The organism is Cupriavidus sp. 291-E7, from assembly GCF_057798835.1.
The window spans coordinates 1-56,916 of sequence record NZ_JBYOJV010000005.1; the positions used below are offsets into that span (position 1 = coordinate 1).

Annotated in this window: 49 protein-coding genes and 2 pseudogenes (1 of these 51 only partly in view); 31 read left to right on the top strand and 20 right to left on the bottom strand. The window is 63.9% G+C overall.

Annotation, left to right across the window (positions count from 1 at the left end; translation table 11 throughout):
- Positions 1–39: 39 nt before the first annotated feature.
- A protein-coding gene (locus AC3FLX_RS10420) for an IS3 family transposase (RefSeq protein ID WP_488696234.1) occupies positions 40–1,127 on the bottom strand; the annotation gives its coding sequence in 2 pieces (ribosomal slippage) (positions 40–875 and positions 875–1,127; 1,089 coding nt in all).
- Positions 1,128–1,214: 87 nt separating this feature from the next.
- On the opposite strand from AC3FLX_RS10420, the pseudogene AC3FLX_RS10425 reads away from it, so the two are divergent.
- Both AC3FLX_RS10425 and AC3FLX_RS10430 read left to right on the top strand, forming a co-directional pair.
- Positions 1,215–1,541, top strand: a pseudogene (locus AC3FLX_RS10425) (TniQ family protein); the annotation flags it as partial.
- A gap of 303 nt (positions 1,542–1,844) precedes the next feature.
- On the top strand, positions 1,845–2,504 hold the full coding sequence (locus tag AC3FLX_RS10430) for a hypothetical protein (protein WP_488696785.1): 660 nt from the start codon (positions 1,845–1,847) through the stop codon (positions 2,502–2,504).
- A gap of 32 nt (positions 2,505–2,536) precedes the next feature.
- Here the strand turns inward: AC3FLX_RS10430 and AC3FLX_RS10435 are convergent, their stop codons facing one another.
- Complete coding sequence (locus AC3FLX_RS10435; RefSeq protein ID WP_488696237.1) at positions 2,537–3,160, bottom strand: HAD family hydrolase; 624 nt, start codon at positions 3,158–3,160, stop codon at positions 2,537–2,539.
- Between the two features lie 888 nt (positions 3,161–4,048).
- Here AC3FLX_RS10435 and AC3FLX_RS10440 point away from each other — a divergent pair.
- Positions 4,049–4,414, top strand: coding sequence for a hypothetical protein (locus AC3FLX_RS10440; protein ID WP_488696239.1), 366 nt, complete (start codon positions 4,049–4,051; stop codon positions 4,412–4,414).
- Positions 4,415–4,597: 183 nt separating this feature from the next.
- Here AC3FLX_RS10440 and AC3FLX_RS10445 read toward each other — a convergent pair whose 3' ends face one another.
- The 5 genes from AC3FLX_RS10445 to AC3FLX_RS10465 all read right to left on the bottom strand — a co-directional run bounded on the left by AC3FLX_RS10445 (position 4,598) and on the right by AC3FLX_RS10465 (position 9,953).
- Positions 4,598–5,725: a hypothetical protein gene (locus tag AC3FLX_RS10445; protein WP_488696241.1), complete on the bottom strand. Its 1,128-nt coding sequence runs from the start codon at positions 5,723–5,725 to the stop codon at positions 4,598–4,600.
- 313 nt (positions 5,726–6,038) lie between these two features.
- Complete coding sequence (locus AC3FLX_RS10450; RefSeq protein ID WP_488696243.1) at positions 6,039–6,920, bottom strand: plasmid partitioning protein RepB C-terminal domain-containing protein; 882 nt, start codon at positions 6,918–6,920, stop codon at positions 6,039–6,041.
- A complete protein-coding gene (locus AC3FLX_RS10455) occupies positions 6,917–7,819 on the bottom strand; it encodes a ParB/RepB/Spo0J family partition protein (RefSeq protein WP_488696245.1) in 903 nt (300 codons plus the stop codon). Before AC3FLX_RS10455 ends, AC3FLX_RS10450 begins: the two co-directional genes overlap by 4 nt.
- The gene (locus AC3FLX_RS10460; RefSeq protein WP_488696247.1) at positions 7,816–9,381 is read right to left on the bottom strand and encodes a recombinase family protein; all 1,566 of its coding nucleotides are present in this window, start codon (positions 9,379–9,381) and stop codon (positions 7,816–7,818) included. Before AC3FLX_RS10460 ends, AC3FLX_RS10455 begins: the two co-directional genes overlap by 4 nt.
- Before the next feature lie 146 nt (positions 9,382–9,527).
- Positions 9,528–9,953: a hypothetical protein gene (locus AC3FLX_RS10465; protein WP_488696249.1), complete on the bottom strand. Its 426-nt coding sequence runs from the start codon at positions 9,951–9,953 to the stop codon at positions 9,528–9,530.
- Positions 9,954–10,494: 541 nt separating this feature from the next.
- Here AC3FLX_RS10465 and AC3FLX_RS10470 point away from each other — a divergent pair.
- From AC3FLX_RS10470 to AC3FLX_RS10500, 7 genes and pseudogenes are all read left to right on the top strand, one after another.
- The gene (locus AC3FLX_RS10470; RefSeq protein ID WP_488696251.1) at positions 10,495–10,827 is read left to right on the top strand and encodes a nucleotide pyrophosphohydrolase; all 333 of its coding nucleotides are present in this window, start codon (positions 10,495–10,497) and stop codon (positions 10,825–10,827) included.
- Positions 10,828–10,946: 119 nt separating this feature from the next.
- Positions 10,947–11,774 (top strand): annotated as a pseudogene (locus tag AC3FLX_RS10475) (DUF72 domain-containing protein); the annotation flags it as partial.
- Between the two features lie 255 nt (positions 11,775–12,029).
- Entirely contained in the window at positions 12,030–12,716 is a 687-nt protein-coding gene (locus AC3FLX_RS10480) for a DEAD/DEAH box helicase (RefSeq protein ID WP_488696252.1), read from the top strand.
- Positions 12,717–12,915: 199 nt separating this feature from the next.
- Positions 12,916–13,356, top strand: a complete 441-nt coding sequence (locus AC3FLX_RS10485) for a CBS domain-containing protein (RefSeq protein ID WP_488696254.1) — start codon at positions 12,916–12,918, stop codon at positions 13,354–13,356.
- Between the two features lie 325 nt (positions 13,357–13,681).
- Positions 13,682–15,172: an MDR family MFS transporter gene (locus AC3FLX_RS10490; protein WP_488696760.1), complete on the top strand. Its 1,491-nt coding sequence runs from the start codon at positions 13,682–13,684 to the stop codon at positions 15,170–15,172.
- A gap of 188 nt (positions 15,173–15,360) precedes the next feature.
- Entirely contained in the window at positions 15,361–15,978 is a 618-nt protein-coding gene (locus tag AC3FLX_RS10495; protein WP_488696761.1) for a glutathione peroxidase, read from the top strand.
- A gap of 130 nt (positions 15,979–16,108) precedes the next feature.
- Positions 16,109–16,894 (top strand): oxygen-binding di-iron domain-containing protein, encoded by a 786-nt coding sequence (locus tag AC3FLX_RS10500; RefSeq protein WP_488696256.1) that lies wholly within the window; start codon positions 16,109–16,111, stop codon positions 16,892–16,894.
- Between the two features lie 11 nt (positions 16,895–16,905).
- On the opposite strand, the gene gstA is transcribed toward AC3FLX_RS10500, so the two are convergent.
- Positions 16,906–17,532, bottom strand: coding sequence for a glutathione transferase GstA (gene gstA / locus AC3FLX_RS10505; protein WP_488696258.1), 627 nt, complete (start codon positions 17,530–17,532; stop codon positions 16,906–16,908).
- 225 nt (positions 17,533–17,757) lie between these two features.
- Here gstA and AC3FLX_RS10510 point away from each other — a divergent pair, with 225 nt between their 5' ends.
- Positions 17,758–18,606, top strand: coding sequence for a fumarylacetoacetate hydrolase family protein (locus tag AC3FLX_RS10510; protein WP_488696260.1), 849 nt, complete (start codon positions 17,758–17,760; stop codon positions 18,604–18,606).
- A 223-nt stretch (positions 18,607–18,829) separates the two neighbouring features.
- Entirely contained in the window at positions 18,830–20,077 is a 1,248-nt protein-coding gene (locus AC3FLX_RS10515; protein ID WP_488696262.1) for a M20 aminoacylase family protein, read from the top strand.
- Between the two features lie 28 nt (positions 20,078–20,105).
- On the opposite strand, the gene AC3FLX_RS10520 is transcribed toward AC3FLX_RS10515, so the two are convergent.
- Entirely contained in the window at positions 20,106–20,894 is a 789-nt protein-coding gene (locus AC3FLX_RS10520) for an AraC family transcriptional regulator (protein WP_488696763.1), read from the bottom strand.
- Between the two features lie 261 nt (positions 20,895–21,155).
- Between AC3FLX_RS10520 and AC3FLX_RS10525 the strand changes: the two genes are divergently transcribed.
- A complete protein-coding gene (locus AC3FLX_RS10525) occupies positions 21,156–22,373 on the top strand; it encodes an MFS transporter (protein WP_488696264.1) in 1,218 nt (405 codons plus the stop codon).
- Positions 22,374–22,478: 105 nt separating this feature from the next.
- Here AC3FLX_RS10525 and AC3FLX_RS10530 read toward each other — a convergent pair whose 3' ends face one another.
- The gene (locus AC3FLX_RS10530) at positions 22,479–23,765 is read right to left on the bottom strand and encodes a M20/M25/M40 family metallo-hydrolase (protein ID WP_488696266.1); all 1,287 of its coding nucleotides are present in this window, start codon (positions 23,763–23,765) and stop codon (positions 22,479–22,481) included.
- 106 nt (positions 23,766–23,871) lie between these two features.
- Between AC3FLX_RS10530 and AC3FLX_RS10535 the strand changes: the two genes are divergently transcribed.
- Complete coding sequence (locus AC3FLX_RS10535; RefSeq protein WP_488696764.1) at positions 23,872–24,150, top strand: hypothetical protein; 279 nt, start codon at positions 23,872–23,874, stop codon at positions 24,148–24,150.
- A gap of 137 nt (positions 24,151–24,287) precedes the next feature.
- The gene (locus tag AC3FLX_RS10540) at positions 24,288–25,277 is read left to right on the top strand and encodes a Bug family tripartite tricarboxylate transporter substrate binding protein (RefSeq protein WP_488696268.1); all 990 of its coding nucleotides are present in this window, start codon (positions 24,288–24,290) and stop codon (positions 25,275–25,277) included.
- An 8-nt stretch (positions 25,278–25,285) separates the two neighbouring features.
- On the opposite strand, the gene AC3FLX_RS10545 is transcribed toward AC3FLX_RS10540, so the two are convergent.
- Positions 25,286–26,008, bottom strand: coding sequence for a response regulator transcription factor (locus tag AC3FLX_RS10545; protein ID WP_488696269.1), 723 nt, complete (start codon positions 26,006–26,008; stop codon positions 25,286–25,288).
- Positions 26,009–26,194: 186 nt separating this feature from the next.
- On the opposite strand from AC3FLX_RS10545, the gene AC3FLX_RS10550 reads away from it, so the two are divergent.
- Positions 26,195–26,971 carry a response regulator transcription factor gene (locus tag AC3FLX_RS10550; RefSeq protein ID WP_488696271.1) on the top strand — a complete coding sequence of 259 codons (777 nt, stop codon included), beginning with the start codon at positions 26,195–26,197 and terminating at the stop codon, positions 26,969–26,971.
- A gap of 11 nt (positions 26,972–26,982) precedes the next feature.
- On the opposite strand, the gene AC3FLX_RS10555 is transcribed toward AC3FLX_RS10550, so the two are convergent.
- The 4 genes from AC3FLX_RS10555 to minC form a co-directional block, all read right to left on the bottom strand.
- A complete protein-coding gene (locus AC3FLX_RS10555) occupies positions 26,983–28,065 on the bottom strand; it encodes a porin (RefSeq protein WP_488696273.1) in 1,083 nt (360 codons plus the stop codon).
- A gap of 379 nt (positions 28,066–28,444) precedes the next feature.
- A complete protein-coding gene (gene minE / locus AC3FLX_RS10560) occupies positions 28,445–28,699 on the bottom strand; it encodes a cell division topological specificity factor MinE (protein WP_008645119.1) in 255 nt (84 codons plus the stop codon).
- Between the two features lie 16 nt (positions 28,700–28,715).
- Positions 28,716–29,528: a septum site-determining protein MinD gene (minD, locus tag AC3FLX_RS10565; protein WP_488696274.1), complete on the bottom strand. Its 813-nt coding sequence runs from the start codon at positions 29,526–29,528 to the stop codon at positions 28,716–28,718.
- Positions 29,529–29,580: 52 nt separating this feature from the next.
- Positions 29,581–30,420, bottom strand: coding sequence for a septum site-determining protein MinC (minC, locus tag AC3FLX_RS10570; RefSeq protein ID WP_488696275.1), 840 nt, complete (start codon positions 30,418–30,420; stop codon positions 29,581–29,583).
- A gap of 228 nt (positions 30,421–30,648) precedes the next feature.
- Here minC and AC3FLX_RS10575 point away from each other — a divergent pair, with 228 nt between their 5' ends.
- From AC3FLX_RS10575 to AC3FLX_RS10630, 12 genes are all read left to right on the top strand, one after another.
- A complete protein-coding gene (locus tag AC3FLX_RS10575; protein WP_488696276.1) occupies positions 30,649–31,620 on the top strand; it encodes a magnesium and cobalt transport protein CorA in 972 nt (323 codons plus the stop codon).
- A 181-nt stretch (positions 31,621–31,801) separates the two neighbouring features.
- On the top strand, positions 31,802–31,960 hold the full coding sequence (locus tag AC3FLX_RS10580; protein ID WP_488696278.1) for a hypothetical protein: 159 nt from the start codon (positions 31,802–31,804) through the stop codon (positions 31,958–31,960).
- Positions 31,960–32,049: a K(+)-transporting ATPase subunit F gene (gene kdpF / locus AC3FLX_RS10585; protein ID WP_109582419.1), complete on the top strand. Its 90-nt coding sequence runs from the start codon at positions 31,960–31,962 to the stop codon at positions 32,047–32,049. Before AC3FLX_RS10580 ends, kdpF begins: the two co-directional genes overlap by 1 nt.
- On the top strand, positions 32,049–33,881 hold the full coding sequence (gene kdpA, locus AC3FLX_RS10590) for a potassium-transporting ATPase subunit KdpA (RefSeq protein ID WP_488696281.1): 1,833 nt from the start codon (positions 32,049–32,051) through the stop codon (positions 33,879–33,881). Before kdpF ends, kdpA begins: the two co-directional genes overlap by 1 nt.
- A gap of 127 nt (positions 33,882–34,008) precedes the next feature.
- A complete protein-coding gene (kdpB, locus tag AC3FLX_RS10595; RefSeq protein ID WP_488696766.1) occupies positions 34,009–36,117 on the top strand; it encodes a potassium-transporting ATPase subunit KdpB in 2,109 nt (702 codons plus the stop codon).
- Positions 36,118–36,132: 15 nt separating this feature from the next.
- Entirely contained in the window at positions 36,133–36,744 is a 612-nt protein-coding gene (gene kdpC, locus AC3FLX_RS10600) for a potassium-transporting ATPase subunit KdpC (RefSeq protein WP_488696283.1), read from the top strand.
- Between the two features lie 198 nt (positions 36,745–36,942).
- Positions 36,943–39,780 (top strand): DUF4118 domain-containing protein, encoded by a 2,838-nt coding sequence (locus tag AC3FLX_RS10605; protein ID WP_488696285.1) that lies wholly within the window; start codon positions 36,943–36,945, stop codon positions 39,778–39,780.
- Position 39,781: 1 nt separating this feature from the next.
- Positions 39,782–40,477: a two-component system response regulator KdpE gene (gene kdpE, locus AC3FLX_RS10610; protein ID WP_488696287.1), complete on the top strand. Its 696-nt coding sequence runs from the start codon at positions 39,782–39,784 to the stop codon at positions 40,475–40,477.
- A 182-nt stretch (positions 40,478–40,659) separates the two neighbouring features.
- Positions 40,660–41,313 (top strand): tetratricopeptide repeat protein, encoded by a 654-nt coding sequence (locus AC3FLX_RS10615; protein WP_488696768.1) that lies wholly within the window; start codon positions 40,660–40,662, stop codon positions 41,311–41,313.
- A gap of 91 nt (positions 41,314–41,404) precedes the next feature.
- On the top strand, positions 41,405–44,818 hold the full coding sequence (locus AC3FLX_RS10620; protein ID WP_488696289.1) for a transglutaminase family protein: 3,414 nt from the start codon (positions 41,405–41,407) through the stop codon (positions 44,816–44,818).
- Positions 44,819–44,848: 30 nt separating this feature from the next.
- On the top strand, positions 44,849–47,500 hold the full coding sequence (locus AC3FLX_RS10625) for a circularly permuted type 2 ATP-grasp protein (protein WP_488696291.1): 2,652 nt from the start codon (positions 44,849–44,851) through the stop codon (positions 47,498–47,500).
- Positions 47,497–48,561: a transglutaminase family protein gene (locus AC3FLX_RS10630; protein WP_488696293.1), complete on the top strand. Its 1,065-nt coding sequence runs from the start codon at positions 47,497–47,499 to the stop codon at positions 48,559–48,561. Before AC3FLX_RS10625 ends, AC3FLX_RS10630 begins: the two co-directional genes overlap by 4 nt.
- Positions 48,562–48,641: 80 nt before the next feature.
- Here the strand turns inward: AC3FLX_RS10630 and gatB are convergent, their stop codons facing one another.
- The 5 genes from gatB to gatC form a co-directional block, all read right to left on the bottom strand.
- Positions 48,642–50,096 carry an Asp-tRNA(Asn)/Glu-tRNA(Gln) amidotransferase subunit GatB gene (gene gatB / locus AC3FLX_RS10635; RefSeq protein WP_488696294.1) on the bottom strand — a complete coding sequence of 485 codons (1,455 nt, stop codon included), beginning with the start codon at positions 50,094–50,096 and terminating at the stop codon, positions 48,642–48,644.
- Between the two features lie 77 nt (positions 50,097–50,173).
- Positions 50,174–51,247: a dienelactone hydrolase family protein gene (locus AC3FLX_RS10640; protein ID WP_488696296.1), complete on the bottom strand. Its 1,074-nt coding sequence runs from the start codon at positions 51,245–51,247 to the stop codon at positions 50,174–50,176.
- A 16-nt stretch (positions 51,248–51,263) separates the two neighbouring features.
- Positions 51,264–51,734 (bottom strand): hypothetical protein, encoded by a 471-nt coding sequence (locus AC3FLX_RS10645; protein WP_488696298.1) that lies wholly within the window; start codon positions 51,732–51,734, stop codon positions 51,264–51,266.
- A 17-nt stretch (positions 51,735–51,751) separates the two neighbouring features.
- The gene (gene gatA, locus AC3FLX_RS10650; RefSeq protein WP_488696300.1) at positions 51,752–53,251 is read right to left on the bottom strand and encodes an Asp-tRNA(Asn)/Glu-tRNA(Gln) amidotransferase subunit GatA; all 1,500 of its coding nucleotides are present in this window, start codon (positions 53,249–53,251) and stop codon (positions 51,752–51,754) included.
- A 51-nt stretch (positions 53,252–53,302) separates the two neighbouring features.
- Positions 53,303–53,602: an Asp-tRNA(Asn)/Glu-tRNA(Gln) amidotransferase subunit GatC gene (gene gatC, locus AC3FLX_RS10655; RefSeq protein ID WP_066734730.1), complete on the bottom strand. Its 300-nt coding sequence runs from the start codon at positions 53,600–53,602 to the stop codon at positions 53,303–53,305.
- Between the two features lie 841 nt (positions 53,603–54,443).
- Between gatC and AC3FLX_RS10660 the strand changes: the two genes are divergently transcribed.
- The 3 genes from AC3FLX_RS10660 to mreD all read left to right on the top strand — a co-directional run.
- The gene (locus tag AC3FLX_RS10660; protein ID WP_019450345.1) at positions 54,444–55,487 is read left to right on the top strand and encodes a rod shape-determining protein; all 1,044 of its coding nucleotides are present in this window, start codon (positions 54,444–54,446) and stop codon (positions 55,485–55,487) included.
- A 138-nt stretch (positions 55,488–55,625) separates the two neighbouring features.
- Positions 55,626–56,600, top strand: a complete 975-nt coding sequence (gene mreC / locus AC3FLX_RS10665; protein WP_488696302.1) for a rod shape-determining protein MreC — start codon at positions 55,626–55,628, stop codon at positions 56,598–56,600.
- On the top strand, positions 56,597–56,916 hold the 5' portion of the coding sequence (mreD, locus tag AC3FLX_RS10670; RefSeq protein WP_066734734.1) for a rod shape-determining protein MreD. 193 nt of this gene lie beyond the right edge of the window; the window shows 320 of its 513 coding nt (coding positions 1–320); the start codon lies at positions 56,597–56,599; the stop codon falls past the right edge of the window. The genes mreC and mreD overlap by 4 nt, the downstream gene beginning before the upstream one ends.

The following is a 56,916-nucleotide window of genomic DNA, read 5'->3' on the forward strand; positions in this document are numbered from 1 at the left end:
GGTATTCCCCCCATTTCTAGCGGTCGCTGGAAGTAGAGGCTAGGCCATGATGGCCGATCGTTGTTTCGGGGTAATGCCACCGAGCGCCATATTGGGGCGTTCGTGATTGTAAGACCATAGCCATTTTGTCGCGTAGTCCTGGACTTCGGCGACGGTCTCGAACAGGTAATGCGCCAGCCAGTCATACCGCACAGTCCGGTTGTACCGCTCGATATAGGCGTTCTGTTGAGGCTTGCCTGGCTGGATGAACTGCAACCTGATTCCCCGCTTGCGGGCCCAGTTCTTCAATGCTTCGCTGACATACTCCGGGCCGTTGTCACACCGAATCGCCTGCGGCGGCCCTCGCCACTCGATGACCTGATCCAGAGCGCGGATCACTCGCGGTGATGGCAGCGAGAAGTCCACGTCGATGCACAGGCCTTCCCGGTTGAAGTCGTCGATGACATTGAACAGCCGAATGCTGCGGCCGTCGGCCAACTGGTCGTGCATGAAGTCCATCGACCAGCTTTCATTCAACGTCAATGGCACCGCCAACGGTTCGGGCTGCTCACGCACCAGCCGCTTGCGGGGCTTGATGCGCAGGTTCAACTCCAACTGCCGGTAGATACGATAGACGCGTTTGTGATTCCAGCCAAAGCCTTTGACGTTGCGCAGGTACAGGAAGCACAGACCGAACCCCCAGTTGCGCTGGTTGTGGGTCAGCTTGACCAGCCAATCGGCGATGACGTCATTCTCCGTCGAGCTCTTGGCCTGATACCGATAGCACGTCTCGCTCACGCCAAAGGCAGCGCAGGCCGTCTTGACCGTCAGGGCGCGTTCTCGCACGGCACGCATGGCCATCTCACGTCGGTGAGATGGCCTTACCACTTTTTTTCGATGGCTTCCTTCAGGACATCGGCCTTCAGGCGTTCCTCGGCATACATCTTCTTGAGGCGGGCGTTCTCGGCTTCCAATTCCTTCATCCGTGTCATCAGCGCCGCATCCATGCCGCCATATTTGGCCCGCCATTTGTAAAAGCTAGCGTTGCTCATGCCGTGCTCCCGGCATAGCTCCGGAACCGGTGTGCCGGCTTCGGCCTGCTTCAAGATGGCGATGATCTGGCTGTCCGTGAATCGGGAGGTCTTCATGCAAATTTCCTAAGGTACCGCTGATAGAAAATTCTACTTCCCGCGACGCTTACTTTACGGGGGGAATACCCACCCTACCGTTCACTCGTGAGGCCAATTCCTTATCCGCATGAATCCCTACAGGGCTATGTGGCTCGCTTCTGTACGCTCAATGGCTTTGATCACATACGATGGTTATTGCCCTTCGCTAGAAGTGACGCGGGGCTTGATGCGTCTCAAGGGCGGCGTGGTGAGATTTCGCCCGAACCGAGGGGGCCACTCTGCGGGATGACAGGCCTCGGTTCCGGCGATGCGTTGGGTATAGGTCTGCGGTACTGGAATACACGGTTCCTGCGCTACTGTCCGCTTTGTCTTGCTGATGCACCCTACCATCGCGCTGTATGGCAACTGGTTTTCGGTGTTGCTTGTCACATACACAAAGTTTGGCTGCGTGATGAGTGCTGCGTCTGCAACCGGAAGACTAGGTTGAGCGATTTGCCTTTGGGAGTGTGCCCATGCGGCGCTCTATTGAATTCTGCCGCAACGGAGCCTTGCACATCCGACGTTGCCACATACGCAGGGGTTCTTTCTGCAGCGCTGCATCGGGACAAAGAGTCAATAGACACGACAGTTACACCCGTACAAGGGCTCGATATCGATCAGCTACTTCGTGCGACGTGGTTCTTGGGCGCGTACTCCACGTGCAGTACGGCGAAGGCGCAAAAGATCGCCGGCGTCATGCAACTAGATCGGTCCATTTCGCTTGTCGAAGCGGTAGCCAAGGTTTTGTTCGATTGGCCTCAAGGGTTCAATGCATTGCTGGACAAACTGGACGCATCTGAGAAACTGCAGCCCAGCGGCAACCGGCTCGCGGCAAGATTCGGCCGATTCTATTTCTCTCTGTATCGAAGCTTCCCGGAGGCGCAATGCTCATTTCTTCGAGAAGGCTTCGAAGCCTACGTCACTAGCCAATGGACGGGACAACTCGCTAGACGGAATAGAAGGCTTTCCTCCGAGTCGCGGGAGTCCTACGAATGGGTATCTATCAAGGAGGCGGCCAAGGTACTGAGGATCAGAGTTGAATTGGCAAGGAAACTTGTTGAAAGTGGAGTACTCATCGGTAGATTTTTCGTCACTGCAACTGGCCGAAGAATGGGCACGGTTCTCAAGTCGAGCCTCCTTGCCGAACGAGACCGTAGGGCGGGCTTGGCCACACTGGATGAAGCGAGACGTCTGCTTGGCGTTTCCAGAAAGAGAATGTACAAGATGGTGGCCGACGGTACTCTCCAAGCGGTTCAAGGTCCGATGATCAATGGGGCGGCCGTGTGGCAATTTGAGAAGGCGTCCCTTTCGGTCATCAAGGACGCATTGGTATTGGCAGACTCTACATCCCCGTAGGTCTGTACTCCAAAAACCCCTGGGCGTCGGTGCTACTGAGCGAACTGCAAGCCAAAGATCTCGGAAAGTGAACGAATACTCTGCACACCTGGCTGTGGCTCCTCAGATCGAACGAGGTGCCGGGCTTGCAATCCGGCACCCACGGCGCCCAGGTAATCTGCCTTATAGGTGTCGCCCACCATCAAGGTCGCTCCCGCCGAAACCCCGAGCTTTTCGATGGTCCACTCGAAGATCTCTGCCTGTGGCTTCAAGTATCCGACGTCGAATGACCAGGCATACGCATCCAACTGGAAGGGGAGTAGTTCGAGAAGCGGGGCGGCATAGGGGGCAGCCAAGTTAGACGCAATCGCCAACTTTATCCCGCGACGCTTCAGTTCGGTCAGGGTAGGGATGGTGTCGTCAAACAAGCGGATACTCGCGAGTTCCGTCTCCAAACGCTTCTCGAGCGAAACGACATCAAGGTCAGTAATCCCGAAGTGCTCAATTGCCTGGCGGATGCCAACGGGGCGAGTCATCAGCGCCACCCGCGCGTCAATGCGATGATGACCGGCACGGGCGAACTCAGCGAACGGGTGAAGAGGATTCCCGATTTCGCACAGGGTATCGAACGCGTCAAAGATGACTGCTTGGATAGGCACCGAAGGAATCGCCGACATAGTTGCCTTTCAGACCGGAGGAAAAATTGCCCTAGCGGACTCGCGGGTGGGGGTCTTCGACTCATCCCATCTCTTTCGGAAGGTCTGAGCCCACAACCAATAATACTCGCTAAGGGGGGCATGCTCGGAACGCATCGGCGACTGGTACCTCGATGGACATCGGCTATTTGTCAAGCTCGTCCGCCATCCACGAATTGAAGTCTGCCGTGACAATCAGGGCCGATCGGTAACGAGGTTTGGTGAACACGACATAACAGGATCGAAGCAATCCGGCAGACGCCATCGCTAGCAGTGACTGAAATTCGCTTGGGGATAGGTCGATAGCGCCCTGTAGGACTGGCTTGATTGCAGTGAACGCGCCAATCGATGGCACCTCCGCCTGACCTATGACTGGGCTCGCATTGACGTAGGTCATGATGGAAAACTGCGAGACTCCAGCTACCGGTTCTGTGAATTCACCCTCGACGTACATTGTGAGCATGGTCGCCCGTTCTGGCGGCAATGATCGAGGTCTGTCGGCGCGAATACCCAAGCTGGCGCGAAGCCGCTTAATTTCGCCCGAACGCTGTAGCAATTCGTCGGTCCTTCGTTTCCTACCTGGGCGTGACATGGGCGCTCTCCAATGACGAAGCTGTGAACAGGTATGGCGCAAACATGTTGCCATGTGCTGGTGGAAGCCTCAGGACAGATGCCGCCCGGCAGGCGGAACTTCTTCGGGATGTGAGTGATCTCCGCGTGGAGCGCTGTCGCCAGGCGGTCCAGCAGTATGTCCACGCTCAATTGCACATCAGCGCGTCGAATTCAGCTTGATCTACGTTGAGGGGGCGCCTGCTCAGTTCGGATGACTTGCTAGTGTCAGCAGCTTGAAGCGCACTGCAGCAGTCGTATATGCTAGAAAAGCTGAAATCAACTGACGCTACCATGGACAAACTTCTTTCCGACACGCGCCGCCAGCTCCTTGTGAAACTTGAAAGCATCATCGGCAATTCCTGTTACAACGCAAACATTCAAAACTATGGTCCCGGTGGCGTGCGGATCTCAGACGGTCGCGCGTTTCGCTATCCCTTGTCTGTTCGGTCACCAAACGGCGAAGTTGCCAAAGTGAAATCTCACTCAGTTCCTGACAGCATACCTTCCGACGATTTGCTGAGCGGCTACTACGCGTTCGGAGCTAACCAACTTGACGTCATGGGCGGGCTTGACGAAATTCTGCGTTATTTAGAGCGTCACCACGGTCTTATCATCAAGAAGTAGACCGGCGCCGGCGTTACTGGCATGAAATAGGCACCGTGCTGTTCGGATTCCGGCCGCTCGACAGAAATTTCTTGGCCCAGTACCGCAAAGCGACAGGTCGAAGACTGCTGTAGCAATGGCGACCGACGGCGGCACTAAAATAGCCGCCGATCGCGCATTGCAGCGTGATGACTGCAATTCGAGTTACTTCGTCAACTGCTGAAGGCTCTCGAAGATTTCTTGTGCAGCGCGTCGAGCGGCGGCATCTTGGGCTTCGCTCATTGGCTCGAGCTCCACGCCGTCGCGGCCATCCACAAACATCGGACCGCCAACGTCATCGTCATAGCGTGAGCCATCCTCGTGAATAGCGACGTAATCGTCCTCGGTCAAATCGACACCAAGCAGTTCTGCGAGGTACACCCATGTCCAGCATTGCTGTAGGTTTTCGCGGTCGTAGTCGTCGATCAGCTGTAACATGGCTTCCGTGTCCCCCTGCTTTGCGGCCACCGTCAACCACTTCTTCGCATCCTCTGGTCGTCCCATGCGTTCGGCGATGTCGGCAACCATGACAGGATTGGCGATCACTGAATCGGTCTCCTGCTCAAAGATTGCCGGGTCGTTAAAGCGATCGGCAAGTTCCAGCAGTGCCTCTTGGTGTCCAAGCTTAGCCGCCTCGCGCAGGTGCAGAGAGAATCTTTCATCCTGTGCCAGACGAGTTGCATGAGCGTCGGCCCACTCCTGTTCCACGCCTGTCAGAACACGTCCGTTTTGGGCCTGCATGTACCAGTAATCACTACCGACTCCTGGGGCATCAAAATCGTCTCCGGTTGGAGCGTGGATCAGTGCCAATGCATAGTGAGCAGCGGCATGGCCCTTGCCCGCGGCTGCGTTGAGTCCATCGAGCATGATGGGTGAGACCAACTCGTCAGAAGAAGACCACCACCTAACCTCGTTTCGATCCCTCGGCTCATCGTCGTCAGTCCACGGACCGTACCCCGAGTCGTCCCGCAGATAGGCGATCAGAGCTGGAATCGTGACAAGCCCGAATTTGTGCTCGGTCATCAATGCCGATAGTGCACTGGCGACGTTTGCAGCTGTATCCAACCGGTAACCGATCTCTAGGCAACGGTCCCGGATGTGCTCGCCAAAATCTGCAGCACGTCGACTTGACAGCGACTGTTCGGTGAAGACGGCTTCTGCACAGAGTGCTGCGTAGGAGTTGAAGCCGAAGGCTGCGGCCAGCAACTCGTAGATGTGGGCTCGTTTGAATTGCGTGCCGGTGTGGGCCTGTAGATGATGCTGCGCGATGTACGCGAGTTCCTTGATCGTCATGGTAAACCTTTCCTCAAACGCCACGCCGAATTCGGGTCAGGCGCACACGTTTAAGTCCCCGACGGCGAGGCTCAAAGATAGGTTTGCAATGACGGAAATAATGCCTGCTTTTACTCGTGTGCAAGTAGGGTGGGCACCCGCTGACTATTCTAGGCGTGATGACCCGCTCCGTCTACCCGTCGTCCAGTGTGTTCGGATTGTCGTCGCGTCTGTGTCACAGTAAGCTCTATTGCTCAAGCGACGTAATGTCGCGAGTCGGTTCGAACTTGCCCGGCAACGTAGCGTTGGCAGGCTGGCGCTACTCCCAATGGTGCTATTGATCTAGGGAGACAGTTTGTACGATCAACTCGAACTCTGCGAGCAGATCGGGCTGCCTTTGGCGAAGGAAGGCAGACACCGACTCGTTCTCGAGTAACTTCGCTAGGTAGCCCTTCGCCAAGACCAAGTTCAAGACGTCTTGGCCGTAGGTCTGTTCAACGAGCTTGTATTGGCCCTGCAAATTTGTCATCTCCCTTTCCATCTTCGCCATCTGCTCTTGCGTGACGCCAGTGAGCTTTCGTGGCTTTCTTCCGTCGACAAGTAGTGTCGCGGGGGTGGCCACAAGCAGGGCCTCGGCATATGCCACGGTGAGATTATTTGCCGAAGCCATAAGCTCGACGCACTCAACTTGCCTGGTTGGCTTCATCTTCCTGATGGCGCGAACGAGCTCTGGAGAGAACTGCCTATCCTTTAGTAACTCTGTTGCCTCTGGGCAGATGCCATTCAAGAGATTGGCCTTCTTCTGGATGTGTGAGACGTCAACGCTGAGCGCCTTAGCCAGACGGTCTGGGGATACGCCGCGCTCAATCGCCCGTCGCAGCATAAAGTGCTCTTGAATGGTGGAGAGGCGATTGATGCGATTGTTGTATGTGAAGCTTTCATCGTCAGTTGCAACCAGGCAAGACGCCTCGACGAAGCCCAACTCGCGGAGCGCAATCAATCGAATGTGACCGTCAAGCAGCACATGCTGACCAGATTGCTGGTTTGCCGGCATGACCGTAAGAGGCTCGATCAGGCCGATTTCCTCTATCGAGGATTTAATCTGGTTGAACTTTCGGGACGTAGCTATTCCTTCCGGAGCCCTCCGAGATGGCAGAATACAAACCACTGGAACGCTCAACGGCTCAGGAATGAAGCCTAGCGTAACGCCGCTCATCTCAGCGCACCTCCGGGCCACACGCGTTCCGACAGGTACTTCGGGAGTGTTGCGAGATCTTCCGCTCGTAGAAGATTGACAAAATTCTCGTCAGCGAACAGCTGACGTAGGGCTCCCACGACAAACAGTAGGCGTTGTTGCGCGAATTCGGCCTTGCGAACCATGGCCTTCTGGCGCTCGACCTCATTCTGATAGGTGCGGATGAGGCTAGACGTGGAGACATCGCTGCTATGGCGGGGCATCCGGTGGGCGATTGTCCTACCGAGGGTCTGGCGCCGCTCAATGACCCGACGCGCGTCCATCAGTTGCTTCCCTCTTAGCTTGCCTGACTCGTACGCCTCCTGCAGCGCGGCTTGAATCGCCTTGTCGTCATCGCCGGCACCTACAATTGCAAGTGCGGCATTCAGCGGGATGCTCCCCTTTTCGACGGCGACAAGTAGTCGCTCCTCGCCTTGTTGAAGTAGAGTCAAGATGCCTTGGATGTACTGTTGGGTGAGCCCTGTTTTCTCGGCAATCGCTTTCGGGGGGTAGCCTTGCTCATGGAGTTGCCGGATGCCAGACAGAAGCTCCAGTGAGCGACATTGGCGGCGGGCAATGTTTTCCGCCAGACTCATGAGAAAGGCATCCTCGTCGCTCACGTGAACGACGAGCGCGGGAATCATCGTCTCGCCGAGAGACCGGAACGCCTTTAGACGCCCCTCACCACACACCAGCTTGTACCGCTCGCCTCCATCTGATGCTGCGCGCGGTGTCACAGTAATAGGCTTTTTCAGGCCTATGGTCTTGATGTTCTCAACGATCTCGTCGAACACCTTTCCGTTGCGTTCTCGGGGATTCAGTACGTCGACCCGGTCGATCGGGATCATGCGTACCTCGCCTGGCTGTTGCCTCTCGGTCATGCTGCCCTCCGAAGTCTTGAGCGAGCCGCCATTCCGTAGAGGTAGTCAAGATTGTCAAATCGATAGCTTTCCAATTCGGCCGGGTTGCGTTCGGCAAGACTGATGCGCGGTCTACAGAAGTCAAGATGTGGAAGCAAGTAGTAGTCCAGTATGGATTTGTTCTCCTGATCCAGCCGTATCGCAACAGTTATGTCGGGAGCGAGGCTTGTGTCAAAGCGCACTTTCCAGCGGTAATGGCCTATCGCGGGCGATTGGCAACGAGCAAGGACAAGCGAGGCGCTGAACTCACCATTTAGCATCAGCATATCCGTCGCTGGATCACGAACCACAGTGCCGCCGAGTGCGGAGATCTTTCGCTCTGTCTCCGTCACAGTTTCGGGATGGAGGCGGCGTAGGAAGCGATTCGTCTCCACATACCGGTAGTCGCGATCCGGCGTGAAGCCAACCGTTTGATAGGCACGGATAAGGCTTCCAAAGTGGTACACGTAGACTGACGTCGATGGCATTCCCTCCGTTTCGTCGATAACCAGGCCAGACAGGAAGCCGCGGCTCTTATACAGCGCGCGCAGTCTGTCGATAAGCTCGCTGTCGGTGTATCGGCGCGCTCGTGCGCGCATGATGCCTTGAGCTGTGTAGAAGATATCGCTCGGAATTATTGATTCAAAGGCATGCTCCTTTCGTATCCACATATCGGGCGTGTTGGTGACCCGCATCTTCTTCAGCTTGAAAGAGACGCGGTTGTAGACGTTATTTCCGATGTACTTCTCGTTCGTAAGTACCTCTCTTACTGTAGATCGACTCCAAGGCCGTCCAAGCTCTGTGTCGATTCGCATCTCATTTAGACGTGCAGCGATTTCATGCTCATTTCGTGCCTCCTCTATGAACCAGGAATAGATGAGATTGACCGTGCGGACCTCGCTTTCGGGCCCAGGCATCAAGATAACCCGATCAGTCTGGATACTCTTGTGCTCACCTCTTGCCAACGGTCCCTTCATGACCCCGTGTTGGTCTACGAGTACGCGTCGAAGTCCATACCCTGCTGGCCCCCCTTGCCGGAATCCCATCTCGATTAGTCGGCACTGCCCAGCAAAGACCTTTGCCGACAGTTCGCGGCTGTACTCTCCGGCCATCGCGCGCTTAACGCCCTTGACGATCGTGGAGACGGGCGATCCATCGTTCTCGAATTGCTCGGCGCAGTATGCAACCTGCAGGCCAGCCCTCCGGCAGATGTACTCGTAGTAGGCGCTCTCATCGGCGTCCTGGAAACGGCCCCACCTGCTGACGTCGTAGACGAGAATGACCTGAAAATCCGCTGCGCCAGATTCCACGTCCCGGATGAGGTCTTGAAGCGCTTGGCGGCCGTCTATCCGCAAGCCGCTTTTCCCCTCGTCCGCATAGGTGTGAACAATGCGATAGCCACGGCGGAGGGCATATTCACGGATTTTGTCGCGTTGATTCTCAGTCGAGTACTGCTGATGTTCAGTCGACATGCGGACATACTCAGCCGCCCTTACTTCGGCTCCCAGTGGCGCTGCGCCAGTGCGTTGATCGTCCGTTTGCATGATTTCGACTCACTGCGTCCAAATCGATGTGTCGCGCCAATGCCTTGCCGGCTCTCGGTGTTGGCGATCGCAGGGGCGTGCACACGTCATTTCTAGCAGGTCATTGCCCCTGGCGTGACACGTCATCTCTTTGCAATCATGGCCCTCTATGCACTCGGCCGCGCCAGGACTGTAATACGGACGATCCACGAGTCCATCTTTGCAATCAGCTTTGGTGGCGCTGGAGACAGGGCGTAGATGCCGGACCGAATGGCCGTGAGCCTCTTCCACTCGTCCATCTTTGCAACGCGGTTCTTGGCATTCCGGCGCTTCTGCTGTTCTCGGTTGCGAGCGCTATAGGCCGGGTGGAGATTGCGATACGCGCGCCAATACTCAGGATGTGTCGCGGCCCAAGTGCGCTGGGCCCGTGTTTGGTTCTCCCGATAGTCGGCGTCGGTTGCCAATTGTTTTTGCTGCCATTCGCGGCGCCGGCGCCGCTGGCACTCAGGTGACGGACAGAAGCGCTGCTCGGGCGTCTGCGGACGGACCTCAAACGGCAGTCCGCACGCCTGGCACTGTCTGATGATCTTCATTCGTCTCTCCCCGCCGGCGGCAAACGGGGAGGGTGCGGGAGGCATCGCTAGCGTTCACCGCGGCAGCCCTATTAGTTAGCCAGATACATAAGATCCACCGAGGGCTGCTTTGAGATTCTCTCAAACTTGAGGGGCGGGTCATCCGCGACGATCAGGAACAGCGTGGGCCCATGGATTTCGGCAAGGGTGGGCTGAAAAGGAAGGGGAAGTGCCTCGGCGGGCGCTTGCGGAGCAGTCTCACTAATTCGTGCTCCGACTCACGCTAGTCTCACTAATTCCGGTTCTGAGGCGCGCGAACCGTGACTGAATTAATTGATAAGTCCTTGATTTCTCGGAATACGCAGTCTCACGAATTCCGGTTCCTCACAGTAGGTTTTCAGAATAGTTGAGCAAAGTTGCAAATAGTTGAGCACGATCGCCCCCAGGGCGCTGTCAGCTAGTTTCGCGGGCGCCTATGCCCGCCGGTGTGCGGATGTCGAGGGCGCGCCAGCGGCAATCGGTGGGACAATGCGGCCTGATCCGAATCTCGCACGCGCGCGTCATGCCTCTCATCGATCTCAAGAACCTTCAGCAAGCCGCACTCGCCTTTGGCGAGGAGCGCGGCTGGGGCAAGTATCACAGCCCCAAGAACCTGGCGATGGCCCTGAGCGTGGAAGTGGCCGAACTGGTGGAAATTTTCCAATGGCAGACCGAGGACGAGTCGCGCGGCATCATGTCGACTGACGAGCGTGCACACGTCGAGCAGGAGCTGGCCGACATCACGATCTACCTGACGCAACTGGTGACGGCGCTCGGCGTGGACCTCGATGCGGCAGTCAGGGCCAAGATGGAGATGAACGCGCGCAAGTACCCGACGCCCGGCGGAGAGAAATAGCTCCGGCGCGGCACGGGCCAGGTCCCGCCAGAATCACGTGTCCGTATCCTGACAACTCCGCGCATCAAATCCAGCTAGACTTTCCCTGTTGCTGAACCAGCAGATGGGGAGATCCGGTCATGGCAGTGCGTAAGCCAAGCAAGGTAGCGACAAATATCCACATCGGTATCGGTGGCTGGAATTTTGCGCCGTGGCGCGACAACTTCTACCCAGCCGGCCTGCCGCAGGCGCGCGAGCTGGAATATGCCAGCCGCCACCTGACCGCGATCGAAATCAACAGCACGTATCACGGCACGCAGAAGCGCACCTCGTTTGCCAACTGGCGTGACGCCACGCCCGACGACTTTGTGTTCTCGGTGAAGGCCTCGCGCTTTGCCACCAACCGGCGCATCCTGGCCGAGGGTGCGGATTCGATACATCGGTTCATCGATAGCGGTATCGCCGAGCTGCGCCACAAGCTCGGACCTGTCGTCTGGCAATTCGCTCCGACCAAGCAGTTTGTACCCGACGATTTCGAGGCGTTCCTTAGCCTGCTGCCCGACTCTGTGGAAGGCGTGAAGCTCCGCCACGTGCTGGAGGTGCGCCACGACAGCTTCATGTGTGACGAATACCTGAAGCTTGCGCGCAAGTTCAAGGCCGCAACCGTCTTCACCGATTCGCCAAAGTTTCCATCGTTTGCTGACCTGACTGCGGACTTCGTCTACGCGCGGCTGATGAACGCCCAAGAGAAGGTGGCCACTGGTTACGCGGCCAAGGATCTTGAGCAGTGGGCGGAGCGCGTCGGCAAGTGGGCCGATGGCAAGGCGCCCGCGGACCTGCCCTGCGTGGACGATGCGTCCGGCGCCGGGACCAAGCCGAAAGCGGTCTATCTGTTCTTCATCAACGGCGCCAAGGAGCGCGCGCCGGCAGCGGCCGGCGCGTTGCTGGAAAGGCTTGGGTGGGCGCCCGTCGAAGAGGTCCCGGTGAAGGTGGTGGTATCGAAGGTGGCGAAGGCACCGGCAAAAGAGGTTGCCGAAACGAAGGTTGCTGAAACGAAGGTTGCCGCAAAGAAGGCCGCAGTAAAGAAGGCAGCAGCAAAGAAGGTCGCAGTAAAAAAGAAAACCGCTGAAAAGGCCGCGCCCGCAAAAAAGACCGCCACGAAGAAGGCACCCAGTCGCCCCGCCGCATAGTGTGCCGTCGATGACGTTGATGTGCGATCACGTATGAGTGTCAGCGAGCCCCCGTCCCTACCGGCCACTCCACGGCATGAACCATTTTCGGCGCTGCAGCTGGAGCCGATGTGGCTCGATGCGCTCGCCCAATTGGGCCACGTCTCGATGTCACCGCTGCAGGCAGCCGCCCTGCCTCTTGCGCTGGCCGGGCACGATCTGGTTGTACAGGTACGGCAAGGCGGCAGCGTGACGATGCTGGCGGTCGCCCTGCTCCACCGGCTCGATCCGCAACGCTTCGATGTCCAGACGCTGGTGCTGTGTCCCACGCGCGAGCGCGTCGAGCTCGTCGCTCGACGCATTCGGCAACTCGTGCGCGTTGCGGGGCAGGTCAAGGTGGCGCTGCTCTGCTCCGGGATGTCGATTCGGCCACAGATTGACAGCCTGATTCACGGCGCACATATCGTTGTCGGCACACCGGGACGCCTGCTCGACCACATCGACGCCGCCAGCCTGGACCTGCGCGCGGTGAATACGCTGATCTTCGATGCCGCTGATACGATGCTCGACCTTGGCTTTGCCGATGACATCGCATTCGTGGCCCGCCGATGTCCCAAGGCACGTCAGACGCTGTTATTCCATGCGTCGACGGATGTGGATCTTCCGCCCGACATCGCGCACCTTGCACGCCAGTGGCTCAGAAGGCCGCGCACCATACGGATGGCGGCATTGCGTGGCTGACGCATGGTGTTGTCATGCGGCCGCTCCAACATTTCCTGCAAAGATTCGTGAAAGTCACCCTGTAAGGCACGGCCATCCTTTGCTAATCTGATTAGACGTTGCCAGGCACCGGGGGGGCGCGAGGCTATTGCGCAGCACCGCGAATCAATCGAGCCAGGGCAGCGACTGTTTCCAAAACGGCAACAAGGAGTCGGGTGATATGAAAACCGCACGGCAGGTTCTGGAAAACAAGGCGAGTCACTCAATCTTCAGCATCCCGCCTACGGCGACGGTTTATGCCGCGCTGCAGCTGATGGCCGACAAGGGCATCGGGGCATTGCTGGTGATGGAGCATGACAAGATCGTCGGCATTCTCAGCGAACGGGATTACGCGCGCAAAGTGATCCTGATGCAACGTACCTCGCGCGAAACGCTGGTGAAGGAGATCATGACCACGGCCGTGATCTATGTGCGTGCCGATCAGAGCACGGACGACTGCATGGCACTGATGACGCGCCACCGGCTGCGCCACCTGCCGGTCATGGAGAGCGACACGCTGCTCGGAATGTTGTCGATTGGCGATCTGGTCAACGACATCATCAGCGAACAGCGCTTCACCATCGAGCAACTGGAACACTACATCACCGGCGGATCGCGCTGAGCCGCGCGGCGTCTATCGGATAACCATCCGGATAACCATCCCGCACATGCTCCCGGACACGTGGTCCCACGTGCCGGGGGCATCTCACGGCCTGTGTTTTTTGCTGCTTCACCACGCAAACTGACACCAGCGCCAAATGCTAAGCATGCATATAATTATGCGGTTACTGAATAAGGCCGCATCGATGCCATGCGGCCGTTTTTTGTGCCGCCCCAGTCGGTCGGCCCGCCCGTATTCCAATCGCCACCGCATGTCATCGCCCGCCTCCTCTCAGTCCGCCACGCTGGACCCTGCTACCCCCGTCGTCCACGATCACGCCGCGATCATGCGCGTGATCGGCGGCATCGTGCTTTGTATCCTGCTGGCCGCACTCGACCAGACCGTGGTGATCCCGGCCGTGCCGGCCATTGCCAACGACCTGAACGGCTTTGGCCACTTGTCGTGGATCGTCACCGCTTACCTGATCGTGTCGACGGTGACCACGCCGCTGTACGGCAAGCTGTCGGACAGTTTCGGGCGGCGGCGCCTGCTGATGCTGGCGATCTCGCTGTTTATCGCCGCGTCGGTGGCATGCGCGCTGGCCCAGTCGCTGACGCAGCTGATCCTGTTCCGGGCGTTGCAGGGGGTGGGTGGCGGCGGGCTGATGTCGCTGGCGCAGGCGGCCATCGCCGATGTGGTGGCGCCCCGCGAGCGCGGCCGCTACCAGGGCTATCTGGCCACGGTATGGGCGGTTTCGTCGATTGCCGGACCGCTGGTGGGCGGTTGGGTTTCCGATCACATGTCGTGGCGCTGGCTGTTCTGGATCAACGTGCCGCTGGGGCTGCTGGCCATGACCATGTGCTATCGCGGCCTGGCGCATCTGCGCGCGCGTGGCGGCAGGCCGCAGGTGGACTGGCTGGGCGCCTTTCTGCTGGCCGTGGCAATTGTCGCGTTCCTGCTGGCGATGAGCTGGGCGGGCGAAGCGTTCGACTGGATCTCGCTGGAAATGGGCGGCCTGTTGCTGCTGACGATGGCGTCCGTGGCGCTGCTGGCCTGGCAGGAACGCCGCGCCGCGGACCCGATGCTGCCGCCGCGCCTGTTCCGCAATCGTACCTACGTGATGGGCGTGGGCGCATCGGCGCTGGCCGCGCTCAACATCTTCCTGTGCATCTTCGCCCTGCCCCTGCAGTTTCAGCTCGTGCGCGATGCCGATGCCTCGATGTCGGGCCTGCTGGTCGTGCCGTTCCTGTTGTCCACCGTGGCCGGCAATTTCGTGGTGGCCTGGCTTGCGCCGCGCCTTGGCCGCATGCGTGAAATCCTGACCGGGGGCTATGTGGCCGCTTCCATCGGCCTGGTCTCGCTGGCCACCGTCACGGCTGCCGTCCCCACGGCGCTGGTGCTGTTGGCGATGACGGTCGCGGGTATCGGCCTGGGTATGTCGATGGTCGGCACGCTGATTACCGTGCAGAACGCGCTGGAACGCCGCGACATGGGCGCCGGCACGGGCGCCCTGCTGGTGATCCGCTCGCTGGGCAGCGCGTTGGGCGGTGCGCTGGCCGGTACGCTGCTGGCCATGCAATTCCGTAGCGCGCTGGCAAAGTCCGGCGTGACGCAACAACTCGACCTGGGCTCGCTGCGCCACGGCAGCGAGGCGATGGCCCATTTGCCGGCGGCCGTGCACCAGGTACTGGCGGGCGGCGTCGAATCGGGATTCCACCTGATTTTCGCGGCCGGCGCGGTGGCGGCGATCGTGGCGCTGGTCATCGTGCGCAGGATGCCGGATCTGGAACTACGCAGCAGCGTGACCGAGCACGCCGCGAAGATCCATATGGAGTAACCGGAGTAACCGGAGTAACCGGAGTAACGGGACTAACCTGCGCGCCCGGACTCAATGGAACAAGGGCGGCAGGCCATGCCGCCCCGCGCCATGACGCATTACCGCTGAAAGCGTAGACTTGCCTGCACAAACGGAAACCGGAGCCTGAACCCATGCCTCGCCAACGCACCCTGGCAATTGCAGTGAACATGGACCGGACACGCCAACGTGTCCAGCGCGCCGCCCTGCTGAGTGCCCTGGGGCTGGCCGCCGCGGCGGCCCTACTGCCGCACCCCGCCCGCGCCGCCGACAAGTCCGCACCGGTGTCGGCGCAACAGGCGGGCAATTGCCCGGCCTCGCTGAACTTCCGCTTTCCTCGGTTGCAGGACGAATCGCCGCAGAACCTCTGCCAGTACGCGGGCAAGGTCGTGCTGGTGGTCAATACCGCCAGCTATTGTGGTTTCACGCCCCAGTACGAAGGGCTGGAAGCGCTCTACGCCAAGTACCGCGACCGTGGCCTGGTGGTCCTGGGTTTCCCGTCGAACGATTTCTCGCAGGAACCGGGCTCGGCCAAGGAAATTTCCGACTTCTGCTACAACACCTACGGCGTCAAGTTCCCGATGCTCGGCAAGTCTCACGTGCGCGGCGGCGAAGCCAATCCGATGTACCTGATGCTGATCCGCGAGACCGGCACCGCGCCAAAGTGGAACTTCTATAAGTACCTGATCGATCGCAAGGGTCAGGTCGTCGGCAGCTATAACAGCATGGTCAAGCCGGACGACAAACAACTGGTGGCCAGGATCGAGGAACTGCTGAGCACGCGCTAAATACCCGGCGTTGCATCCACCGTTGCTTTCCGCGCAACGCGCTCACCGATCATTGACCCACATCAATTGAAAACCCCGCGCAACTGATACTTTCGCCGGTTAAAAATAACCGCGTGCGCGAAAGGGTGAAATGAGCAGGGTGCTTTTCGAATCGGACGGGCACGTTTGCCTGGCCTTTACGGATCTGGTGGACGACTCGCACGGAGAAGCCGTGCAGAGCAACCAGTTTCTGGTGGTGGACCACGGTCATGCGGCGCTGATCGACCCGGGCGGGCAGATGACCTACAGCGATCTGTACATGGCGATCGCCCGCTTTTTTCCACCCAAGCAGCTGGACTACGTGCTGGCGTCGCATGCGGACCCCGATATCGTGGCGTCGGTGGGGCGCTGGCTGACGGCATCGGAAAGCAAGGTGCTGATCTCCGAAGTCTGGGCACGGTTTCTGCCGCACTTCTGCCAGCTCGGCAAGACGGCGGGGCGTATCGTCCCGATTCCGGACACGGGGCTGATCGTGCCGCTGGGCGCGGCGTCGCTGATTGCGGTCCCGGCGCACTTCCTGCATTCCGAAGGAAATTTCCAGTTTTACGATCCGGTCAGCAAGATCCTGTTTTCGGGAGATCTCGGCGCGTCGATGACGTCCTCCGATGAAGCTGGCGGCGTGGTGACCGATTTCGACGCGCATTCGCAGCGCATGCTCGGCTTTCACCAGCGCTACATGAGCGGCAACCGCGCGTGCCGCCTGTGGGCGGCAATGGCTCGCACCCTCGATATCGCATGGATCGTGCCGCAGCATGGTCCGTCGTTCCGGGGGCGCGAGATGGTGGCGCGCTTTATCGACTGGGTCGATCAGCTCCAGTGCGGGCTGGACCTGATCGACGCCAACAGCTATCGCGTTCCCACGCAGGTCATGCGCTGACGCAGGCCCGCTCAGTCGCGGACCAGGCCCTCGGCACGCATCGCGGCCTGCACGGCAGGACGCGCGGCCACGCGCGACAGGTATTCCTGCAGCTTCGGGTACGCATCCAGCGACAGATGCAGCAGTCGGGCCCAGCTGACGATAGTGAAGCAATACGCATCGGCCACCGTGAATTCACTGCCCATCAGGTAATCGCGCCGCCCCAGGTGGCTGTTCAGTTCGGCAAAGCGTTTGTGCAGTTTCTCCTTGCACGCCTCGGCCGTGCTCGCGGCGGTCTCCTTGTGCCATAGCCAGGGGCTGAACACCTTATGCAGCTCGGTGGAGATCAGCGTGAGCCAGCCGACGGCCTCCAGCCTTGCCGGCGTGCCGGCCGCGGGCAGCAGGTTGCGCGCCGGCACCTGGTCGGCGATGAACTGGAGCAGGGAGGATGCCTCGCTGTGGTGCGACCCGTCGTCGAGCCGGAGCAGCGGCACGTAGCCACGCGGGTGGATCGCGTAATAGTCGTTGGTGCCGTTCTCGGGCTCGGCCAGCGTGTGGTGGATCAGGTCGACGCGGGCCAGCGTCACGGGCAGGCCGGCTTCGCGCAGGGCGATATGAACGGCCATCGAGCAGGCGCCAGGCGAGTAGTAAAGCTTCATGTCGTTCCTCGAGAGGGATGGGTTGGCACGATGCGGGATGCGGCGTGCGGTGAGGCCAGTCTAGGCAGGACGCCGGGGCGCCACAATGCGTGGCCGTGCACACGGGATATGCAAAGATGCACGGGCTGCATGGATCGACGCGCGGGGCAGGGCGCCGCGGTGGCGCACACACGCGGCGCGCTTGCGATATGCTCGCGGGGCTGACGTCACCCCGAGGAGACAACAATGAAACTAGTCCGCGTAGGAAACCCCGGTGCCGAACGCCCGGGCCTGGTAGACCGCGACGGCCGCGTACGCGACCTGTCCGGCGTGATTGGCAATATCGCCCCCGAGCAGCTGGCGCCCCCGGCGCTGGCCAGGCTCGCCGCTATCGACCCCGCAACGTTGCCCGTGGTGGAAGGCCAGCGCTTCGGCGTGCCCTGGTCGGGGATCGGCAAGATCATCGCCATCGGCCTGAACTACGCCGACCACGCCGCCGAAGCAGGCATGCCGCTGCCGGCCGAGCCGATCGTGTTCCTGAAGGCCAATACCTCGCTGAACGGCCCCAACGATGCCGTCATGCTGCCGTTCGAGTCGCAGAAGTCCGATTGGGAGGTGGAGCTCGGCGTGGTCATCGGTACCACCGCCCGTAACGTGTCGAAGGCCCAGGCGCTGGAGCACGTTGCCGGATACTGCGTGGTCAATGATGTGTCGGAGCGCGAATTCCAGCTGGAGCGCGGCGGCACGTGGGACAAAGGCAAGGGCTGCGACACGTTTTGCCCGACCGGCCCGTGGCTGGTCACGCGCGACGAGGTGCCCGACGCGCAGAAGCTGGGCATGTGGCTCGACGTCAATGGCGAGCGCATGCAGAAGGGCAGCACCGCGACGATGGTCTTCGACGTGGCGACCATCGTCAGCTACGTGAGCCGTTTCATGACGCTGGAACCCGGCGACCTGATCGCCACCGGCACGCCACCTGGCGTGGGCATGGGTTTCAAGCCGCCGCGCTACCTGAAGGCCGGCGATGTCATGCGCCTGGGCATCGAAGGCCTGGGTGAGCAAAGCCAGAAAGTCGTGGCGTTCGGCGAACGCTAGATTCTGTGATGTGAAAAATGGGGCCCGCCTCGTGATGCCACGAGGTTCCCCGTTGAAACATCGTCTTTCAAAGCGTCGCGTTTTAAAACAAAGCGTGCGATTAGGGCAACGGTTTACCGCCGATTTGGGGCGCTTTCGCACGAAATTCGCATTCAGGGTTTTACCTGCGGACGGTGCGTGAAATACTGTTCTTACATGATGTCTGCCAAATAAGAGCAATGCCATGTCTGAACACGCCCCCGAACTTGAGTCGATATTAAAGACCGTCTCCGTCAGCCTCGCCAAAGACGCTCCCACCCGCTCCTACTGCACGGTTCACGACACGCTCGACTCGCGTGACGAACTGCAGGACATCCGCCGCAGCATCCACCAGCATCCCGAGCTCGCCTTCAACGAAGTGCGAACCGCCGAACTCGTTGCCGGCAAGCTGGAAGGATGGGGTTATGCCGTGACGCGCGGCGTGGGCGGTACCGGCGTGGTGGCCACCTTGCGCTCGGGCAGCGGCAAGCGCAGCGTCGGCATCCGTGCCGACATGGACGCGCTGCCCATCCACGAGCGGTCTGGTCTGCCATATGCCAGCGTGCATGAGGGAAAGATGCACGCGTGTGGCCACGACGGCCACACGGCCGTCCTGCTTGGTGCCGCGCGCCAGCTGGCGCGCACACGCCACTTCAACGGCACCGTGCACCTGATCTTCCAGCCCGCCGAGGAAATCGGCGCCGGTGGCGGCGCGGAGCGGATGCTGGACGACGGCCTGTTCGAACGCTTCCCGTGCGATGCGATTTTTGGCCTGCACAACCACCCAGGTGTCGAAGCCGGTACCTTCATGTTCCGCAGCGGGCCGTTCATGGCCGCCTGCGACACGGTCACGATCACCATTCGCGGCAAGGGTGGCCACGCGGCGCGGCCGCACCAGTCGATCGACCCGATCCTGGTGGCCGGCAGCCTGGTCATGGCGCTGCAGTCGATCGTCGCCCGCAATGTGGACCCCAATGAAACCGCCGTGGTCACCATCGGCACGCTGCACGCGGGTCATGCACCCAACGTGATTCCCGACAGCGCGCGCATGGAAATCAGCGTACGGTCGTTCAGCGCCGAGGTGCGGGCATCGATGGAGGCGCGCATCCGCCAACTGGTCACGTCGCACGCCGAAGGCTATGGCGCCACGGCCGAGATCGATTACGTGCGCGGCTATCCGGTGCTGGTCAACAGCGAGGCCGAGACCGAGTTCGCGCGTCAGGTGGCCGAGGAACTGGTGGGTCCCGAGCGCGCGATCGGCAATTTCCACCGTATCGCGGGCAGTGAGGACTTTGCGTACTTCCTGCAGCAGCGTCCCGGCTGCTTCGTGCGGATGGGCAACGGCGCCAACCAGCCGTTGCTGCACAACGCCGGCTACGACTTCAACGATGACAATCTGACCGTGGGCGCCGCGTACTGGACGCGCCTGGTCGAGCGCTATCTGACGGAATGAACCAGGGGCCGCGCCGGAGCAGGGCGGCTCACTTGAAGAACGCGCTCGGCGGCACGCCAAACTGCCGCCGGAACATCGTCGCAAAGGCGCTTGGGCTGTCGTAGCCCATCTCCAGCGCCACATCCAGCACCTTGTCGCCAGCGGCCAGCCGCTCCAGCGCGGCCAGCAGCCGGGCCTGCTGGCGCCACTGGCCGAACGTCATCCCCGTTTCGCGTGCAAAACGCCGCTGGATCGTCTTTGGGTCCACGCCAAGGCGTTCGCCCCAATCGGCCAGCGTCAGCGCGTTGTCCGGTGAGCCGACGATCTCATCGCAGATGCTGCGCAAGCCCTGGTCGGTGGGTCGCGGCAGGTGCAGCGGCAGCGTCGGCACGAGCTTGACTTCGTCGAGCAGCAGCCGCATCAGGCGGCCGTCGCGCGACTCGGCTTCATATCGCGGGGGAATATCGATGGCCGCCAGGATCAGCTCGCGCAGCAGCGGCGAGATGCCCAGCACAGTGCAGCGCGTGGGCAGGTCCGGTGCGGCATCCGGGCGGATATAGGCGGTGCGCATCTGCACGCGCCCGACCATGCGAATCCAGTGCACGGTGCCGCCCGGCATCCACATGCCGCGCGTCGGTGGCACCGTCCATTGCCCCTCGGCGGTGGACACCACCATCACGCCATGCATGGCATGGATCAACTGGGCATGCGGGTGCTGGTGAGGCTTGGTGACGTGGCCGGGCACATAGTCGGCCGCCATCGCCGTGACGGGCATCGGACTGCGGTCGTACTGGAGATAGGCGGGGCGCTCGGAATAGGTATCGGCGCGGCTATCCATGTCCGGATCGCGCGGTGCATCGGCGGGCAACGGCTTGCTGCCCGCTGTGTCGTGGTCGACCCACGAAATCCGCGGCTTGGCTGGCTTGCCGCGTTGCGGGGGGCGTTGGGCACCGGGCATGTCCTTTTCTCCAAAGTTGCGGCCCCATTCTCGCAGGACAGGCGCGATTTTGCCAATTAGCATCGTCACTCTCCCCGAATGCCGGGCTGCAGGTGGCACCCGGGGATTCCAGAAAGAGAACTGGCCAATGCGCCCCCGACCATGAGCACAACCGTCAATACCGCCGCCGCCGCGGCACATCGAGAGGAGGGCACGCGCTTCCGCGTGCTGTACGCGATCAGCTTCGCGCACTTCCTCAACGACATGATTCAGTCGCTGATCCTTGCCATCTATCCGATGCTGAAGGGCGGCTTCAACCTGAGCTTCACGCAGATCGGCCTGCTGACGCTGACGTACCAGATCACCGCATCGCTGCTACAGCCCATCGTCGGCCTGTACACGGACAAGCATCCGAAACCCCACTCGCTGGCCATCGGCATGGGCTTCACGCTGGGCGGCCTGCTGCTGCTGTCGGTGGCGCCCAGCTATGGCGTGCTGCTGATCGCCGCCGCGCTGGTCGGGACGGGGTCGTCGATCTTCCACCCGGAATCGTCGCGCGTGGCGCGCCTGGCGTCGGGTGGCCAGCATGGCCTGGCGCAGTCGATCTTCCAGGTTGGCGGCAATGGCGGCAGTGCGATGGGGCCGCTGCTGGCGGCGTGGATTGTTCATACGCAAGGCAGCGTGGCGTGGTTCTCGCTGGCCGCACTGCTGGCCATCGCCGTGCTGTGGCAGATCGGTGGCTGGTACGGCCGGCACCTGGCCGAGCGCGCCGCGAAGAAGAAGGCCGCGACCGGGGTGGTGAACAAGCTGCCGACGTCGACCGTGGTGCGCGCGATTTCGGTGCTGCTGCTGCTGATCTTCTCCAAGTATTTCTACATGGCCAGCCTGAACACGTACTACACGTTCTATCTGATGGAGAAGTTCGGCCTGCCGCGCGAGACGTCGCAGATCTACCTGTTCCTCTTCCTGTTTGCGGTGGCCGCGGGCACGATCCTGGGCGGTCCGATCGGTGACCGCATTGGTCGCAAGCGCGTGATCTGGGCGTCGATCCTTGGCGTGGCGCCGTTCACGCTGATGCTGCCGCACGCCAACCTGTTCTGGACGGCCGTGCTGACGGTGATCATCGGCTTTATCCTGGCATCGGCGTTTTCGGCCATCCTGGTGTTCGCCCAGGAGCTGATTCCGGGCAAGGTCGGCATGGTCTCGGGCCTGTTTTTCGGCTTCGCGTTCGGCATGGGCGGCATCGGCGCCGCGGTGCTGGGCAAGCTGGCCGATGCGCATGGCATCGAGGCCGTCTACCAGTTCTGCGCGTTCCTGCCGCTGCTGGGGCTGCTGGCAGTATTCCTGCCCGACCTGCGGGAGCGGGCGAAGGCGGCCTGATCCGGGTCCCTGGGGCGTGGTTGTCCCTCTCCCTTGCGGGAGAGGGAGCAAGCGCCCAGTCCTTCAGTCTTTCAGTCCTTCAGTCCTTCAGTCTCTCGGCGCTGCTTACTTCCCGGCCTTGTCCTGCGACACGTCCATGATCATCCGGGTCAGCAGGTAAAGGCGCGGCGTGACCGAGTTCAGGTCCACGTACTCGGCATCGTTCGAATGCGCGCCAAAGCCGCGCAGGCCAAAGCGCTCGATTACCGGTGCCTTGGTGGCGGCAGCCGCGAATGCGGCGTCGGTGCCGCCGCCTTCCGCCGTGTCATACACGGCCAGTTTCTCGCCGATTTCCGCATAGATGCCCTGCGCGTGCGCCGCCAGCGCGCGTGCGGCCGGGGTGGCCTCCAGCGGCGGGCGGCGGCGCTCGAACTTGACCTCGACCTTGGTATCGGAAATCAGCTTCTTCTGGGTCCGTTCCTGAAGCGTCTTTTCCAGCGCGTCGTAGTCGGACGTACGCAGCACGCGCACATCGGCTTGTGCCGTGGCGACGGCCGGAATCACGTTGCGGTTGGTGCCGGCCTGTGCCAGCGTCCAGTTCACCTTCAGCCCGGCGTCGGGCTTCGACAGATCGCGCATCTGCAGGATCTGCTGTGACATTTCATACAGCGCGTTGCGGCCAAGCTCGGGCGAACTGCCCGCATGCGAGGACTTGCCTTCCACCTTGAGCGCGATGGCGCCAATGCCGCTGGTGGCCAGCGACAAGCGGTCGCCGGTCACACGCGTGGCTTCACAGGAGAACACGGCGTTCTGCTCCGCGCCGAGCCTGGTCAGCGTTGCGCGGGCGCCGGGCGAGCTGATTTCCTCGTCGCCGTTGATCAGCACGGTCAGCGTGCCGTAGTCCTTGAAGTTCATCTTCTGAAGGATGGCCACGGTGTGCAGGATCACAGCCACGCCGTTCTTGTCATCGGCAATGCCCAGGCCGTAGGCGCGGTCGCCGTCCACCCGGAACGGCTGCTGGGCCAGCATGCCGCGCAGGTAGACCGTGTCCATATGCGCGATCAGCATGATCTTGCGCTTGCCCGTGCCCTTGAAAGTGGCATGCACCATCTTGCCGACTTTCGCGGGCGTGTCTTCCATGCGATAGACCTCCGTCGGCTCCACGAGTCTGGCGTCGCCACCCAGCGCGGCCAGGCGGTCGCGGATCAGGTTGGCGATGCGGTCAAGTCCCTCGATGTCCTTGCTGCCTGACTCGATCGACACCAGGTCCTGCATCGTGTCGATCAGCGCGGGCTTTTCCTGCTGGGCCAGCTGGTAGACGGGTTCCACCGGCGCGGCGTGCGCGGCCGCGGCGAGCAGGGCGGCGGTCAGCGCGGCGGCGAGAGCGGAAGGGCGGGGGCGAAAAGCGGTCATGCGGTGTGGCTCCTGTTTGTTATTGGTGGTGCGAAGCCCACATGTTGCGCGCGCAATGTCCAGGGGTCCAGTGCCCTGGCATCAGTTTTGCGGCATCATCTCGGTCATGAAGTCCGCCGTGCCCCAGCCCTCCGCAATGCCTGCCACATCCGCCCGTCCCGCCTGCGCCCACTGCCTTGCCCTGGCCGAAGATCCGCGCCGCCGCGAGCCGCATGCATGCCTGGCGCTGCGCAGCACCGCGCCGCTGGTCAGCCAGAGCGCGGCCGGCGTGCCCTTCAGCATGATGTCGTTCACCTGCCGCGAGTGCGGCACGGCATGGCGCCTCTACGATCGTGCCAACGAACTGTTCGTGTCGTGGGTGCCCGAGCATCCGCTGGTGCGATAGCCGCCCAGGCGCCATGAACGCAATGGCCGATCGGCTAAGATAGCGGCTGGCCGGACGCCGACATCGACGCCGCTGCTGCTCGTCCCGTCCGGATTCCCGACGCTTTCCCCACGTTTCTCCCCTTCCGAAGCCCGATCATGGCCGTTTTTCGCCTTCTGCCGCTGCGCGCCGCCTGCTTTGCCGTTGCCCTGATTTCCACCGCTGCCGCGCCCGTCTTTGCCGCCGACAACTATCCGAGCCGGCCGATCCGCATGATCGTCGCCTATCCCACGGGCGGCATCAGCGATGCCGTGGCACGCGCGCTGGGTGAAAAGCTGTCGCAGCAGATGGGTACGTCGGTCGTGGTGGAAAACAAGGCCGGCGCCGGCGGCAGCATCGGCATGGATGCCGTGGCCAAGGCGGCCCCCGATGGCTACACGCTGGGCTTCTCGTCGACCAGCCCGCTGACGCTCAATCCCCATGTGGGCCATGTCAACTACGACCCCCAGCGCGATGTGGCGCCGGTCATGAGTGTCATGTACTCGCCCGTGCTGGTGGTCGCCACGCCGAGCTTTGGCGGCAAGACGTTCCAGGACCTGATTGCGCAGTCGAAGGCCAAGCCGGGTTCGGTGCGCTGGGCGACGTCGGGGCTGGGCACCGTGGGCCACGTGATGCTGGAACAGATCCGGTCGAAATCGAAGGCCGATATCACGCTGATTCCCTACAAGGGCGCGGGCCAGCAATTGAACGATGCACTGGGCGGCCAGTTCGAGGCCATGAGCACGAACGCCAGCCCGATGCTGACCCAGCATATGCAGGCAGGACGCTTGCGCGCGATCGCCGTCGGGGCACCGAAGCGGCTTGAAAGCCTGCCCAATGTGCCGACGTTCGACGAACTCGGCTATCCGAAGGCCAACCTGACCTCGACGTTCGGCATCTTCGCCCCTGGCAAGACGCCGGCGGCCATCGTCGACAAGCTCAATGCCGAGCTGAACAAGGCACTGGCCGAGCCGGACGTACGTGAACGCCTGATGCGCGGCGGCGAAGTGCCCACCGGTGGCACGGCAAAGCAATTCGCCACGGCCATCCGCGCCGAATCGCAGGAAAACGCACGCATCGTCAAGGAAGCCGGCATCAAGGCCGACTGACCGCGTCGCTAGGCCACGTCCAGACGGCTGCCTAGCTTGTAGACCGTCCGCAGCATCACGCCGTTGAAGGGCCATAGCGCGAGCTTGGTCCGGATGCGCGACAGATGGCTGTCGATCGTGCGCGCCTGTTCGCGCATGGCCGCGCCGCTCCACACCTTGTCGATCATCGTGCGCCGCGAGATCAGCGTGCCGATGTTGCGGAACATCAGCAGCGCCAGCGCGTATTCCTTCGGTGACAGCGTCACGGGAATGCCCTTGACCCATACCTGGCGCTCGGGCACCGAGAAACGAAACTCGCCACAGACCAGTTGGTCCGGACAATTGTCGAGCGCCGCGGACGGTGCCGTGGCCGGGCGAATCGGTTCCGTGGTGGCGCGGCGGGCCAGCGCTTCGATGCGCGCCAGCAGTTCCCCGTCGCGCACAGGCTGCGCCACGTAGGCATCGGCGCCGGCCATCAGGCAGCGCGCCACATCCGACTCCGCATCGCTGGCGCCAAGCATCATCACCGGCAGACCATTTCCGAGCGTGCGTCGGACCCAGTCCAGCAGTTCTTCGGCATTGGCGTCCGCCACGTCGCGGTCCAGCAGCAGCATGTCAAAGGGTTCGCGATGGATGGCGGCGACCAGCCGCGCGCCGCATTGAAAGCGCGTCATGCGGTGTCCGCCCCGGTGCAAGGCACGCTCGAGCACGATGATCCGGGCCGGATTGTCTTCAAGCGCGGCGATCTTCACGTTGGTTTCCTCCCCGTCCTTGCCGTCATTCGGCGCGGCCAATGTTAGGCCGCCCACCCGTTGCGGCCGAAGTAAACATTTGTGGCGGACCAAAAAATGAGCATCGTCTTATAGGGTTTGTGCGTGACTCAGCATCTAATGATCGCTGGGCACATTACCTGTGCGCCTGACAAGGTGCGACGACGCATGACAAGAACGGGACTCAGAGTCGCTTCACTGGAAAACGACGCCGCGCAGGCCGCGATGATCCGCGGCATTGTGACGGGCGCGGGCCATGAATGCGTGACGTTTATCGATGGCCGGCGCATGTTGCTGACCTTGCGCAAGGTTGCATTCGACCTGCTGCTGCTGGAGTGGGACGTGCCGCACGTCACCGGGCTGGAGGTCCTGGACTGGGCGCGCGGGCACCTGGATTCGCGCCTGCCCGTGATGTTCATCGCGCAGCGCGGGCGCGAGTCCGATATCGGGGCGGCCCTGGCAGCGGGCGCCGACGACTACATGGCCAAGCCGATCCGGGCCGTGGAATTGTCCGCTCGCATCCAGGCGCTGCTGCGGCGGGTCTATCCCGATACCCGCCAGCGCGACGACGACCGGCTGGGCTGGGGCCCGTACACGTTCGACCTGGTCACGCGCCAGACCGCGCGCGATGGCGTAGTGGTGCCGCTGACGCCGAAGGAATTCGATCTTGCGTTGCTGATGTTCCGCAATGCCAATCGGGTGGTGTCGCGCGAACACATGGTGACGGCGGTCTGGGGCCGCGAATTTTCGCCGATGTCACGCACGATCGATACGCATATCTCGCGCGTGCGGAACAAGCTCGGGCTGTGGGAGAACAACGGGGTACGTGTGATACCGGTCTACACGTTCGGCTACCGGCTGGAATTGCTGGCGGACCAGATGTCCACGCCTGCCTCGGCAGCACAAAAAAAAGGCACCCGAAGGTGCCTTTCCCAAAACAGTTGATCAAACAGCGATCAGAAAATGTGGCGGATGCCGGCGGCGATGCCGGTCTGGTTGTTGCGGCCCGGCAGTTCGGTCTTGGCGCCACCGGTGACCTTGTTGAAGTCAACCGTGCCATAGACCTGCGTGCGCTTCGACAGCGAGTACTCGGCCAGCAGAACGCCGGTGTAGCGCTTGCCGCTGTTGTCGTTGATGCCGTTCTTGTTGTCGATGAAGTCGCCGTAGAACACGCCGGTCAGTGCCAGTGCCGGGGTGGCCTGGTACGTCGCGCCGATGTAGCCGATCGTGTCCTTACGCGGGTTGGCCTGTGCGTTGCCGCCGGCCGGAATCGGGTTGCCCGAGTTGGCCGGGGTGAAGAAGCCCGAATCGATCGTGCCGGTCTTGTCCTTGCCGCCTACGTAACCCAGGAACAGCTTCGTTGCGCCGACCGTGTACTTACCGGCCACGCCCCACATTTGCTGCTTGTTCTTGGCAGCGGTGGTGTCGCGGAATTCCTGATACACGGCGCCGATACCGAACGGTCCGATGTCGTACGAAGCACGCGTGCCCCAGTACTGGCCCTTGGTCAGGCTGCCGGCTTGTTCGCCGAAGCCGTAGCTGGCGCCGACGTTCAGGCCGCTGAACGAACCCGAGTAGCTGACCACGTTGTCCGAACGGAACTGGGTCAGGAAGAACGGCCAGGCGTTGTTGTCGTAGTTACCGATGGTCAGCGGGTCGAAGTCGCCGAACAGGTTAAAGCCTTCGGTGTACTGACGGCCCAGCTTGATCGCGCCGAAGTCGCCGGCCAGGCCGACATAGGCTTGACGACCGAACAGGCGGCCACCTTGGTTGGCCTTGCCGGTGTCCGGATCGAAACCGTTTTCCAGCTGGAAGATTGCCTTCAGGTTGTTACCCAGGGCTTCCGAGCCCTTCAGGCCCCAACGGCTGTTGGTGATCGCGCCGTTCGTTACCTGGGTCTGGCTGTGGTTGCCAGCATCAGCGTTGGTTTGGAAACGGACGCTTTGGTCAACGATACCGTACAGCGTCACCGAGTTTTGAGCGAATGCGCTGCCGGCGCACAACGAGCCAATTGCGAGGGTCAGTAGCGATTTCTTCATGGTGCTCCTTTTCTGTCTTGTGGTTGGATCGCCCCGGATCGCGGCGCGTCCATCTTTGTGGATAACGTTTGCACTAAACGCCGCGAAAATTTAACAAAAGGCGGATCGTTACGACATAAATCCGAAGCTCAGGCGCACTTCGAGAAGACATTTGGTGCAAATCCGTTGGTTTGCCGCTACACAATGTCACGAAGCTGACTAAATGGTGCAAGGCAACACGCGCCAAGGCGGTGCATGCAAGGCGGGGAGCGGGAAAGGAGGCGGGACGCAGCACGCATCGCAACCGCCACACGGGGCGGTTGCTGCGCTGCAATATCCCCAACGAACGTGGGGAAGGGTTATCCCTCGAAAGGGATCGGTGACATGCGCGGTGGCGTGCTCAGGCCTGGGGGATCTCGATCTTGACCTCGAGCACTTCGAGGTTGTCCTGGCGCTCCAGGCTCACGCGCAGATCCTGGTCGCTGATCTTCACGTATTTCGAGATCACGGCCACCAGTTCACGCTGCAGGGCCGGCAGGTAATCGGCCGGCGCGGAATGGCCGGACCGCTCGTGGGCGAGAATGATCTGCAGCCGCTCTTTGGCGACCGATGCGGATTTCTTCTTCTCCCCCAACAGGAAGGACAGGATCGACATATGGATGAGTCCTCCTTTACTTGTTGCCGAAGATGCGCGAGAACAGCCCCGGCTTCTGGTAGTCAGTGAAACGCAACGGCTTGTCCTTGCCCAGGAAGCGGTCCACCACGTCGCCGTAGGCGTCGGCCACGTCGGTGCCTTCCAGATGGATGGCCGGCGTGCCCTGGTTCGACGCGTGCAGCACGGCTTCCGATTCCGGCACCACGCCGATCAGCTTGATGCGCAGGATTTCCTGGATGTCGGTCAGCGACAGCATCTCGCCACCGTGCACGCGCTTGGGGTTGTAGCGCGTGATCAGCAGGTGTTCCTTGATCGGGTCGCCTTCGCTGGCGCGCTTGGTCTTCGAGGCCAGGATGCCGAGGATGCGGTCCGAGTCACGTACGGACGACACTTCGGGATTGGTCACGATCAGTGCCTCGTCGGCAAAGTACATGGCCATCAGCGCGCCGGTTTCGATGCCGGCCGGCGAATCGCAGATGATGTATTCGAAATCCATGCCCTTCAGGTCGTTGATGACCTTTTCCACGCCTTCGCGGGTCAGCGCTTCCTTGTCGCGCGTCTGCGAGGCCGGCAGGATGAACAGGTTTTCGCACTTCTTGTCCTTGATCAGTGCCTGGTTCAGGTTGGCTTCGCCCTGCACCACGTTGATCAGGTCATACACCACACGGCGCTCGCAACCCATGATCAGGTCGAGGTTGCGCAGGCCGACGTCGAAATCGATCACGGCAGTCTTGTGGCCGCGCAGTGCCAGGCCAGCGGCGAAGCTCGCGCTGGTGGTGGTCTTGCCAACGCCCCCCTTGCCGGAGGTCACTACGATGATTTTTGTCATGGCTCTTGGGTCCGGTATGAGTGGATTTGTTTCGTTCTGATGGGCACCGCGGTCATTTCATCCGCAGCGGTTCAAGAATCAGCTTTTCGTCGGCCAGGCGTACCTGGGCCGATTTGCCGAGCACGTCGGCCGGAAGCGTCTGCTCCGCGGTCCGGTAGATGCCGGCGATGGAAATCAGTTCGGGCTCCAGGCACGTGCAGAAAATGCGCGCGTCCGGGTTGCCCTTGACGCCCGCCAGCGCACGGCCGCGCAGCGGGGCGTAGATATGGATGTTGCCTTCGGCGATGACCTCGGCGCCGTAGCTGACCAGGTCCAGAATCACCACATCGCCCTGCGCGTAGACCTGCTGGCCGGAGCGCAGCGGCTTGTCGATCAGCAGCGTGGGAATGGCGCGCGGCGTGGCGGCCGCGGCGTTGGCGGCGGCCATGATTTCGGCGATTTCCGATGCCGAGCCGTTGATCGGGCCGTTCGTCGAGGCGGCCGCCGTCTCCGATTCCGCGCTGCCGGCTACCTCGGCCGGTGCCTCGTCTTCCGCCCTGGGAGCGGCTTGCGCGGGTTCGTTACGGCCTCCGCGCCGGCTCTGGCTATCCAGCAGCGGCAGGCCGAAGCTGCCCGCCCAGCCGCGCTGGTCGGCGCGCGCCACCACGCCAATGGCGCGGGCATTCAGGGTGGAAAGGGTCTCGATCACGCGGTCCAGCGCCAGCGCGCTGTCACCGTCCAGGCGGCGCAGGTCCAGCGCCACCACATCGTCTGAGAAGAAATCGGGAGTCGATTCGAAGCGGGAGAGGAGATCGTCCCGCAGCGCGTCCATGTCTGCGGTCTGCAGTGCGAGAAGGAGGGCGTCGACATTGCCACTGCGCAGCTCGAAGCGTGGCGATTTCTTCTGGGACATAGCCGGGTGACCGTGGAAATGGGACATTCTAACGTCGGATTTCCGGGGAACTGTAACAAATATTGGTTCGCCGGCCGGGGGGTGGACCATGCGGACCATATGCGCCGGCACGGTGCCGCCCCAAGTGCCCCGCAGCACGATACGGGTACACCCTGATGTCAGCGCAACGCCTATCGCGTGCGCGACGCCCGCTTGCTAGCATTGCGCATCTTCATATCGGATGCATTCATGGGCGCCATCGTCAATTGCGCGGCGTATCGCGACGGCAAGAAGCTCGGCAAGGTCGATTTCGCGGATATCGCGCAGGCGCTGGCGGAACCCGGCACCTTCGTCTGGCTGGGGCTGCATGAGCCGGACCTGGCACTGCTGCGCAAGGTGCAGCAGGCGTTCGGGCTGCACGACCTGGCCGTGGAGGATGCGCTGGACGCCCATCAGCGGCCCAAGCTCGAATCCTATGGCGATTCGGTCTTCGTGGTGCTCAATACCGCGCAGCTGGTGGGAGAAGAGGTCGTGGTCGGCGAGACCCACCTGTTCGTCGGCCCCAATTACGTGGTGTCCGTGCGCCACGGCGCCAGTTCCACCTATGCGCCCGTGCGCAACCGCTGCGAGGAGGATCCCCAGGGGCTGGCTCATGGGCCCGGTTACGTGCTCTATGCGCTGATGGACTTCGTGGTCGATCACTACCTGCCCATCGTCACGCGCCTGGAGGACGCCTTCGAGCAACTGGAGCAGGGCATTTTCCGCGACGAATTCGACCGCGAAGCCATCCAGCGGCTCTATCACGTCAAGCACCAGGTGCTACGGCTGCGCAATGCGGTGTATCCGGTCGAAGATATGTGCGCCCAGCTGATCCGCCTGCATGAAGACCTGGTGCCGAAGGAGCTTCGCGCCTACTTCCGCGATATCGAGGACCACTGCAGCCGCGTCGTGCGGTCGCTGGACGTGGTGCGTGAAATGCTGACCACAGCGGTGCAGGTCAACCTGGCGCTCGTCACGGTGACGCAGAACGAGGTGGTCAAGCGCCTGGCGGGGTGGGGCGCCATCCTGGCGGTGCCGACGGTGGTGTTCTCGCTGTACGGCATGAACTTCAATTTCATGCCCGAACTGAAGTGGCACTACGCCTATCCCGCGGTGATCGGCTTCACGGCCACGGCGTGCGGATTTCTCTGGCGAAAGCTGCACCGGGCCGGCTGGATCTGACCGGGGTCATTCGCTGCGAGCCCCGCTCTCACATGAGAAAACCGGGCTCTGGCGCCGTCATTCGGGTCATTTTTATATTTCGTTTACACCCCCTTTCCCCCTCTCTACCCCGTTTTTACTCCCCGATCCCTAACCTCCTATCCGTGAATCACTCTGCAGGCGCCATGCCTGCATACACATCATGGACGGGATCTATTTCCTCGTATTGCTGGCCTTCGGCGCGTTGACGGGCGCGCTGCTGGCCCTATGCGCCGCGCTTGGCGCCAATCTGCCGTCGGGGCGAGGCGGCACCGACGACGGCGCGGCATCGAAGCATTCGGCAAACGACAGGGGCCTCTGATGAACTGGACCGACCTGCTCAGTGGCGGCCTGGCCGTCGCCATCTTCATTTACCTGCTCGTTGCGCTCTTCCGGCCGGAGAAATTCTGATGTCGACGCCGAACTTTTCGCAGTTCATTGGACTCCTCGTCCTGTTTCTCGCCATCCTTTTCGTGGCGGGGCCTTTCCTCGGGCGCTACATGCGCCGCGCGATGGAGGAGGGTAACTACGCGCTGACGGCATGGGGCCGTCCGCTGGAACGTCTGCTGTATCGCCTGGCCGGCGTGCGTGCCGATGCCGAAATGGGCTGGAAGCAATACGCGATTGCCGTGATCGTGTTCAACGTGCTTGGCGTGATCGCCGTGTACGCCATCCAGCGCCTGCAGGGCATGCTGCCGCTGAACCCGCAAGGGTTTGGCGCGGTGTCGCCCGATTCATCGTTCAACACCGCCGTCAGCTTTGTCGCCAATACGAACTGGCAGGGCTACGCCGGTGAGTCGACGATGAGCTACCTGACGCAGATGCTGGCGCTGACCGTGCAGAACTTCTTCTCGGCGGCCACCGGCATCGCCGTGGTGTTCGCGCTGATCCGCGGCTTTGCGCGCCACAGTGCCAAGACCATCGGCAATTTCTGGGTCGACCTCACGCGCAGCACGATGTATGTGCTGCTGCCGCTGTCGATCGTCACCGCCGTGGTCCTGGTCGGCCAGGGCGTGATCCAGAACTTCGACAGCTACAAGGAAGTGAACCTGGTTTCGGCTGTCGAATATTCGCAACCCAAGGTCGACGCGGCAGGCCAACCGGTCCTCGACAAGGATGGCAAGCCCGTCACCGAAGACGCAAAGACCGGCACGCAGACGCTGGCAATGGGTCCGGTCGCTTCGCAGGAAGCGATCAAGATGATCGGCACCAACGGCGGTGGCTTCTTCAATGCCAACTCCGCGCATCCGTTCGAGAACCCGACGCCGCTGGCGAACCTGATCGAGATGCTCGCGATCTTCCTGATCCCCGCCGCGCTGTGCTTCACGTTCGGCGAGATGGTGAAGGACCGCCGCCAGGGCGTGGCGGTGATTGCATCGATGACAGTGATCTTCGTGGTGATGGCGCTCGCGGCGATGGCTTCCGAAGCGCAGGTCAACGCGGCGCTGGCTTCGTTGTCGGTTGATCATGTGGCGTCCGCGCTGCAGGCCGGCGGCAACATGGAAGGCAAGGAGGTGCGCTTCGGCATCTCGGCCAGCGCACTGTTCGCCACGATCACTACCGCTGCATCGTGTGGCGCGGTCAATGCCATGCACGACTCGTTCACGGCCATCGGCGGATTGGTGCCGATGCTGTTGATGCAGCTCGGCGAAGTGGTGTTCGGCGGCGTGGGATCGGGCCTCTACGGCATGCTCGTCTACGCGGTGCTTGCCGTGTTCATCGCGGGCCTGATGATCGGTCGCACGCCCGAGTATCTGGGCAAGAAGATCGAAGCGTACGAGATGAAGATGACCGCCGTGGCCATCCTGGTCACGCCGTTGCTGGTGCTGGTTGGCACGGCCATCGCCGTGATGGTCGAACCGGGACGTGCGGGCGTGTTCAACCCGGGCACGCATGGCTTCTCTGAAGTCCTGTACGCGCTGTCCTCGGCGGCCAACAACAACGGCAGCGCCTTCGCCGGACTCTCGGCCAACACGCCGTTCTATAACGTGCTGCTCGCCGCGGCGATGTGGTTCGGACGTTTCTGGATCATCGTGCCGGTGCTGGCGATGGCCGGATCGCTGGCCGCCAAGCGGCGCACGCCTGCCACGTCCGGCACGATGCCCACGCATGGTCCGTTGTTCGTCGTGCTGCTGGTGGGTTCGGTGCTGCTGGTTGGCGCATTGACCTATGTGCCTGCACTGGCCCTTGGCCCGGTGGCAGAGCAACTGCAGCCTGCTGCGGTCGCGGCGGCTGGCAAGTAATACGCGGAGAATTCGTATGCAACAACATACCCCGGCGAGCCACACCCAAAGCACCACGCCGTCACGCACCCCCGGCGCCACCACCGTGACCGGCGGTGTGCCGCATCACCCGCGCCCCGCGCGCGGGATGTTCGCCCCCGAGCTGGTCAAGCCGGCCATGCGCGATGCCTTGCGCAAGCTCACGCCGCGCGCCCAGCTGCGCAACCCGGTGATGTTCGTGGTCTACGCGGGCAGCATCCTGACCACGATCCTGTTCCTGCGCGCCTGGCTGCAGCCCACGCAGGGCGGCGAATCGGCAGGCTTCATCCTGGCCGTGGCGATCTGGCTCTGGTTCACGGTGCTGTTTGCCAATTTCGCCGAAGCACTGGCGGAAGGCCGCAGCAAGCAACAGGCCGCCGCGCTGCGGGGCCTCAAGACCACCACGATGGCGCGCGTGGTGCGCACGGGCCGCAGCGATGCGCGTGCCAACGGCGCCACCGAACCGCGCGCGGCAACGGAGCTGCGCAAGGGCGATATCGTCCTCGTCGAAGCCGGTGAGATGATTCCCGGCGACGGCGAAGTCATCGAAGGCGTGGCATCGGTTGACGAAAGCGCCATCACTGGCGAATCGGCACCGGTGATCCGCGAATCGGGTGGCGATTTCTCTTCGGTCACGGGCGGCACGCGCGTGCTGTCGGATTGGATCGTGGTGCGTATCACGACCAACCCTGGCGAGAGTTTCATCGACCGCATGATCAGCATGGTCGAAGGCGCCAAGCGTCAGAAGACGCCGAACGAACTGGCGCTGACCATCCTGCTGGTGGGGCTGACGCTGGTGCTGCTGCTGGCCACCGTGACATTGCAGCCGTACTCGCTCTACGCGGTGCTGGTGACCAAGGCCGGCGTGCCGGTATCGGTGACGGTGCTGGTGGCGCTGCTTGTCTGCCTGATTCCGACGACGATCGGCGGTCTGCTGTCCGCCATCGGCGTGGCCGGCATGAGCCGCATGATGGAGGCGAACGTGATCGCCACCTCCGGTCGTGCGGTGGAAGCGGCCGGCGACGTGGACGTGCTGCTGCTGGACAAGACCGGCACGATCACGCACGGCAATCGCCAGGCCGCGCGGTTCATCTGCGCACCGGGCGTGAACGCGCGTCAACTGGCGGAGGCCGCATGGCTGTCGTCGCTGGCCGATGAAACGCCGGAAGGCCGCAGCATCGTCACGCTGGCACGCCAGCAGCCCGGCGTCACGGCGCCCGAGATGGGGCAACGTGGCCTGGCCGCACCAGTTTTCGTGCCGTTCACCGCGCAGACGCGCATGAGCGGTGTCGATGTCGCGCAGGGCAACGTTGTACGCAGCGTGCGCAAGGGCGCGGCCGATGCGGTGCGCCGCTACGTGACCGAGCGGGCCGGCAAGTTCCCGGAGGCGGTGATGCAGGCCGTCGACGACGTGGCGCGCGCCGGCAGCACGCCGCTGGTGGTGGCCGAAGCAGTCTCCGAAGGGACTGAGGACACCGTGCGCGTGCTGGGCGTGGTCGAGCTCAAGGACATCGTCAAGACCGGCATCCGCGAGCGTTTTGGCGAGCTGCGCAAGATGGGCATCCGCACCGTGATGATCACGGGCGACAACCGGTTGACGGCGGCATCGATCGCGGCCGAGGCAGGCGTCGATGACTTCCTGGCCGAAGCCACGCCCGAGGCCAAGCTGGCGCTGATCCGCGAGTACCAGGGGCAGGGCCGCCTGGTGGCGATGACCGGCGACGGCACCAACGATGCGCCGGCGCTTGCGCAGGCCGACGTGGCCGTGGCGATGAACAGCGGCACGCAGGCGGCGCGCGAGGCCGGCAACATGGTCGATCTGGACAGCAATCCGACCAAGCTGATCGAGATCGTCGAGATCGGCAAGCAGATGCTGATGACGCGCGGGTCGCTGACCACGTTCAGCGTGGCCAACGACGTGGCCAAGTACTTCGCGATCATCCCGGCCGCGTTTGCCACGACGTATCCGCAATTGAACCTGCTGAACGTGATGCACTTGTCCACGCCAGCGTCCGCGATCATGTCCGCCGTGATCTTCAACGCGCTGATCATCGTGGCACTGATTCCGCTGGCGCTGCGTGGCGTGGTGTATCGCCCGCTGGGTGCCGCCACGCTGTTGCGACGCAACCTGGTGATCTACGGGCTGGGCGGCATTCTGGTGCCATTCGTGGGCATCAAGCTGATCGACCTGCTGCTGACGATGTTCGGCTGGATCTGAGTCTGGAGAACTACTATGCCTTCACAAGCCAATACCCTGACCGAACCCGCACGCCAAGGCGGCATGCTGCGTCCGGCGCTGACCGTATTCATCGCTTTGTCCATCATCACGGGGCTGCTCTATCCGGGCGTGGTCACCGGCATCGCCAGCGCCGTGTTTCCGCATCAGGCGGCCGGCTCGCTGATCGTGCGGGACGGCAAGGCCGTCGGCTCCGAGCTGATCGGTCAGCCGTTTTCGGACCCAAAGTACTTCTGGGGAAGACTGTCGGCCACGGCCCCGATGCCTTATAACGCGGCGGCATCCGTTGGCTCGAATCTGGGGCCGACCAACCCCGCGCTGACCGACGCGGCGCGCGCACGCATCGATGCGCTGCAGGCAGCCGATCCCGATAACAAGGCGCCGGTGCCGGTGGATCTGGTGACGGCGTCAGGCAGCGGGCTGGACCCGCATATCAGTCCCGCGGCGGCGCAGTACCAGGCGGCGCGCGTGGCGCGTGTGCGCGGCGTGCCGACGGCAAAGGTCGAAGCATTGATCGCGGCGAATACCGACGGGCCTGGCCTTGGCGTGCTCGGTGAGCCGGGTGTCAACGTGCTGAAGCTGAATCTGGCGCTGGATGCTGCGAAGTAGGCGCGTGGCAGTTGACGGGCTTGCCCTCTCCCCCGCCCCTCTCCCGCGCGCGGGAGAGGGGAGCACGCAGGGAGTATTTGAGACGCCGCTGGAGACACCATCGGTTGTCTCCCCTCTCCCGCGCGCGGGAGAGGGGCCGGGGGAGAGGGCCGGCGCGTCCAAACACGACACCTGCCTGCGTGGCACAATTCCCGCACGATGACCGACGCCTCCCGCCCAGACCCCGACGCCCTGCTACAGCGCATGCAGGCGGAAGACGTGCGCGCCGCGCGCGGCAAGCTGCGCGTCTACTTTGGTGCATCGGCCGGCGTGGGCAAGACATTCGCCATGCTCACCGCCGCCCGCGCCTTGCGCGAGCAGGGCGTGGATGTGGTGATCGGCGTAATCGAGACGCACGGCCGCGCCGAAACCGAGGCGATGGTCGAAGGGCTGGAACGTCTGCCACTGCGCGATGTGTCTTATCGTGATCGCGTGCTGCAGGAGTTCGATCTCGACGGCGCGCTGATGCGGCGCCCGGCCCTGATCCTCGTCGACGAACTCGCGCACTCGAACGCGGCGGGCAGCCGCCATCCCAAGCGCTGGCAGGACATCCAGGAGCTGCAGGCAGCGGGCATCGACGTCTGGACCACGGTCAACGTGCAGCATCTGGACAGCCTGAACCAGGCCGTGGGCGGCATCACCGGCGTGCGCGTCTGGGAAACCGTGCCGGACGCGGTATTCGATGGCGCCGATGAAGTGGTGCTGGTGGACCTGCCGGCCGACGAACTGCTGCGGCGTCTGCGCGAAGGCAAGGTCTACCTGCCCGACCAGGCGCGCCACGCCGCGCGCAACTTCTTCCGTAAAGGCAACCTGATCGCGCTGCGTGAGCTGGCCCTTCGACGCACGGCGGATCGCGTGGACGACGACGTGCGCGCGTATCGCCACGCCGAGGCGATCGAACCGGTGTGGCGCACGCGAGAGGCCGTGCTGGCCTGCATCGGCACGGGAGACGATGCCGAACAGGTGGTGCGCAGTGCGCGCCGGCTGGCCAGTCAGCTCGATTGCGACTGGCATGTGGTGACCATTGCCACGCCGCGCCTGATGCCGCTGGCGGACACGGTGCGCGTGCGTGTGCGCGCCGCGATGCAACTGGCCGAGGAGCTTGGCGCGCGCACCGAAACCCTGGCCGGTCACGACATGGTGAAAGCGGTGTCCGGTTACATACGCCGCCACAATCTCACCAAAGCGCTGGTGGGCCGCGCGCGCAACGACTGGCATGCCGAAGGCAATCTCGTCGACCAGGCACGCATGTGGCTTGCACGCATGCTGTCGCCGGTGCTCGGGGCGGGCAACCGGTTGATCGGCAAGCAGACGTTTGCCGACGCGCTGGCCGCCGGCTGTCCCGAAATCGACGTGATTCGCGTGGCTGCCGATACCACGCGCACGGATCTGCGCCCGCGCGTACCGGTGACGACGGACGCGCATCACGACGCCGACGCGCAGGCGGCGGCCGAGCTGGCCCGCACGCGCAGGCGCGACTATGCATTTGCGGTGGTGTGGTGCGCCGGAGCCACGGTGTTGTCGACGCTCACGCGCCCGTGGTTCGACATGGTGAATATCGCCATGCTGTTTCTGGCGGCGGTGGTGGCAGTCGCACTGCGCCACGGACGCGGTCCCGCCGCGCTGGCGTCGGTGCTTGGCGTGGCCGCGTTCGATTTCTTCATCGTGCCGCCACGCATGTCGTTTGCGGTTAGCGACGTGCAGTACCTGCTCACATTCGTCGTGCTGCTGGCGGTGGGCCTGGTGATCGGGCAACTGACCGCGGGGCTGCGCGAGCAGGCGCAGGTGGCCGTGCGGCGCGAGACCGACGCGCGCACGCTTTATGAACTGGCGCGTGAATTGTCGGCCGCGCTGACCACGGATCAGATTGTCGAGATTGGCAGCCGCTTCATGCGCGCCGCGTTCGACGCGCAGGCGACCTTCTTCCTTGTCTCGGAACAAGGCAGGCTGATGCGGATGGCCGACGGCGCCCAGAACGAGAAGACTGGCAAGGGCGAGGCAATCGACACGGTGCTGGCGCAATGGGTGTTCGATCACGGCCAGCCCGCCGGTACCGGCACCCATACGTTGCCGGGCAGTACCGTGCTCTATCTGCCGCTCAAGGCCCCGATGCAGACGCGCGGTGTGCTGGCCGTGGAGCCGCGCGCATGGCATGCGCTGGCCGAACCGGAATTGCGCCGCCAGGCCGATGTGTTCGCCACGCTGGTCGCCATCGGCATCGAGCGCCTGCACTATGTGGAAGTGGCGCAGCGCGCGCTGGTGTCGATCGAATCGGAGCGGCTGCGCAGCTCGCTGCTGGCGGCGGTATCGCACGACCTGCGCACGCCGCTGACCGGACTGATCGGCATGGCCGAAACACTGCAGCGCGCCGATCCGCCGCTGACGCCCGACGTGGCGGAAACGGTCGTGGCCATCCGCGGGCAGGCACAACGCATGCGCACGATGGTGGTGAACCTGCTCGACATGGCGAAGCTGCAGCAGCACGATGTGGCGCTGCAGCGTGGCTGGCAATCGCTGGAGGAGCTGGTGGGCGCGGCGCTGGCGTCGATGCGTGAAGCGCTCAAAGCTCACCGTGTGCAGGTGGCGGACCTGTCCGCGCTGCCGCTGGTGGAATGCGACGGCGTGCTGATGGAGCGCGTGCTGTGCAACCTGCTGGAAAACGCCGCCAAGTACACGGCGCCGGGCACGCTCGTGCGCATCCGGGGCGAGTTACTCGACCACGAGGTACGTCTGGTCGTCGAGGATGAAGGCCCCGGCGTGCCGCCGGGCCAGGAACGTCACGTCTTCGAGAAATTCACGCGGGGCCAGCGCGAGTCCGCCACGGCGGGCGTCGGTCTTGGGCTAGCCGTGTGCGAAGCCATCGTGCAGGCGCATGGTGGCCGCATCTGGGTGGAAGCGGCGCGGCCGGGCGCCCGTTTCACGCTGGCGCTGCCGCGCGGCAATCCTCCGTCGATCGAGCCGGAACCGCTCGACATCACTCTTCCTGATCCGCACTGAAATGCCATTCGACTATTCGCCGACCGTATTGCTGGTCGAGGACGAACCCCATATCCGCCGCTTCGTGCGCGAGTCGCTGCAGGCCGAGGGTTGCACCGTGCACGAGGCCGAAACGCTCAAGCGCGGGCTGATCGATGCGGGCACGCGCCAGCCCGATATCGTGATCCTGGACCTGGGACTGCCCGACGGCGACGGCATGACACTGATCCGCGAAATGCGGACCTGGACCGAGGTGCCGGTGCTGGTGCTGTCCGCGCGCACGGACGAGGCGGACAAGATCGCCGCCCTCGACGCCGGCGCCGATGACTACCTGACCAAGCCGTTTGGCGTGGGCGAACTGGTAGCCCGCGTGCGCGTGCTGCTGCGCCGCCATGCCAAGATCAACCCGCAGGGCACGCCCCAGATCGCGTTCGGTGAGATCCGCGTGGATCTGGCCAACCGGCTGGTCACGCGCGGCGACGCGCAGGTGCATCTGACCCCGATCGAATACCGGCTGCTGGCGGTACTGCTGGCCCATCGCGGCAAGGTCATGACGCACCGCGAACTGCTGCGCGAAGTCTGGGGGCCGTCGCATTCGGAAAGCAGCCACTACCTGCGCGTCTATATGGGGCATCTGCGGCACAAGCTGGAAACCGATCCGGCGCAACCGGTGCATCTGCTGACCGAGGTAGGCGTCGGGTACCGGTTTGCGGGATAGCTGGACAATATATTCGTGTGACGAATGTATGGATAGAATTTCAACTCGATGATAGTTGTCGAGTGCATGGCAGAACCGACGGCTCCCCAATACACTGGAATCATCCCGCCGCGCCTTTCAGGAATCCGGAGCCTGCCATGCCCTTCACAGTCGCCCCCACGATCCTCCGGGCCGTTCTTGGCATGGTGTTGGCGTGCGCGCTGCACGCCCATGCGGCGTCCGAACCTCCCGCCCCCGCCCAGGCCCAGACCCGCGAGGCCGTGTCCGCCTATGAAGCCGGCCAGTTCGATGCCGCGCTCAAGGGATTTGCCGAGGCCGCCCAGAAGGGCAACCGGCTGGCGCAGTTCAACTACGCGATGATGCTGCTGCGCGGCGAGGGCACGACGGCCAAGCCGCAGGAGGCGCTGGTCTGGCTGCGCCGCGCCGCCGACAACCAGATGACACATGCGCAGTACACATTAGGAGACCTGTACGAGCGCGGCGAGCTGGTGCCGAAGTCGCTGGAGGAAGCCAACCGCTGGTATGAGCGGGCGGCGCAGGGCGGTCATATCCAGGGCCAGATGGCGCTGGCGACCAACTACTTCACCGGGCGCGGCGTGCCGCGCGACTATGGCAAGGCTTTCAACTGGTACTCGAAGGCGGCGACGGCCGGCGACGGCGGCGCCCAGTACATCGTGGGCAGCTACTACGAGCGCGGCTACCCCGGCATCGTCGACAAGGACATCGAGCAGGCCAAGATCTGGTACGCACGCGCGGCGGCGCATGGCGACCCCGGTGCGCTGGCCAAGCTGAGGTCGCTGCTGGAAGAAGGGCTGCGCGCCAAGAACCAGATGTAGGACCCGTTGCAAACCTGTGCGCACCGCGTTGCGCACCGGGCGGTACAAGTCTTGCTAGGCCTGACGCTACACACAACCCGGGGGGTCGCCAGTGGTCACGCACGTCGCGCTGAGTCATGTCACACACTATCGCTATGACCGTCCGGTGCAGTTGTCGCCGCAAGTCGTACGCCTGAGGCCGGCCCCGCATTGCCGGACGCCGATCCTGTCCTACTCGCTGCGCATCGAACCGGTGCAGCATTTCGTCAATTGGCAGCAGGACCCGTTCTCGAACTATCTGGCCCGGCTGGTGATTCCGGAGAAGACCACGGAATTCCGCGTGACGGTGGATCTGATCGCCGAGATGTCGGTCTACAACCCGTTCGACTTCTTTCTGGAGCCGTCGGCGGAAAAGATCCCATTCACCTACGCCGCCGGCCTCGAACACGACCTCGCGCCCTACCTGGTAAAGGACCCGCTGACACCGCGCCTTGCCGCGTTCGTCGACAGCATCGACCGCACGCCGCGCGCGACGCTCGACTTCCTGGTCGATCTGAACCAGCGCCTGCAGCGTGAGATCCGCTACCTGATCCGGATGGAGCCAGGCGTGCAGTCTCCCGAGACCACGCTGGAGAATGGCTCGGGCTCGTGCCGCGACACCGGCTGGCTGCTGGTGCAGGTGCTGCGGAATCTGGGCCTGGCCGCGCGCTTTGTTTCCGGTTACCTGCTTCAGCTGACGCCCGATGTGAAAGCCGTGGACGGCCCGGTCGGCGCGGAAGCCGATTTCACCGACCTGCATGCGTGGTGCGAGGTCTATCTGCCGGGCGCCGGCTGGATCGGGCTGGACCCGACATCCGGGCTGCTGGCCGGCGAGGGCCATATTCCGCTGGCCTGCACGCCCGAGCCAGGCAGCGCGGCACCGGTCAGCGGCGCGGTGGACGAGTGCGAGGTGCAGTTCGAGCACCACATGTCGATCTCGCGCATCTACGAATCGCCGCGCGTGACCAAGCCCTATACCGATGCCCAGTGGACGGCCATCGATTCGGCCGGCCTGTCGGTGGACCGCCAGCTCCGCGAACTCGATGTACGGCTGACGATGGGCGGCGAGCCAACCTTCGTCGCCGCGCGTGACCGCGATGGCGCCGAGTGGAATACCGATGCGCTAGGGCCAACCAAGCGCGGGCTCGCCACCGAACTCGTGCACAAGCTTCGTGCACGCTATGGCGAAGGGGGCTTCCTGCATTTCGGTCAGGGCAAGTGGTATCCCGGCGAGCAACTGCCGCGCTGGGCGCTGTCGATCTGCTGGCGTACCGATGGGCAGCCGTGCTGGCGCGACCCCAGCCTGTTCGCCGACGAGCGCGAGCCCGACCTCTACACCTCGGCCGATGCGCAGCGCTTTCTGGAAACACTGACCCGCCGGCTCGGCCTTGACCCGGACTGCATCCAGCCCGGTTACGAGGACGTCTGGTACTACCTGTGGCGTGAACGCCGGCTGCCGGTCAACGTCGACCCGCATGAGACGCGGCTCGACGACGAGCTGGAACGTGCCCGGCTCCGGCGTGTGTTCGACGCCGGGCTGTCGAGCGTGACCGGCTACGTGCTGCCGCTGGCGCGCGGCAATCAGGGTGGCTGGATGACCGGCCGCTGGTTTCTGCGCGACGATCGCATGTATCTGCTGCCCGGCGATTCCCCGATGGGATACCGGCTGCCGCTTGAGTCGCTGCCCTGGGCATCGAAGGCGGACTACCCGCTGCAATTCGACCAGGACCCTTTCGCGCCACGCGCACCGTTGCCCGCGGCCACGCCGCTGCGCACGCAGTCGCCCGCGTACAGCGCCGCCACGATGGCCGCGCGCAGGGCCGGCGCGCGCGCGGACGGGCGCGGCAATGCGGGCGGAACGGCGTCAGCCATGCCCGCGCGCGGTGAATCGGCCAGGGATACGGTGCGTACCGCGTTGTGCGTGGAGCTGCGCCACCCAAGCCGGTCCGCCGGTCCGGCCGTCGAACTGAAGACGATGGAGGACAAGCGGGGCATCCTCTATGTGTTCATGCCGCCGTTGAGCGAGCTGGAGGATTACCTGGCGCTGCTGGCCGATGTGGAGGCCACCGCAGCCGAGCTGGGCATGCGGATCGTGCTGGAGGGCTATCCGCCGCCGCGCGACCCGCGGCTCAAGCTGCTGCAGGTCACGCCCGATCCTGGCGTCATCGAGGTCAACATCCACCCGGCCGCCAACTGGCCCGAGCTGGTCGACCATACGGAATTCCTGTACCAGGCCGCGCATGAAACGCATCTGTCCACCGAGAAGTTCATGCTCGATGGCCGCCATACGGGCACCGGCGGCGGCAACCACTTCGTGCTTGGCGGCGCCACGGCGGCCGACAGCCCTTTCCTGCGCCGGCCAGACGTGCTGGCCAGCCTGATCGCGTACTGGCACAACCATCCTTCGCTGTCCTACCTGTTCTCCGGGCTGTTCATCGGTCCGACGAGCCAGGCGCCGCGCGTGGACGAGGCACGCAACGACCAGGTCTACGAGCTGGAAATCGCGTTCGACGAATTGCGCCGGCAACTCGACATGTGCGAGGTAGTTGGCAACGGCCATGTGCCGCCGTGGTTGATCGACCGCATCCTGCGCAACCTGCTGATCGACGTCACCGGTAACACGCACCGCTCCGAGTTCTGCATCGACAAACTCTATTCCCCCGACGGCCCCACCGGCCGGCTTGGCCTGCTGGAGCTGCGCGCGTTCGAAATGCCGCCCCATGCGCGCATGAGTCTGGTGCAGCAACTGCTGCTGCGCGCGCTGGTGGCGCGTTTCTGGCAAAAACCCTACAACGTCAGGCTCACGCGCTGGGGCACGGCGCTGCACGACCGCTTCATGCTCGGCACCTTCGTCCAGATGGATTTCGATGACGTGCTCACCGAGATGCGGGCGGCCGGCTTCGTGTTCGAGTCGAGCTGGTTCGCGCCGCATTTCGAATTCCGATTTCCGCGTGTGGGCGAGGTCGACGTCGCCGGTCTGTCGCTGACGTTGCGCACCGCGCTGGAGCCGTGGCACGTGATGGGAGAGGAGGGCGCGGCCGGAGGCACCGTGCGTTATGTCGATTCGTCCGTGGAGCGGATCGAGATCAGCGTGCTGGGCATGAACGACAACCGGCACGTGGTCACCGTGAACGGACAGACGTTGCCGCTGCAGCCCACGGGCCGCGCCGGCGAGTTCGTGGCGGGCGTGCGCTATCGCGCCTGGGCGCCGCCGTCGTCGCTGCATCCCACCATCCCCTCGCATGCGCCGCTGACGTTCGACGTGGTGGATACATGGATGGACCGCAGCCTCGGCGGCTGCCAGTATCATGTTTCGCACCCCGGTGGCCGTAATTACCAGACATTCCCGGTGAATGCCTATGAAGCGGAAAGCCGCCGCCTGGCGCGGTTCTTTTCGATCGGACATACGCCGGGTCGCGCGGTGGCGCCGCCACCACGCCGCAGCCTTGAATTTCCGTTCACGCTGGATCTGCGCGATATCGCCTAGCGTGCCTTGCCAACAGGAGACATCCCAGCCGTGCCCTTGCAGTCGTCGCTGCCCTTCGATGGACCAGACGTACCGGACGCACCGGCCGCCCTGGCGGCCCGGCTCGCGTTACTCGTGCCCGACGGCCATCGCGACGAACTGCGCCAGGCCGATGGCGTGCTGCGCGAGCCGTGGGCGCGCTTCTTCGGCATCATGGACGACCTGCGGCCGGCCACCCTCGACGCGCATGCCGCCGCAGTGTCGCGGCAGATCCGCGATAACGGTGTCACCTACAACGTCTATGCCGACCAGGGCGGCGGCGCGCGGGCCTGGCAACTGGAGGTGTTTCCGTTCCTGGTATCGGAAGCCGACTGGGCCGTGATCGAAGCCGGCGTGACGCAGCGCGCCACGCTGGCCAACGCCATCATGGCCGACATGTACGGCCCGCAGCACCTGCTCGCGCGTGGACTGCTGCCACCGGGCCTGGTCTACGGTCATCCGGGATACCTGCGGCCGCTCAAGGGCTACCAGCCGCCCGGCGGCAGCTTCCTGCAGACGATGGCGGTGGACCTCGTTCACACCGAGGACGGCTGGACGGTCATTGCACATCGCACCGAAACGCCCTCGGGCATGGGCTATGCGCTGGAAAACCGGCTCATCATTTCGGGCCAGTACGCGGAGGCGTTCCGCGACCTGCGTGTGCGGCGCCTGCCGCCGGCGTTCGCGCAGCTTATCTCGACGCTGGCGCATGCTTCGCCGGCAACGTCGGTGGAGGAGGGCGGCAGCGCAGGCATGGGTACGGGGACGGGGCGGCAGATCGTGCTGCTGTCTCCGGGGCCGTTCAACGAGACGTACTTCGAGCACACGTTCCTTGCGCGCTACCTCGGCATTACGCTCGTCGAAGGCAAGGATCTGACCGTGCGTAACGACGTGGTCTATCTGAAGACGTTCGGCGGGCTGGAGCGTGTGGACGTGATCCTGCGGCGGCTCGACGACGTGTTCTGCGATCCGCTGGAGCTGCGCAGCGATTCGATGCTTGGCGTGCCCGGCCTGCTGGAGGCGATGCGGGCGGGCAATGTGATGGTGTCGAACGTGCCGGGTTCCGGTTTTCTGGAGTCGCCGGCCATCCACGGCTTCCTGCCCGGCATCGCGCGGGCGCTGCTCGACGAAGCGCTGGTGATGCCGTCGGTCATGAGCTGGTGGTGCGGCGAAGCCGCCGCCCAGGATGAAGCGCTGCGCCTGCTCGATGAGGCGTTCGTGATGCCCACGTATCCACGCACGCATGCCGACACCTCGCTCGGCATGGAACGCGGACTGCAAAAGCTCGATGCCTGGCGCGCACGCATCGCCGAGACGCCGGATCGCTTCACGCTGCAGGCGCCGCTGCCGCTTTCGCACACACCCTGCTGGGAATCCGATGGCAACGGCGGTGGCCGGATCGGCTCTCGCGCGGCCATGTTGCGGGTGTTCGCGGTAGCCGATGGCAATGGCGGCTGGCAGGTCATGCCGGGCGGCTTCACGCGGCTGGCACCGCCGGACCTGGAGGCCGTGTCGATGCAGCTCGGCGGTACCAGCGCGGACACGTGGGTGTTGTCGAGCCAGCCCGCGCAGGGGCTGATGCCGGTGTCGCGCACCGCGCGCACGGGTTTGCCTTCGCTGACCGCCGGCGGCGTGACGCGCCCGCTGGCCGTGTCGAGCCGCGCGGCGGAAAACCTGTATTGGGCGGGCCGCTATGCCGAGCGCGCGGAGAACGTGGTGCGCCTGTGCCGCCAGATCCTTGGCTCGATCGAGTCCAACGACGAGACCGACGACGGCACGCTGAACATGCTCGGCCAACTGGCGCAGTGGTTCGGGCTGGTGGCGCCGCAAACGCCGTCGCCGCAGGCATCGCTGCGGGTGTTCGAACGCAGCCTGGTATCGGCGCTGGCCAATCCGAATGCATCGATGGGGCTGATGCCGACGCTGGCCAGCCATGCGCGCGCGGCCAACGAGATTCGCAACCGGCTGTCGAACGATCACTGGCGTACGATCCTGGCCGCGCGCAACGACTTCCAGGACGCGATGGCCGACGCCGCCTGCCCCGCCGGCACGGCCGGCCACGGCGAAGGCGCCTACGATCGATCGAAGGTGATGAAGGCGCTGGAACACCTGTCGATGCAGCTCGGCGCCATCAGCGGTGCGCAGGGCGACCGCATGACACGCGACGAGGCCTGGCGGCTGGTCTTTATCGGCCGTCATATCGAACGGCTCGGCACGCTGGCGCTGTTCCTGGAAATCGCGGAAAGCAGCGGCGCGCTGGAATCGCGCAGCGGTTTCGATCTGCTGCTGCATCTGTTCGACAGCACGCTGACCTATCGCTCGCTGTTTCCCGGCCGCACGGACGTGGCGGCACTGGTCGACCTGCTGGTGCTGGAGCCGACCAATCCACGCGGCATCTACGGCGTGCTCGACCGCCTGCGCGACAAGCTCGCGCAGTTGCCGACCGGCGCCACGGGGCAGGCGCGCGTGCCGCTGGCGGAACTGCTGCCGCCCGTGAGCGCACTGCCTTCGCGTTCACTGCTTTGCGAGCGCGACAAGGGCAGGTTCGTCAAGCTATCGGCCCTGTGCGACCAGCTTGGCGCACGCATGGTAAAGCTGTCCGATGAAATCGGCGGCCGCTATTTCAGCCACGCCGGGGTAGCGCCGGAGACGGACTTGCCATGACCGAGCCACTGGCCAATCCGCAAACCGAGCCGCCGACCGAGCCGCTGACCGAGCCGCTGATCGAGCCGCTGATCGAGCCGCTGATCGAGCCGCTGATCGAGCCGCTGATCGAGCCGCCGACCGAGCCGCTGACCGAGCAGCCGACCGAGCAGCCGACCGAGTCCGTCCCGCACGCCGGGCCTACCACGCTCGACGTGCATCACGTCACCACTTACGAATACGCGTGGCCGGTGGAGCATGCGCAGCAGCGCGCCGTGGTGACGCCGCCGTCGTACCCGTGGCAGGCCGTCAGCGCACACCGGATCGAGGTCGATCCCGCGCCGTCGCACCAGCACGTGCGCACCGATGCGTTCGGCAACAACGTGCTGCATTTCATGCTCGATGTGCCGCACGAAACAATGCGGCTGACCACCTGCAGCACGGTCACGCTGACGCCGCGCTGGACGCTGTTCGAAGCGTCGCAAGGCGCCCCTTGGGAAGAGGCGGCCCAGCTGCTGCGCTACCGCGCCGGTCAGCCGTTCCATCCGGAGAGCGAGTTCGTCTACGCATCGCCGAATGTGGCGCTGCATCGAGACCTGCGCGACTACGCATTGCAGAGCTTCAGACCCGGCGTCACTGTGGCCGCTGGCGCCATCGACCTGATGCACCGCATCCACGCTGACTTCGAGTACCACGGCGAAACGACGGAAGTCCATACGCCCGCCGTGGAAGCGTTCGCGCTGCGCAGTGGCGTGTGCCAGGACTTCGCGCAGGTGATGATCGGCTGCCTGCGGTCCGTCGGGCTGGCCGCGCGTTATGTCAGTGGCTATCTCTGCACCGACCCGCCGCCGGGCGAGCCACGCCTGCTCGGCGCCGATGCATCGCACGCGTGGGCCGGCGTGTGGTGTCCGGTCAATGGCTGGATCGATCTCGACCCCACCAACGACGTGCTGGCCGACACCCGCCACGTGACGCTGGCCATCGCGCGCGACTACAGCGATGTGCCGCTGCTGCACGGCGTGATCGTTGGCGGCGGCGATCACACGGTGGACGTCGAAGTCAGTGTGGTGCCAGTAAGCTGACCGCGCTCGCAGGTCGCAAAAAAAAACCGGCCACGCTTTCGGCGTGACCGGTTTTTTATCAAGGCAGGGACGGACAGCGATCAGCCGAGCTTCTTCTTCAGCAGTTCGTTGACCTGGGCCGGGTTGGCCTTGCCCTTGGTGGCCTTCATCGCCTGGCCCACCAGTGCGTTGAATGCCTTCTCCTTCCCGGCGCGGAATTCCTCGACCGACTTGGCGTTGGCGGCCAGCACGTCGTCGATGATCTTTTCCAGCTCGCCCGTGTCGGACATCTGCTTCAGGCCCTTGGCGGCAATGATCGCGTCGGCGTCGCCATCGGACTCGCCAGCCCACATCGCCGGGAACACATCCTTCTTGGCCGTGTTGTTCGATACCGTGCCGTCGGCAATGCGAGCAAGCAGTTTCGCCAGTTGCGCGGGCTTGACCGGCGCTTCGTCGATCGAGATGCCATCGCGGTTCAGCTGCGACGCCACGTCACCCATCAGCCAGTTGGCGGCGGGCTTTGCGCTTGCGGCGCCCACTTCCTTCACGACTGCTTCGTAGTAGGCGGCCAGCGATTTGGTGGCGGTGATCGTGCTCGCGTCGTAGGCCGACAGCCCGTATTGCGACACAAAGCGCGCCTGCATCGCGGCCGGCAGCTCCGGAAGTTCGTTCCTGACGCGGTCGACCCAGGCTGCGTCGATTTCCAGCGGCATCAGGTCCGGGTCGGGGAAGTAGCGATAGTCGTGCGCGTCTTCCTTGGTGCGCATCGCGCGGGTCTCGCCGGTGTCCGGATCGAACAGCACGGTTGCCTGCACGATCTCGCGGCCATCCTCGATCTCCGCGATCTGCCATTGCACTTCATAGTCGATGGCCTGCTGCAGGAAGCGGAACGAGTTCAGGTTCTTGATCTCGCGGCGCGTGCCGAACTTCTCCTGGCCCACCGGGCGCACGGACACGTTGGCGTCGCAGCGGAAGCTGCCTTCCTGCATGTTGCCGTCGCAGATGCCCAGCCACACCACCAGCGAGTGCAGAGCCTTGGCATAGGCCACGGCTTCGGCGGAGCTGCGCATGTCCGGCTCGGTCACGATTTCCAGCAGCGGCGTGCCGGCACGGTTCAGGTCGATGCCGGTCATGCCGGCGAAATCCTCGTGCAGCGACTTGCCGGCGTCTTCTTCCAGGTGAGCGCGCGTCAGGTTGACGGTCTTCTCGTAGACGCCTTGCTTGCCTTCCACCTGGACGGTGATCTGGCCGCCTTGCACCACGGGGATCTCGTACTGGCTGATCTGGTAGCCCTTCGGCAAATCAGGGTAGAAGTAGTTTTTGCGCGCGAAGATGCTGCGCGGGGCGATTTTGGCGTCGATCGACAGGCCGAACTGGATGGCGCGTTCGACGGCACCCTTGTTAAGCACCGGCAACACGCCCGGCAGGGCCAGGTCCACGGGCGAAGCCTGCGTGTTGGGGTCGGCCCCGAACGCGGTGGAGGTGCCGGAGAAAATCTTGGAAGCCGTGGAGAGCTGTGCGTGCGTCTCCAGGCCGATCACCACTTCCCATTGCATGGCGGTATTCCTGTATGAAGTCTTTCTGTATCTGTGTGCGTTTGGTGCCGAATCCAGTCCCTGCGCAGTCGGAATCGTCAGGGGTCGGGACTGGCCAGCCATGAATCGAGTTGCGCCAGCGCGGCCACGCGCGCCACGGCATCGCCGCCCACGGTGACGCCCTGGCGGGCGGCGACGTCGCGCCGCACATGCAGTTCGCTGGTGCCGTCAAAACCGTGGTACGCGCCCGGATAGATCTCCAGGCGGAAGCGGGCCTTCGGTTGCCGGCTTTGCACCGCATTCTGCAGCATGGCGCAGCGCGTGGCGGGCGTCCAGTCGTCGGCGCCGCCAATCATCAGCAGCAGCGGCGTGCGCAGCCTGAAGTCATGTTGCTGCACGGCGCGCTTGCAGCCTGGGTAGAACGCCACCGCACGGTCCACGTTCGGTGTGTCCGCCGGCCACGGACGGCTCGCGTCGATGGTCGCCAGCACGGCCTGCGCGCCGTTGGACCAGCCAAGCAGCACCACGCGGCGTGCGTCGATGCCGGGCTGCTTTGCCACCCAGCGCAGCGCGGCCAGCGCATCGGCACGCCGTGTCTTGTCGTCGATCGTGCGCGCGTCGAGCGCCTCGGTGCAAATGCCTTGCGCCTTGCCGCGCGGGCTGAAGCTGTCAGGCATCAGCACGGCATAGCCGCGCTCGGTCAGCCAGTGCGCGTATTCGCGGTAGCGGCTCTGCAGGCCGGCTGCCGGGTCGATGACTTCCTCGATGGTCCCGGCGCGCTTGGCCGCCACTTTCATGTCGATCAGGCCGCCGCAGCCATGCAGCGCCACCACCACCGGCAGCGGCTGGCTGCGCGCGATGCTTCCTTCGCGTGGCATGAACCAGTATGCGGTCAGCGCCGGCATGCCCGGCTCCGCCGGCAGGCGTACCCGTGCGGTGGCCGGCTCGGTGGCCGTGGCCGGCGCCGCTACCGCCGCCGCGCTGGCCGCCGCCGGAGCGGTCAGGGGCGCGGTGGGCGTAAGCGGTGCCAGTGCCACGGTCGGCTGGGCCGGCGCGGCGGGCATCAATGCCACGGCGATGGTCGCGGCCGCCAGCGTCCCGCGCAGCCAGCGGCCCACCAGGGTGGGAGCCGTCGGTGTCTGGCGGGGAGAGAGCAGGGGCGGGCGCGCCATGATCGTGATCTGCCGTTCAGCGGGTACGCGCGCAGGCGCCCGTACCCGGTTCGAACATCACGGGCCAGGCTTCTTCGTAGATGCCCGGCGTGCAATGCGACTGGCAACTCGCGTGCGCCAGCGTGACGCGGCGCGGGTCCTGCCAGACCATCAGCTTGCAGGCGCTGCCGTCGTTGGCGCGTAGCTCGATGTGCGGCGTCTTGCGAACCTGCCGGAAATCGGCCAGGTTGAAGCTGCACGAGCCGCGCTTGCCCACCCATAGCTTCCACTGCAGCTGCTGCACGGTGTTATCCGATACACGAAGCTGCGCGTCCTCGCGGAAACCGTCCTCCTCGGTGCGCTGGCAGTTGCCGGCGAGATCGATGTCGCGCGCCGCGATGGGCGTGGAGCGGCCAGTAAACGGAATCTGGCAACCGGCCAGCGTCACGGCCAGCGCCAGCGCGGCGGCCAGTTTCAGCGGGATGCGGGGCAGGGTGTGCATGCGCATGATGGCTGGGCGGTCTGTCAGGCCGGGCGGCGCAGGTGCCAGTCGGTGGCCTGCTGGAATGCATGGGCCACCTGCAGCAGGCGCGCTTCGTCGAAGTAGTTGCCGATGATCTGCAGGCCCACGGGCATGTTGCCGTCGCCAAAGCCGGCCGGCACGCTCATGCCGGGCAGGCCGGCCAGGCTGGTGGACAGCGTGAAGATGTCGGCCAGGTACATCTGCACCGGATCGGCGGTCTTCTCGCCCAGCTTCCAGGCCACGCTCGGCGCCACCGGGCCCATGATCACGTCGCACTCGGCAAACGCGCGCTGGAAGTCGTCGGCGATGATGCGGCGGATCTTCTGCGCCTGCAGGTAGTAGGCATCGTAATAGCCGTGCGACAGCACGTACGTACCCACCATGATGCGGCGCTTCACTTCCGGACCGAAGCCTTCGGCGCGGCTCTTCTTGTACATGTCGAGCAGGTCGCGGTATTCGGCGGCGCGATGGCCGTAGCGCACGCCATCGAAGCGCGACAGGTTCGACGAAGCCTCGGCCGGTGCAATGATGTAGTACACCGGGATCGACAGTTCGGTCTTGGGCAGCGACACATCCACCAGCGTGGCACCGAGCTTTTCATACTCGGCCAGTGCGGCGCGCACGGTCTTTTCCACGTCGGCGGACAGGCCCTTGCCGAAGTACTCGCGCGGCAGGCCGATGCGCAGGCCGGCCAGCGGCTTGTCGGCCGTGGCGCCGGCGCGCGGCTGGCCCAGCAGGCGCGTGAAGTCCTCGTCCACACCGCCCAGTTCGGGGGTCAGGCTCGTGGAATCCTTCGGGTCGAAGCCGGCCATCGCGTTGAGCAGCATCGCGCAGTCTTCGGCCGTGTGGGCCATCGGGCCGCCCTGGTCCAGCGACGAAGCGAACGCGATCATGCCGTAGCGCGACACGCGGCCATACGTCGGCTTGATCCCGGTGATGCCCGAGAACGACGCCGGCTGGCGGATCGAGCCGCCGGTGTCGGTGCCGGTCGCGGCCGGTGCCAGACCGGCGGCCACGGCAGCGGCCGAGCCGCCCGACGAGCCGCCCGGCACGCGGTTGGTGTCCCACGGGTTGCGCACGGCACCCTGGTACGAGTTTTCGTTGGACGAACCCATCGCGAATTCGTCCATATTGGTCTTGCCCAGTGTGACCATGCCGGCGGCGCCCAGGCGCGCCACCACGGTGGCGTCGAACGGGCTTTCGTAGTTGGCCAGCATCTTCGAGCCGGCGGTGGACTTCCAGCCGCGCGTCACAAAGACGTCCTTGTGGGCGATCGGCACGCCGGTCAGCGGGGTGGCCTGGCCATTGGCGCGGCGCTCGTCGGCGGCGCGGGCCTGGGCCAGCGTCAGGTCCGCGTTGATGTCGACGAAGGCATTCAGGTTCTTTGCGGCGTCGATGCGCGCCAGGTAGTCGCGCGCGAGTTCCTCGGCGGACACGGAACGGGCGGCCAGCGCGTCGGCGATCTGGCGCAGGGATGTCACGGAATCAGCGGAAAAGGTCATGTCTGGTCAGATGGCGTCTGGATAGGTGAACAACGGCGGTGCGGCGCGTTGTCACTCGATGACCTTGGGCACCAGGTACAGGCCGTTTTCCGTGGCCGGTGCGGGGCGCTGGTAGTCGGTGCGGCGGTCCGACTCGGTCACGGCATCGTCGCGCAGGCGCTGGGCGATGTCGCGCACGGCGGACAGCGGATGCGCCAGCGGCTCGATGCCGGTGGTGTCCACCGCCTGCATCTGCTCCACCAGGGAGAAGAAATTGTTCAGCTGCACAAGCGTCTGCTCGGCCTCGGCATCGCTGGTTTCGATGCGGGCCAGGTGCGCGATGCGCTTGACGTCGGAAAGTTCGAGGGCCATTGCGTGGTGCGGCGCTTCTCGCCGGGTTCAGTCCTGCGGACTGGAGGTGTTACGGCCGGACTCGCGGGCGGGCGCCGGTTCGGGGACCGGCGTCCACCCATCCATCGTCGGGTGGCCGTCGGGGAGCCTGGAAGGGCGCCATGCGTCCGGTAACTGGCTGGGTGGCCAAGGCGTGCCGGACTGGTGCGCCCGGGGGGCACCCCAGGATCGTCGAAGTTACAAGTTTTTCAGGGTCCAAACGCCCCGAAACAGCGTGAATTATAAGGTATCATTACGCGCTGCAGTCTTGCCGCAACGCACGCTCCACTTAGGTCCTGGCGATGTGGCCTGACGGTGATGCCGTCGGCACAGCCGCAGCACCCGGGAGTCGTGGCAGGGCGGATTTTCCGCGTTGCCGATGTGCTGGATCGTGCGGCATACCGGCGGCGGCGTCGCAACCGTGCAACAGTAGTGTGCCGGCGGCATAGTAACTCCGCGAATTAGCGGCCCGTTTTCACCGTATTTTCACTCGTAAGAAACTGGTTCCTCCGATTAGGCTACTGCAATCGTCAGGCGTGTTCCGTCCTGTCCCGCGCATCTCGCCGCGAACTTTCGCGCAGAGTCTAATCAAAGGTTCCCGTAGGTCCGGCGTGCAGGCATGCGCCGGCGAAGCGGATTCCCGCTGGCGCACCGGGGCTTGTCCGCGCCAGGGGTACCGGGCGCGTCGGCTTGTGCCGGCGTGAGCCGCACGCACCGGGGGAACCGTGAACCATCACCCTTGCAAACGTATTCGTGGCCGGGCCGAAACAGGCACTGGCCGCTTCGCATACCCGCGAACCAACAACAGAAGACAGGATTCCTGATGTTCGGATTTCTCCGCAGCTATTTCTCCAACGACCTGGCCATCGACCTGGGCACCGCCAACACCCTGATCTATATGCGCGACAAGGGCATCGTCCTGGACGAGCCGTCGGTCGTGGCCATCCGTCAGGAAGGCGGCCCCAACGCCAAGAAGACCATCACCGCGGTGGGCAAGGAAGCCAAGCAGATGCTGGGCAAGGTGCCGGGCAATATCGAGGCCATCCGCCCGATGAAGGACGGCGTGATCGCCGACTTCACCGTGACCGAGCAGATGCTCAAGCAGTTCATCAAGATGGTGCACGACACCAAGCTGCTGCGTCCGAGCCCGCGCATCATCATTTGCGTGCCGTGCGGTTCCACCCAGGTGGAACGCCGCGCCATCCGTGAATCGGCGCTGGGTGCCGGTGCCAGCCAGGTGTACCTGATCGAAGAACCGATGTCGGCCGCGATCGGCGCGGGCCTGCCCGTGTCGGAGCCGTCAGGCTCGATGGTCGTCGATATCGGCGGCGGCACCACCGAGGTGGGCATCATCTCGCTGGGCGGCATGGTCTACAAGGGTTCGGTGCGCGTGGGCGGCGACAAGTTCGACGAGGCGATCGTCAACTACATCCGCCGCAACTACGGCATGCTGATCGGCGAGCAGACCGCCGAAGCGATCAAGAAGGAAATCGGCTCGGCCTTCCCGGGTTCCGAAGTCCGCGAAATGGAAGTAAAGGGCCGCAACCTGTCCGAGGGTATCCCGCGCGCCTTTACCGTGTCGTCCAACGAAATCCTTGAGGCACTGACCGATCCGCTGAACCAGATCGTGTCCGCCGTGAAGATCGCGCTGGAACAGACGCCGCCTGAGCTGGGTGCCGACATTGCCGAACGCGGCATGATGCTGACCGGCGGCGGTGCGCTGCTGCGCGACCTGGACCGCCTGCTGGCCGAGGAAACCGGCCTGCCGGTGCTGGTGGCCGAAGATCCGCTGACCTGCGTGGTGCGCGGCTCGGGCATGGCGCTGGAGCGCATGGACAAGCTCGGCAGCATCTTCTCCTACGAGTAATACGAGGCAGGGACCGTGGTGACCCGCGTCGCCCTGTCCCCGCGCCCTTTGATGTCTTCTCCCGCCAGCCCGTCGCGCCAATCCCCGCCAGGGGGGTGCCGACGCGCTGGCGGGATGGTTTCGCCTGCGCACCGGTAAATGGATTACTCGCCACCGCCGCTCTTCAAGCAAGGCACATCCGCCGTCGCCCGCCTGATCGTCTTTGTGGCGATTGCGCTTGCGCTGCTGATTGTCGACGCGCGCTTCGACGCCATGCGCATCGCCCGCCAGGTGGCAGCTACCGTTCTGATGCCGGTCGAGCGCCTGGTGCTGGTGCCGCGCGATGCGATGCGCGGCGTTTTCGACTACGCCCAGTCTTCGGTCACCCTGGCCAATGAAAACCGTGAGCTGCGCCGCAGTTCGGTGGAGCAGGCCAACGCGTTCGTGCGCCAGGCCCAGCTGGAAGCCGAGAACAACCAGCTGCGCAAGCTGCTGAACCTGCAGCAGGAGTCGGCCACGCCGGTCACGGCAGCCGAGATTCTCTACGACGCACGCGACCCGTACAGCCAGCGCATCGTGATCGACCGGGGTAGCTCCCAGGGCCTGCGCGCCGGTTATCCGGTGATCGACGAGCGCGGCGTGATTGGCCAGGTGACCCGTGTGTCGCCGTTCCAGTCCGAAGTGACCTTGCTGACCGACAAGGATCAGGCCATTCCCGTGCAGGTGGTACGTAACGGCCTGCGCAGCGTGGCGTTTGGCGGGTCGCGTGCCGGCCTGCTGGACCTGCGTTTCATGGCGGCATCGGCGGACCTTCAGCAGGGCGACCTGCTGGTGACGTCGGGCCTGGACGGCACCTATCCGCCGGGCCTGCCGGTGGCGAAGATCGTCCAGATCGAACGAAAGGCCGACACGGCGTTCTCGCGCGTCTATTGCGAACCGGTGGCCGGGGTGCGCTCGCATCGCCAACTGCTGGTGGTGCGCTACGAATCCGGCCTTGGACCGCGCCCGCAGGAAACGACCGCGCCGACCAAGGCGGAAAAGGGTGCCCGGTCGGCCGCCGCACGCGCGGGTGCCGAGCAGAAGGCGGCCGACAAGCCCGCCGAGAAGCAGAAATCCCCGGAGCGTTCACAGTGACGACATCCCAATACCTGCTGCGCCCGGTCAATCCCGCGTTTATCGCGCTGACCTTCGTGCTGGCGTTCCTGTGGAACCTGATGCCCTGGGGCACCACGCTGTGGATTCCGGACATGGTGGCCCTGGTGCTGGTGTTCTGGAACATCCACCAGCCGCGCAAGGTCGGCATGGGCGTGGCGTTCCTGCTGGGCCTGCTGATGGACGTGCACGATGCGCGCCTGCTGGGCGAGCACGCGCTGGCCTACACGCTGCTGGCGTACTTTGCGATCACGATCCATCGCCGCGTGCTGTGGTTTTCGGTCTATACGCAGGCGCT

Excerpts from the sequence above, each read along its gene's own strand:
- AC3FLX_RS10430 (WP_488696785.1), top strand. The coding sequence starts at position 1,845 with ATGCAACTAGATCGGTCCATTTCGCTTGTCGAAGCGGTAGCCAAGGTT.
- AC3FLX_RS10435 (WP_488696237.1), bottom strand. The coding sequence starts at position 3,160 with ATGTCGGCGATTCCTTCGGTGCCTATCCAAGCAGTCATCTTTGACGCG.
- AC3FLX_RS10440 (WP_488696239.1), top strand. The coding sequence starts at position 4,049 with ATGCTAGAAAAGCTGAAATCAACTGACGCTACCATGGACAAACTTCTT.
- AC3FLX_RS10445 (WP_488696241.1), bottom strand. The coding sequence starts at position 5,725 with ATGACGATCAAGGAACTCGCGTACATCGCGCAGCATCATCTACAGGCC.
- AC3FLX_RS10450 (WP_488696243.1), bottom strand. The coding sequence starts at position 6,920 with ATGAGCGGCGTTACGCTAGGCTTCATTCCTGAGCCGTTGAGCGTTCCA.
- AC3FLX_RS10455 (WP_488696245.1), bottom strand. The coding sequence starts at position 7,819 with ATGACCGAGAGGCAACAGCCAGGCGAGGTACGCATGATCCCGATCGAC.
- AC3FLX_RS10460 (WP_488696247.1), bottom strand. The coding sequence starts at position 9,381 with ATGCAAACGGACGATCAACGCACTGGCGCAGCGCCACTGGGAGCCGAA.
- AC3FLX_RS10465 (WP_488696249.1), bottom strand. The coding sequence starts at position 9,953 with ATGAAGATCATCAGACAGTGCCAGGCGTGCGGACTGCCGTTTGAGGTC.
- AC3FLX_RS10470 (WP_488696251.1), top strand. The coding sequence starts at position 10,495 with ATGCCTCTCATCGATCTCAAGAACCTTCAGCAAGCCGCACTCGCCTTT.
- AC3FLX_RS10480 (WP_488696252.1), top strand. The coding sequence starts at position 12,030 with ATGAGTGTCAGCGAGCCCCCGTCCCTACCGGCCACTCCACGGCATGAA.
- AC3FLX_RS10485 (WP_488696254.1), top strand. The coding sequence starts at position 12,916 with ATGAAAACCGCACGGCAGGTTCTGGAAAACAAGGCGAGTCACTCAATC.
- AC3FLX_RS10490 (WP_488696760.1), top strand. The coding sequence starts at position 13,682 with ATGCGCGTGATCGGCGGCATCGTGCTTTGTATCCTGCTGGCCGCACTC.
- AC3FLX_RS10495 (WP_488696761.1), top strand. The coding sequence starts at position 15,361 with ATGGACCGGACACGCCAACGTGTCCAGCGCGCCGCCCTGCTGAGTGCC.
- AC3FLX_RS10500 (WP_488696256.1), top strand. The coding sequence starts at position 16,109 with ATGAGCAGGGTGCTTTTCGAATCGGACGGGCACGTTTGCCTGGCCTTT.
- gstA (WP_488696258.1), bottom strand. The coding sequence starts at position 17,532 with ATGAAGCTTTACTACTCGCCTGGCGCCTGCTCGATGGCCGTTCATATC.
- AC3FLX_RS10510 (WP_488696260.1), top strand. The coding sequence starts at position 17,758 with ATGAAACTAGTCCGCGTAGGAAACCCCGGTGCCGAACGCCCGGGCCTG.
- AC3FLX_RS10515 (WP_488696262.1), top strand. The coding sequence starts at position 18,830 with ATGTCTGAACACGCCCCCGAACTTGAGTCGATATTAAAGACCGTCTCC.
- AC3FLX_RS10520 (WP_488696763.1), bottom strand. The coding sequence starts at position 20,894 with ATGGATAGCCGCGCCGATACCTATTCCGAGCGCCCCGCCTATCTCCAG.
- AC3FLX_RS10525 (WP_488696264.1), top strand. The coding sequence starts at position 21,156 with ATGAGCACAACCGTCAATACCGCCGCCGCCGCGGCACATCGAGAGGAG.
- AC3FLX_RS10530 (WP_488696266.1), bottom strand. The coding sequence starts at position 23,765 with ATGACCGCTTTTCGCCCCCGCCCTTCCGCTCTCGCCGCCGCGCTGACC.
- AC3FLX_RS10535 (WP_488696764.1), top strand. The coding sequence starts at position 23,872 with ATGAAGTCCGCCGTGCCCCAGCCCTCCGCAATGCCTGCCACATCCGCC.
- AC3FLX_RS10540 (WP_488696268.1), top strand. The coding sequence starts at position 24,288 with ATGGCCGTTTTTCGCCTTCTGCCGCTGCGCGCCGCCTGCTTTGCCGTT.
- AC3FLX_RS10550 (WP_488696271.1), top strand. The coding sequence starts at position 26,195 with ATGACAAGAACGGGACTCAGAGTCGCTTCACTGGAAAACGACGCCGCG.
- AC3FLX_RS10555 (WP_488696273.1), bottom strand. The coding sequence starts at position 28,065 with ATGAAGAAATCGCTACTGACCCTCGCAATTGGCTCGTTGTGCGCCGGC.
- minE (WP_008645119.1), bottom strand. The coding sequence starts at position 28,699 with ATGTCGATCCTGTCCTTCCTGTTGGGGGAGAAGAAGAAATCCGCATCG.
- minD (WP_488696274.1), bottom strand. The coding sequence starts at position 29,528 with ATGACAAAAATCATCGTAGTGACCTCCGGCAAGGGGGGCGTTGGCAAG.
- minC (WP_488696275.1), bottom strand. The coding sequence starts at position 30,420 with ATGTCCCAGAAGAAATCGCCACGCTTCGAGCTGCGCAGTGGCAATGTC.
- AC3FLX_RS10575 (WP_488696276.1), top strand. The coding sequence starts at position 30,649 with ATGGGCGCCATCGTCAATTGCGCGGCGTATCGCGACGGCAAGAAGCTC.
- AC3FLX_RS10580 (WP_488696278.1), top strand. The coding sequence starts at position 31,802 with ATGGACGGGATCTATTTCCTCGTATTGCTGGCCTTCGGCGCGTTGACG.
- kdpF (WP_109582419.1), top strand. The coding sequence starts at position 31,960 with ATGAACTGGACCGACCTGCTCAGTGGCGGCCTGGCCGTCGCCATCTTC.
- kdpA (WP_488696281.1), top strand. The coding sequence starts at position 32,049 with ATGTCGACGCCGAACTTTTCGCAGTTCATTGGACTCCTCGTCCTGTTT.
- kdpB (WP_488696766.1), top strand. The coding sequence starts at position 34,009 with ATGTTCGCCCCCGAGCTGGTCAAGCCGGCCATGCGCGATGCCTTGCGC.
- kdpC (WP_488696283.1), top strand. The coding sequence starts at position 36,133 with ATGCCTTCACAAGCCAATACCCTGACCGAACCCGCACGCCAAGGCGGC.
- AC3FLX_RS10605 (WP_488696285.1), top strand. The coding sequence starts at position 36,943 with ATGACCGACGCCTCCCGCCCAGACCCCGACGCCCTGCTACAGCGCATG.
- kdpE (WP_488696287.1), top strand. The coding sequence starts at position 39,782 with ATGCCATTCGACTATTCGCCGACCGTATTGCTGGTCGAGGACGAACCC.
- AC3FLX_RS10615 (WP_488696768.1), top strand. The coding sequence starts at position 40,660 with ATGGTGTTGGCGTGCGCGCTGCACGCCCATGCGGCGTCCGAACCTCCC.
- AC3FLX_RS10630 (WP_488696293.1), top strand. The coding sequence starts at position 47,497 with ATGACCGAGCCACTGGCCAATCCGCAAACCGAGCCGCCGACCGAGCCG.
- gatB (WP_488696294.1), bottom strand. The coding sequence starts at position 50,096 with ATGCAATGGGAAGTGGTGATCGGCCTGGAGACGCACGCACAGCTCTCC.
- AC3FLX_RS10640 (WP_488696296.1), bottom strand. The coding sequence starts at position 51,247 with ATGGCGCGCCCGCCCCTGCTCTCTCCCCGCCAGACACCGACGGCTCCC.
- AC3FLX_RS10645 (WP_488696298.1), bottom strand. The coding sequence starts at position 51,734 with ATGCGCATGCACACCCTGCCCCGCATCCCGCTGAAACTGGCCGCCGCG.
- gatA (WP_488696300.1), bottom strand. The coding sequence starts at position 53,251 with ATGACCTTTTCCGCTGATTCCGTGACATCCCTGCGCCAGATCGCCGAC.
- gatC (WP_066734730.1), bottom strand. The coding sequence starts at position 53,602 with ATGGCCCTCGAACTTTCCGACGTCAAGCGCATCGCGCACCTGGCCCGC.
- AC3FLX_RS10660 (WP_019450345.1), top strand. The coding sequence starts at position 54,444 with ATGTTCGGATTTCTCCGCAGCTATTTCTCCAACGACCTGGCCATCGAC.
- mreC (WP_488696302.1), top strand. The coding sequence starts at position 55,626 with ATGGATTACTCGCCACCGCCGCTCTTCAAGCAAGGCACATCCGCCGTC.